This is a genomic window from Paenibacillus sp. 1001270B_150601_E10, from assembly GCF_015558675.1.
In the GTDB taxonomy this organism is placed as follows: Bacteria; Bacillota; Bacilli; order Paenibacillales; family Paenibacillaceae; genus Paenibacillus_B.
In genome coordinates this window covers 669,387-727,057 of record NZ_JADMOL010000001.1, presented here as the reverse complement: position 1 = coordinate 727,057, position 57,671 = coordinate 669,387, and the positions used below count along the sequence as shown (strand labels likewise).

At 47.0% G+C, this 57,671-nt stretch carries 53 protein-coding genes, 1 other RNA gene and 1 pseudogene (2 of these 55 cut by a window edge); 35 read left to right on the top strand and 20 right to left on the bottom strand.

The features are described 5' to 3' along the window. The 3 genes from I2H74_RS03420 to sbnB all read left to right on the top strand — a co-directional run. The coding region annotated (locus I2H74_RS03420; RefSeq protein WP_229106310.1) for a beta-ketoacyl synthase N-terminal-like domain-containing protein crosses the window boundary (this coding region is incomplete at its 5' end): on the top strand, positions 1 to 2,676 show 2,676 of its 2,960 nt. 284 nt of the annotated region lie to the left of the window's left edge. Positions 2,677 to 2,713: 37 nt separating this feature from the next. Further along, positions 2,714 to 3,709, top strand: a complete 996-nt coding sequence (gene sbnA / locus I2H74_RS03415; RefSeq protein WP_195571644.1) for a 2,3-diaminopropionate biosynthesis protein SbnA — start codon at positions 2,714 to 2,716, stop codon at positions 3,707 to 3,709. Then, positions 3,702 to 4,751 carry a 2,3-diaminopropionate biosynthesis protein SbnB gene (sbnB, locus tag I2H74_RS03410; protein WP_195571642.1) on the top strand — a complete coding sequence of 350 codons (1,050 nt, stop codon included), beginning with the start codon at positions 3,702 to 3,704 and terminating at the stop codon, positions 4,749 to 4,751. The genes sbnA and sbnB overlap by 8 nt, the downstream gene beginning before the upstream one ends. Positions 4,752 to 5,119: 368 nt before the next feature. Here sbnB and I2H74_RS03405 read toward each other — a convergent pair whose 3' ends face one another. Both I2H74_RS03405 and I2H74_RS03400 read right to left on the bottom strand, forming a co-directional pair. Next, the gene (locus tag I2H74_RS03405; RefSeq protein WP_195571640.1) at positions 5,120 to 7,099 is read right to left on the bottom strand and encodes an LTA synthase family protein; all 1,980 of its coding nucleotides are present in this window, start codon (positions 7,097 to 7,099) and stop codon (positions 5,120 to 5,122) included. Between the two features lie 60 nt (positions 7,100 to 7,159). Further along, positions 7,160 to 8,317 carry a THUMP domain-containing class I SAM-dependent RNA methyltransferase gene (locus I2H74_RS03400; RefSeq protein WP_195571638.1) on the bottom strand — a complete coding sequence of 386 codons (1,158 nt, stop codon included), beginning with the start codon at positions 8,315 to 8,317 and terminating at the stop codon, positions 7,160 to 7,162. Positions 8,318 to 8,402: 85 nt separating this feature from the next. On the opposite strand from I2H74_RS03400, the gene I2H74_RS03395 reads away from it, so the two are divergent. The 3 genes from I2H74_RS03395 (at position 8,403) to I2H74_RS03385 (ending at position 11,935) form a co-directional block, all read left to right on the top strand. Then, the gene (locus tag I2H74_RS03395; protein WP_195571637.1) at positions 8,403 to 9,038 is read left to right on the top strand and encodes an O-methyltransferase; all 636 of its coding nucleotides are present in this window, start codon (positions 8,403 to 8,405) and stop codon (positions 9,036 to 9,038) included. A 164-nt stretch (positions 9,039 to 9,202) separates the two neighbouring features. After that, a complete protein-coding gene (locus I2H74_RS03390) occupies positions 9,203 to 10,546 on the top strand; it encodes a sodium-dependent transporter (protein WP_195571635.1) in 1,344 nt (447 codons plus the stop codon). A gap of 42 nt (positions 10,547 to 10,588) precedes the next feature. Then, on the top strand, positions 10,589 to 11,935 hold the full coding sequence (locus tag I2H74_RS03385) for a sodium-dependent transporter (protein WP_195571634.1): 1,347 nt from the start codon (positions 10,589 to 10,591) through the stop codon (positions 11,933 to 11,935). Between the two features lie 154 nt (positions 11,936 to 12,089). Here I2H74_RS03385 and I2H74_RS03380 read toward each other — a convergent pair whose 3' ends face one another. From I2H74_RS03380 to I2H74_RS03365, 4 genes are all read right to left on the bottom strand, one after another. After that, positions 12,090 to 13,304 carry an MFS transporter gene (locus I2H74_RS03380; protein ID WP_195571632.1) on the bottom strand — a complete coding sequence of 405 codons (1,215 nt, stop codon included), beginning with the start codon at positions 13,302 to 13,304 and terminating at the stop codon, positions 12,090 to 12,092. Between the two features lie 69 nt (positions 13,305 to 13,373). Further along, positions 13,374 to 14,453: a Ger(x)C family spore germination C-terminal domain-containing protein gene (locus I2H74_RS03375; RefSeq protein ID WP_195571630.1), complete on the bottom strand. Its 1,080-nt coding sequence runs from the start codon at positions 14,451 to 14,453 to the stop codon at positions 13,374 to 13,376. A gap of 2 nt (positions 14,454 to 14,455) precedes the next feature. Continuing rightward, positions 14,456 to 15,598, bottom strand: coding sequence for a GerAB/ArcD/ProY family transporter (locus tag I2H74_RS03370; RefSeq protein WP_195571628.1), 1,143 nt, complete (start codon positions 15,596 to 15,598; stop codon positions 14,456 to 14,458). 6 nt (positions 15,599 to 15,604) lie between these two features. After that, positions 15,605 to 17,014, bottom strand: a complete 1,410-nt coding sequence (locus I2H74_RS03365) for a spore germination protein (RefSeq protein ID WP_195571627.1) — start codon at positions 17,012 to 17,014, stop codon at positions 15,605 to 15,607. A 235-nt stretch (positions 17,015 to 17,249) separates the two neighbouring features. Here I2H74_RS03365 and hemE point away from each other — a divergent pair, with 235 nt between their 5' ends. The 4 genes from hemE to glp all read left to right on the top strand — a co-directional run bounded on the left by hemE (position 17,250) and on the right by glp (position 22,323). Beyond that, positions 17,250 to 18,308: a uroporphyrinogen decarboxylase gene (gene hemE, locus I2H74_RS03360; RefSeq protein WP_195571625.1), complete on the top strand. Its 1,059-nt coding sequence runs from the start codon at positions 17,250 to 17,252 to the stop codon at positions 18,306 to 18,308. A gap of 2 nt (positions 18,309 to 18,310) precedes the next feature. Then, positions 18,311 to 19,258 (top strand): ferrochelatase, encoded by a 948-nt coding sequence (gene hemH, locus I2H74_RS03355; RefSeq protein WP_195571623.1) that lies wholly within the window; start codon positions 18,311 to 18,313, stop codon positions 19,256 to 19,258. Positions 19,259 to 19,283: 25 nt separating this feature from the next. Further along, complete coding sequence (gene hemG, locus I2H74_RS03350) at positions 19,284 to 20,723, top strand: protoporphyrinogen oxidase (RefSeq protein WP_195571622.1); 1,440 nt, start codon at positions 19,284 to 19,286, stop codon at positions 20,721 to 20,723. A gap of 307 nt (positions 20,724 to 21,030) precedes the next feature. Further along, a complete protein-coding gene (gene glp, locus I2H74_RS03345) occupies positions 21,031 to 22,323 on the top strand; it encodes a gephyrin-like molybdotransferase Glp (RefSeq protein WP_195571620.1) in 1,293 nt (430 codons plus the stop codon). Between the two features lie 306 nt (positions 22,324 to 22,629). On the opposite strand, the gene I2H74_RS03340 is transcribed toward glp, so the two are convergent. Continuing rightward, positions 22,630 to 23,385, bottom strand: coding sequence for a glycosyltransferase family 2 protein (locus I2H74_RS03340; protein ID WP_195571619.1), 756 nt, complete (start codon positions 23,383 to 23,385; stop codon positions 22,630 to 22,632). Then, complete coding sequence (locus I2H74_RS03335) at positions 23,382 to 24,209, bottom strand: hypothetical protein (RefSeq protein ID WP_195571617.1); 828 nt, start codon at positions 24,207 to 24,209, stop codon at positions 23,382 to 23,384. The genes I2H74_RS03340 and I2H74_RS03335 overlap by 4 nt, the downstream gene beginning before the upstream one ends. A 187-nt stretch (positions 24,210 to 24,396) precedes the next feature. Here I2H74_RS03335 and I2H74_RS03330 point away from each other — a divergent pair, with 187 nt between their 5' ends. The 6 genes from I2H74_RS03330 to I2H74_RS03305 all read left to right on the top strand — a co-directional run bounded on the left by I2H74_RS03330 (position 24,397) and on the right by I2H74_RS03305 (position 31,139). Continuing rightward, complete coding sequence (locus tag I2H74_RS03330) at positions 24,397 to 25,419, top strand: ThiF family adenylyltransferase (RefSeq protein ID WP_195572121.1); 1,023 nt, start codon at positions 24,397 to 24,399, stop codon at positions 25,417 to 25,419. A 43-nt stretch (positions 25,420 to 25,462) separates the two neighbouring features. Further along, the gene (locus tag I2H74_RS03325) at positions 25,463 to 26,698 is read left to right on the top strand and encodes a CapA family protein (RefSeq protein WP_229106308.1); all 1,236 of its coding nucleotides are present in this window, start codon (positions 25,463 to 25,465) and stop codon (positions 26,696 to 26,698) included. Between the two features lie 24 nt (positions 26,699 to 26,722). After that, positions 26,723 to 27,403: a fumarylacetoacetate hydrolase family protein gene (locus tag I2H74_RS03320; RefSeq protein ID WP_195571616.1), complete on the top strand. Its 681-nt coding sequence runs from the start codon at positions 26,723 to 26,725 to the stop codon at positions 27,401 to 27,403. 1 nt (position 27,404) lies between these two features. Next, complete coding sequence (locus I2H74_RS03315) at positions 27,405 to 28,244, top strand: DUF92 domain-containing protein (protein ID WP_195571614.1); 840 nt, start codon at positions 27,405 to 27,407, stop codon at positions 28,242 to 28,244. A 170-nt stretch (positions 28,245 to 28,414) separates the two neighbouring features. Continuing rightward, positions 28,415 to 29,011 carry a TetR/AcrR family transcriptional regulator gene (locus tag I2H74_RS03310; protein WP_195571612.1) on the top strand — a complete coding sequence of 199 codons (597 nt, stop codon included), beginning with the start codon at positions 28,415 to 28,417 and terminating at the stop codon, positions 29,009 to 29,011. 190 nt (positions 29,012 to 29,201) lie between these two features. Further along, positions 29,202 to 31,139 (top strand): ABC-F family ATP-binding cassette domain-containing protein, encoded by a 1,938-nt coding sequence (locus I2H74_RS03305; RefSeq protein ID WP_195571611.1) that lies wholly within the window; start codon positions 29,202 to 29,204, stop codon positions 31,137 to 31,139. Positions 31,140 to 31,381: 242 nt separating this feature from the next. Here the strand turns inward: I2H74_RS03305 and I2H74_RS03300 are convergent, their stop codons facing one another. The 6 genes from I2H74_RS03300 to I2H74_RS03275 form a co-directional block, all read right to left on the bottom strand. Next, entirely contained in the window at positions 31,382 to 32,416 is a 1,035-nt protein-coding gene (locus I2H74_RS03300; RefSeq protein ID WP_229106307.1) for an oxidoreductase, read from the bottom strand. A 43-nt stretch (positions 32,417 to 32,459) separates the two neighbouring features. Beyond that, positions 32,460 to 33,548 (bottom strand): M42 family metallopeptidase, encoded by a 1,089-nt coding sequence (locus I2H74_RS03295; protein WP_195571609.1) that lies wholly within the window; start codon positions 33,546 to 33,548, stop codon positions 32,460 to 32,462. 53 nt (positions 33,549 to 33,601) lie between these two features. Next, positions 33,602 to 33,937 carry a LapA family protein gene (locus I2H74_RS03290; protein WP_195571607.1) on the bottom strand — a complete coding sequence of 112 codons (336 nt, stop codon included), beginning with the start codon at positions 33,935 to 33,937 and terminating at the stop codon, positions 33,602 to 33,604. A 209-nt stretch (positions 33,938 to 34,146) separates the two neighbouring features. Then, a complete protein-coding gene (gene pepF, locus I2H74_RS03285) occupies positions 34,147 to 35,943 on the bottom strand; it encodes an oligoendopeptidase F (RefSeq protein ID WP_195572118.1) in 1,797 nt (598 codons plus the stop codon). A gap of 305 nt (positions 35,944 to 36,248) precedes the next feature. Then, positions 36,249 to 36,428: a hypothetical protein gene (locus I2H74_RS03280; RefSeq protein ID WP_195571606.1), complete on the bottom strand. Its 180-nt coding sequence runs from the start codon at positions 36,426 to 36,428 to the stop codon at positions 36,249 to 36,251. Positions 36,429 to 36,519: 91 nt separating this feature from the next. Continuing rightward, positions 36,520 to 36,753, bottom strand: a complete 234-nt coding sequence (locus tag I2H74_RS03275) for a hypothetical protein (protein ID WP_195571604.1) — start codon at positions 36,751 to 36,753, stop codon at positions 36,520 to 36,522. A 233-nt stretch (positions 36,754 to 36,986) separates the two neighbouring features. Between I2H74_RS03275 and I2H74_RS03270 the strand changes: the two genes are divergently transcribed. Continuing rightward, entirely contained in the window at positions 36,987 to 37,184 is a 198-nt protein-coding gene (locus I2H74_RS03270) for a cold shock domain-containing protein (RefSeq protein WP_195571602.1), read from the top strand. A 122-nt stretch (positions 37,185 to 37,306) separates the two neighbouring features. Here the strand turns inward: I2H74_RS03270 and I2H74_RS03265 are convergent, their stop codons facing one another. Beyond that, positions 37,307 to 38,485, bottom strand: coding sequence for an MFS transporter (locus I2H74_RS03265; protein ID WP_195571601.1), 1,179 nt, complete (start codon positions 38,483 to 38,485; stop codon positions 37,307 to 37,309). Positions 38,486 to 38,701: 216 nt separating this feature from the next. Here I2H74_RS03265 and I2H74_RS03260 point away from each other — a divergent pair, with 216 nt between their 5' ends. From I2H74_RS03260 to I2H74_RS03230, 7 genes are all read left to right on the top strand, one after another. After that, complete coding sequence (locus I2H74_RS03260; protein WP_195571599.1) at positions 38,702 to 39,016, top strand: hypothetical protein; 315 nt, start codon at positions 38,702 to 38,704, stop codon at positions 39,014 to 39,016. Positions 39,017 to 39,176: 160 nt separating this feature from the next. Beyond that, entirely contained in the window at positions 39,177 to 40,205 is a 1,029-nt protein-coding gene (locus I2H74_RS03255) for a tetraprenyl-beta-curcumene synthase family protein (RefSeq protein ID WP_195572117.1), read from the top strand. A gap of 24 nt (positions 40,206 to 40,229) precedes the next feature. Beyond that, positions 40,230 to 41,201: a 6-phosphofructokinase gene (gene pfkA / locus I2H74_RS03250; RefSeq protein ID WP_195572116.1), complete on the top strand. Its 972-nt coding sequence runs from the start codon at positions 40,230 to 40,232 to the stop codon at positions 41,199 to 41,201. A gap of 238 nt (positions 41,202 to 41,439) precedes the next feature. Further along, on the top strand, positions 41,440 to 41,925 hold the full coding sequence (locus I2H74_RS03245) for an AraC family ligand binding domain-containing protein (RefSeq protein WP_195571597.1): 486 nt from the start codon (positions 41,440 to 41,442) through the stop codon (positions 41,923 to 41,925). A 50-nt stretch (positions 41,926 to 41,975) separates the two neighbouring features. Further along, entirely contained in the window at positions 41,976 to 42,320 is a 345-nt protein-coding gene (locus I2H74_RS03240; protein WP_195571595.1) for a helix-turn-helix domain-containing protein, read from the top strand. A gap of 122 nt (positions 42,321 to 42,442) precedes the next feature. Continuing rightward, positions 42,443 to 43,696 (top strand): glycoside hydrolase family 16 protein, encoded by a 1,254-nt coding sequence (locus I2H74_RS03235; protein WP_195571593.1) that lies wholly within the window; start codon positions 42,443 to 42,445, stop codon positions 43,694 to 43,696. 151 nt (positions 43,697 to 43,847) lie between these two features. Continuing rightward, positions 43,848 to 44,060, top strand: a complete 213-nt coding sequence (locus tag I2H74_RS03230; protein WP_229106306.1) for a DUF3906 family protein — start codon at positions 43,848 to 43,850, stop codon at positions 44,058 to 44,060. A gap of 170 nt (positions 44,061 to 44,230) precedes the next feature. Here I2H74_RS03230 and I2H74_RS03225 read toward each other — a convergent pair whose 3' ends face one another. Beyond that, the gene (locus I2H74_RS03225) at positions 44,231 to 45,058 is read right to left on the bottom strand and encodes a YitT family protein (RefSeq protein ID WP_195571591.1); all 828 of its coding nucleotides are present in this window, start codon (positions 45,056 to 45,058) and stop codon (positions 44,231 to 44,233) included. 265 nt (positions 45,059 to 45,323) lie between these two features. On the opposite strand from I2H74_RS03225, the gene I2H74_RS03220 reads away from it, so the two are divergent. Together I2H74_RS03220 and I2H74_RS03215 are read left to right on the top strand one after the other, a co-directional pair. Beyond that, entirely contained in the window at positions 45,324 to 46,976 is a 1,653-nt protein-coding gene (locus I2H74_RS03220; RefSeq protein WP_324253983.1) for a DEAD/DEAH box helicase, read from the top strand. A gap of 272 nt (positions 46,977 to 47,248) precedes the next feature. Next, entirely contained in the window at positions 47,249 to 47,860 is a 612-nt protein-coding gene (locus tag I2H74_RS03215) for a hypothetical protein (RefSeq protein ID WP_229106305.1), read from the top strand. A gap of 95 nt (positions 47,861 to 47,955) precedes the next feature. On the opposite strand, the gene I2H74_RS24430 is transcribed toward I2H74_RS03215, so the two are convergent. Continuing rightward, complete coding sequence (locus I2H74_RS24430; protein WP_229106304.1) at positions 47,956 to 48,075, bottom strand: YjcZ family sporulation protein; 120 nt, start codon at positions 48,073 to 48,075, stop codon at positions 47,956 to 47,958. A 164-nt stretch (positions 48,076 to 48,239) separates the two neighbouring features. On the opposite strand from I2H74_RS24430, the gene I2H74_RS03210 reads away from it, so the two are divergent. The 3 genes from I2H74_RS03210 (at position 48,240) to I2H74_RS03200 (ending at position 49,860) form a co-directional block, all read left to right on the top strand. Beyond that, positions 48,240 to 49,064, top strand: a complete 825-nt coding sequence (locus I2H74_RS03210; protein WP_195571587.1) for a YesL family protein — start codon at positions 48,240 to 48,242, stop codon at positions 49,062 to 49,064. Positions 49,065 to 49,137: 73 nt separating this feature from the next. Beyond that, a non-coding RNA gene (ssrS, locus tag I2H74_RS03205) (6S RNA) lies at positions 49,138 to 49,318 on the top strand. A 149-nt stretch (positions 49,319 to 49,467) separates the two neighbouring features. After that, positions 49,468 to 49,860: a DUF1499 domain-containing protein gene (locus I2H74_RS03200; RefSeq protein ID WP_195571585.1), complete on the top strand. Its 393-nt coding sequence runs from the start codon at positions 49,468 to 49,470 to the stop codon at positions 49,858 to 49,860. 63 nt (positions 49,861 to 49,923) lie between these two features. On the opposite strand, the gene tpx is transcribed toward I2H74_RS03200, so the two are convergent. Beyond that, on the bottom strand, positions 49,924 to 50,442 hold the full coding sequence (gene tpx / locus I2H74_RS03195; RefSeq protein WP_195571583.1) for a thiol peroxidase: 519 nt from the start codon (positions 50,440 to 50,442) through the stop codon (positions 49,924 to 49,926). Positions 50,443 to 50,585: 143 nt separating this feature from the next. Here tpx and I2H74_RS03190 point away from each other — a divergent pair, with 143 nt between their 5' ends. From I2H74_RS03190 to I2H74_RS03170, 5 genes and pseudogenes are all read left to right on the top strand, one after another. After that, positions 50,586 to 51,188: a rhomboid family intramembrane serine protease gene (locus I2H74_RS03190; protein ID WP_195571581.1), complete on the top strand. Its 603-nt coding sequence runs from the start codon at positions 50,586 to 50,588 to the stop codon at positions 51,186 to 51,188. Between the two features lie 51 nt (positions 51,189 to 51,239). Then, a complete protein-coding gene (locus tag I2H74_RS03185) occupies positions 51,240 to 52,142 on the top strand; it encodes a LysR family transcriptional regulator (RefSeq protein WP_195571579.1) in 903 nt (300 codons plus the stop codon). A gap of 208 nt (positions 52,143 to 52,350) precedes the next feature. Continuing rightward, the gene (locus I2H74_RS03180; protein WP_420707407.1) at positions 52,351 to 52,545 is read left to right on the top strand and encodes a heavy-metal-associated domain-containing protein; all 195 of its coding nucleotides are present in this window, start codon (positions 52,351 to 52,353) and stop codon (positions 52,543 to 52,545) included. Positions 52,546 to 52,854: 309 nt separating this feature from the next. Further along, positions 52,855 to 54,760: pseudogene (locus tag I2H74_RS03175) on the top strand (heavy metal translocating P-type ATPase). Positions 54,761 to 54,816: 56 nt separating this feature from the next. Next, positions 54,817 to 55,506, top strand: coding sequence for a Crp/Fnr family transcriptional regulator (locus tag I2H74_RS03170; RefSeq protein ID WP_195571578.1), 690 nt, complete (start codon positions 54,817 to 54,819; stop codon positions 55,504 to 55,506). A gap of 176 nt (positions 55,507 to 55,682) precedes the next feature. On the opposite strand, the gene I2H74_RS03165 is transcribed toward I2H74_RS03170, so the two are convergent. Both I2H74_RS03165 and I2H74_RS03160 read right to left on the bottom strand, forming a co-directional pair. Then, entirely contained in the window at positions 55,683 to 56,366 is a 684-nt protein-coding gene (locus I2H74_RS03165) for a zinc metallopeptidase (protein ID WP_195571576.1), read from the bottom strand. Between the two features lie 54 nt (positions 56,367 to 56,420). After that, positions 56,421 to 56,855, bottom strand: a complete 435-nt coding sequence (locus I2H74_RS03160) for a MerR family transcriptional regulator (RefSeq protein ID WP_195571575.1) — start codon at positions 56,853 to 56,855, stop codon at positions 56,421 to 56,423. A 253-nt stretch (positions 56,856 to 57,108) separates the two neighbouring features. On the opposite strand from I2H74_RS03160, the gene I2H74_RS03155 reads away from it, so the two are divergent. Beyond that, positions 57,109 to 57,671, top strand: the start of a protein-coding gene (locus I2H74_RS03155) for an ammonium transporter (RefSeq protein WP_195571573.1). 877 nt of this gene lie beyond the right edge of the window; only the first 563 of its 1,440 coding nucleotides appear in the window; the start codon lies at positions 57,109 to 57,111; the stop codon falls past the right edge of the window.

Below are 57,671 nucleotides of genomic sequence, written 5' to 3'. Positions count from 1 at the left end.
CTATCCGTGAATGGCAAGATTGATCGCAAATGGTTAACGACTGCCTCCCTTCATGATATCGAGGAGCAGTATGGAGTAAGCAAAGGGCGAAACGGGACTTGCTCAGCAGATACCGACACAACTGCTTTCCTTAATAGACCAGAGAGTTTAAAGTCCACTAGTCAAGCTCCAAAGGTAATGAACATCGACCGTGTGTGCAATGAAGCCGTGCATGAACGAATGTCAGAGCTAGATCAGGTATCCATTTCTAAGCCGCTACCGGACAAAGAGCTTAAAGCTGCGCTTCAGCGGCTGTTGGATCAGGATATCGGAGCGGTTATCGCTGAAATGATGAATCTCGATGCTTCACAGCTTGATCGAAGAGCTAATCTGATCGAGAGCGGATTCAACTCGATTAAATTCATATCGCTAAGCGCCAGATTGGATGAATTGTACGGCATTCGAATTGCACCGCCGCAGTTTTTTGACTTTGCTTCAACGTCAGGCATTATTCATTACTTTCTAAACCATTGTCAGGAACAGTTAAAGCTTGCATATGCGGAACGATTGCAGCAAATGCAAGGTGATGTTAACAGAGAACCTGCTTCTACCGGAATTCCTGCTCTAAACGATGCTGCTCGGCATGCTCCAGCCGCAGTAGCGTCCCACTCTACCAACCCTATTCCGCATTTCGATACTGCTGAGCAGCGTGCGATAGATGAGGATCCGTCTATTGCAGAAGATCTGGATGAAGACTGGATGGATTCAGCCGTTGCGATCATCGGCATGGATGCTCGTACCCCTGGGGCAAGCAGCATTGCTGAGATGTGGAACAACCTTGTTCAAGGGATTGAAGTGATTACAGAAATTCCTGCCGAACGTTGGAGCTGGCGAGACGTCTCGGGTGACGAAACGAAAGCAAGATGGGGTGGGTTCATTGCCGACGTGGATAAGTTCGATGCCGGCTTCTTTGGCGTGCCTGAGGACAAAGCCCGTCAGATGGACCCGCAGCAGCGATTGATGCTGGAGACGTCTTGGAAGGCGGTAGAAGATGCTGGGTATAGAATGTCGGAATTGTCCGCTAGCCACACAGGCGTGTTCATGGCTGTGGCCTACACAGACTATATGGATGTGCTGCGAGAGAGCGGGCATAATGCCGATCTACATGCTGCCGCGGGGATGGAGCGGACGTTGATTCCGAACATGATCTCGCATTACTTTGATCTGACAGGACCTAGCGAAGCGATTGATACAGCTTGCTCAAGTTCGCTTACCGCGCTAAGCCGAGGAATGGAAGCCCTGCGAAGCGGTGCATGCGATGTGGCTATTGTCGGCGCAAGTAATCTGATCCTTAGCCCGCGGCTGTTCACTGTATTTGATGAGCTCGGCAAGCTGAGCAGCGACGGCCGCTGCAAGACGTTTGACAAAGATGCAGATGGCTACGTCCGATCGGAAGGCGTCATTGCGGTTGTTCTTAAGCCGTTCAGAGCTGCGCTCGCCGATAAGGATCATATCCATGCGGTAGTAAGAGGCTGCATCACGCGACATATCGGCCGTTCCAGCGCATTTACAGCGCCCAAATCAACCTCGCAGTCCGATCTGATCAAAGAGACCTACGGACGCCATGACGTTGATATCCGTACCTTAGGCTATGTTGAAGTGCACGGACCGGGCATTAGCTTGGTAGATGCTGTAGAGGTCAATGCCTTAAGTCGAACGATGGTGGAGCTGTTGGAAAAAGTATCGCCTGAGGCTAAAGCTGCGTTCACCTGCGGCATCGGTTCTGTCAAATCCAACCTTGGTCATATGGAAGCGGCGAGCGGATTGGCGGGGCTCGTCAAGATCGTCATGTCCATGCAGCAGGGCGTTATACCTGGCAATAGGAACATTCAAGAACTGAATCCTTATCTGGAGCTGAAGGATAGTCCATTATATATTGTCCAATCAAATACGCCGTGGCAGGACAGTATGTACGATGCGGGAAGGCGCATGACGCGGAGAGCAGGAATTAGCTCTTTTGGAGGCGGAGGAGTTATCGCTCATGCCATCGTTGAGGAACACGTTGATAGACGGGGGGCATGGTCGGATGAGGATGATCGAATTGGAGCTGCTCCTAAGGAATATGCCATCCCGCTATCGGCCAAGAATGAGCAGTCGCTCTATCAATATGCAGCCGATCTGGCTGCTTTTGTTCAGAATCTTCTGCTTCATGACCTGCCAAGTGACATCCCTCTTCAGCACTTGCAGCGACATCACGCTTCTCTCAGCAAAGCATCGCGCCCGTATCGAATTCAGGATATCGCGTACACCCTGCAAGTCGGACGAGAGGAATTTGAGGAGCGGCTAGGTCTAACAGCATCTGGATTGAAGGAGCTTCATCACAAACTCTCTCTTTTTGTACAAGGCAAGCTGCCTGCTTATGAATATTTGAGAGGCAAGGTTAGAGAAGATGAGCACGAGTCAGCATTATGGTCAGATGACGCGATTCATCATGAGGTCCGGTTGTCTGCAGATCAGCAGCAGTACAGCGCAAGAGAGCTGCTGCAGCAGTGGACATCGGGCAAGGCTGTGGCATGGGTGTCATGCATGGGATCTGAAGACGCCTATCGAATCCCTCTTCCCACATATCCGTTTCTTAAAAAACGATACTGGGTGGAAGCAGGCGACAAGCGAGAGGACATGGTTGTACAGCTATAGCAAAGAGAAGCCATATGAGGTGGAGAGTGGTGAAAGAATGGTAAATTCAACGGAACTGCGCGCATTTCCCGATCATGGAGTTTTGTCTTTGATTGGCAACACCCCGCTGCTGAAGCTGGAGCGGATTATTCCAGGGAATCGATTTAATCTGTATGGCAAGCTTGAAATGTACAATCCTGGATCGAGCATTAAGGATCGCACCGCGCTAAGCATGATTCGTGAAGCTTGGAAGCGGGGCGAGATTAATGAGGACACCACCATCATTGAATCGAGTTCTGGCAATCTGGCGGTAGGACTCGCGCAGCTCGCCAATTATTTGGGGCTTCGCTTTATATGTGTGCTGGACCCTAAGACCAACCAGCAGACGATAAAAGTGCTGCGAGCCTATGGCGCGATTATTGACATGGTTCAAGAGCCTGACCCGATCACGGGCGAATATTTGCAGGCGAGAATTAATCGTGTGAACTGGCTTAAAGAAACGACACCGAACAGCTTTTGGTGCAATCAATATGCCAATCTGGATAATCCTTTGGCTCATCGTCACTTGATGAATGAAATCATGACTATGCTTCATGGAGAGATTGATTATTTGTTCCTCTCCGTCAGTACCTGCGGGACATTCCGTGGCTGCTATGAGTACATCCAGCAGCATGGCTTACGGACCAAGATCGTGGCCGTTGATGCGCAAGGAAGCGTGATCTTCGGTGACAAAGGACGAGCGAAGCGCTTAATCCCGGGACACGGTGCCGCAAGAGTGCCGGAGCTTTTTCAGCCGGGCATGGAGTATCGTCAGGTGCATGTCACGGATATAGAATGCGTAGAGGGATGCCGCTTATTGCTTAGGCAGGAGTCCATTCTAGCCGGAGGTTCCTCTGGTGCGATCATTACTGCGATCATGCATCTTGCGCCTGAGATCCGAGACAACTCCAATTGTGTGGCGATCTTTGCAGACAGCGGTGAACGGTATATGGATACGGTGTATTCAGAAGAGTGGGTCCAATCACATTTAAAAGGGGTAAGAGTCCATGAATAGCGTAGCGATTGAAAAAGGGCAAATGGTATTGCTCACAGGCGATGAGATCGTAGACATCCTGCTTGGGCAGGAACTGGACACGATTCGACTTGTACAAGCCGCCTATCAGACACACAGCCTTGGCGATAGCGAGCTGCCGCATTCGACCTTTCTGCGTTTTCCAGAACGCGAACGCGATCGTATTATTGCGTTAACGGCTTACCTGGGAGGAGACTTTAACGTCGCTGGGTTGAAATGGATAGCCTCTTTCCCCGATAACATACATCAAGGCCTTGAACGGGCATCTGCAACGCTTATTTTGAATGCAATGGAGAACGGAAGACCGAAGGCGATTATGGAAAGCTCTGTGATTAGCGCACAGCGAACAGCTGCAGGTGCGGCACTGGCAGCAGATCGGCTGCTTGAGGATAAGCCGCTTCATGTGGCTGGCATGATTGGCTGCGGACTTATTAATTATGAGACATTCCGCTTTCTGCGAAGTGTCAGACCGGAAATGAAGACCTTGTTGGTCTATGATCTCGATCTGGCAAGAGCAGAGCAATATCGAAGCAAATGCCAAGAATACGCAAGTGACATTCAAATTGTATTGAAGTCGAATATGGAAGAAATATTGGCTGAGGCGGACGTCATCTCTCTTGCCACAACGGCTGTACAGCCGCATATCCATGATCTGACTATGTTGAAGCCGGATTCGGTGATTCTGCATACTTCGCTCCGGGATATCAGTGCGGAGGCCATTCTTACCGTCGATAACGTCGTTGATGATGTTGACCACTGCTGCCGAGCACAGACTTCCGTTCACTTGGCAGAGCAGCATTCAGGGAATCGAACATTTATCCGCTGCACGCTTGGTGATATTCTGCTTGGCAATGCTCGTCCTAGAGAACATGGCAAGCCTGTCGTATACAGTGCTTTTGGGCTTGGCATTCTTGATATTGCGTTAGGCGAATATGTGTATACACGTGCTTTGGAGCAAGACAAGGGAACACAGATTGGCTCTTTCTTTCCAAAAAGCTGGTTGGATCGAGGCGGGTGCGTGTAAAGGGATTGACGGTGCCCGAATGTCATCTTGGTCATAAACGCCGTGGATATAAGAAGTCAGCAAGGATCATATCGTTCATTGCGTAGGCATTCCTTGCCTCATGGCACTTTTTTATTCATCATTGCACAAACGAATATGTTTTCAATCATAAGGCGCAAACCCATTAGGTGTTTGTGCCTTTTTTATTTGCTGGCAATGAATTTAAGAGATGATTTCACTAATTTGTTGATCATGAGAATTCATGCACATCAAGTCCAACACCCGCAGCTTTAGGGAAAAGCTAGAGTCGAGGGAACATTTCAAGAAAAATAAAAGCCCTCAACCTTTTTAGATTGAGGACTTTATTCTGGTTAGCTGTAAAATGCAATCTATTTTTTAGCTATGATCTCCAGATAGTTATACGTAATAAGCCAATCCGATATTTGAAGCTCTGAGGAGGCTTTCTGCTGCAGCGGGCTGCAAGCAGCCGCTGACAGTATGTCCTCCGTATTAACGTCGTAGCAGGTTCCATTCTCAACGATTCCATCTGGGGAAGGGAGATAGGTGATGTTCCCGTTCGTAAAAGAACCGTCGCGAAGCACGACTAATGGCGCTTGCTCATTTTGAAGATGCGATCCCATAAAGTGCATCTTTGATGCATCTATGCCAAGCCAATGAAGAATGGTCGGCGCTACATCCATCTGGCCGCCTACTCGATCATACGTGCCAGCTTCTGCACCATCAGGCAAATGAATGATAAGCGGCACCTGCTGCTTCGTCTCTCTCATTTTCAGGTCGCTGATCGGCTGTCCGAGCAAGGCCTCCACAGGTTCTTTGTCGGGAATGGAATTGTCATGGTCTCCATATAGAATGAAGATGGATTGATCCCATAGGCCGCTTTCCTTTAGCTCCTCGATAAAAGAGCCGATCGCTTCGTCCGCATAGTGCACAGCTTGCAGGTAATTGCCGAATATCGTACCTTCATAAGGATCAACAGACAGCTTATGCAGCTGCTTAGGCATCGTGTAAGGATGGTGGCTGCTAAGTGTAATCATAAAGCTGTAGAAGGGGGCCTGCTCCTTCTTCATCCGCTCAAGCGACTGACGGAAGAAGGAGGCGTCGCTTAAGGACCAGCCAAGCGGATCATCCATAGCATAGTCCTTTTTGCTCATAAAGGAATCATAGTTAAACTCGTGATAGACGATATTGCGATTCCAGAACCCCGCCTCATAGGCATGATAGGCTCCTGTCGTATAATGATTCTCCTTTAGAATCGTAGGGAGAACATCATATTGATGCTTCGGATAGCGTGTGAATACAGAGCCGGCAGGCAGTGGATGAAGACTGGACTGCACGCTAAAATCAGCATCTGAAGTACGTCCTTGCCCCGTTTGGTGATAGAAGCGATTAAAGTAAAGGCTCTCCTTCAGCAGTTGATTGAGATGGGGGGTAATCTCCTGCCCGTTCAGCTTATTGCCGATTACGATATTCTCCAAAGCTTCCACTTGAACCATAATGACATTGCTTCCTTTATATTTGCCAAAAGTTGCTTTAGGCCCTGCAAGCTGATCCTGGTGCTCCTCGAACCACACCTCAATCTGATGAACTTGATCCTCAGACAACCTCTTGTTATTAAGCCAATGATCCTCTGCATATCGAGCGATATCGTAACCATGAAAGCCGTAAATGCCGGTAATATTATAAAGGGACGCACTCCACCAATTCCCGTCAAACAGACCTTTTGCCCATGTTGTCGTCGCGTGGTGAATCGGATAGAAGAGCAGCATGCCTCCTACTGCTAGACTTACCAGTCCAGCTGCAGAGCGACGGAGGAAGCGAAGTCCCCATGATGGCTTGTGAAAATGAAGGGATGCTCGAGAATTCAGATAGCTAGTCCTGCGGATCGCTCGCATCTCTCGGATGCAAAGCGGCAGGAGCAATAGCCAATCCAAGAAGAAATAAAGATCCTTCCAGCTCAACAGCGCAGCTATGCTGCCGCCGAGCTCTCCTACCTGCCCGGTCTGCTGCAGGACAGGAATTGTAATAAAGTCCTGAAAGTACCTGAAATATACCAAGTCAGCATACAGCAAGAAGGTGAGCAGCAGGTTCATGACAAACAACACAAGTGGCCGCCATCTCGATGGCAGCCACATAGTCAAGCCTCCCAGAATAAGCAGAGCGCCTAGATTCACCATAACATCGTATCGATCCGTAGCCATGTTGGGAATAGCCAGCAAATGATTAAGCCAGAGGCACTTCCACAGCATAAAGACTATAAATAAAAGGTAGGACAATCCCCCGAAGGTGAACCATCGAGATGGGGGACGCCCTGATGAATACGCAAAGGATGTACGATAAGGTTGACGCATGGTCCCCCTCCTTTGGTTGGTGTCTATCCTATACCTTCAACCAAGTAAAGAGATAGGATTCTATTCTTCAGTACGCGGCTTGCGAGGCGGCAAAGGTCCGAAATATTGATAGTACTGACATTCAATATTCCCGTTGTACAATTTGCGGCGCTTCGTTGCCGGGGCACCATAGTAATGCTCGAATTGACGGCTAGGGCTGATGGCAAAAAAGGACCAGGTATACAGTCTCTTCATCATAAAGCCCATTTGGCGAATGAGCTTCTCAACCTCATGCTTCTCGGAGAGACGCTCGCCATAAGGCGGATTGGTGATGATGACGCCGTATTCGCCTTCAGGTCTAGCTTTTGCAACAGGCTGCGCCTCAAATTTGATCTCACGGCCAAAGCCTGCGCTCTTCGCTGCCTTCTTCGCAAGCTCAATGGCCTCTGGATCGATGTCTGAGCCCATAATCTGCAGATCGATATCGTCCCGAACCGCATCGAAAGCTTCTTCTCTTGCTTCTTCCCAAGCTGATTCCGGAATGATCGGCCATGCCTCAGATGGGAACGAACGGCGAAGCCCAGGCGCAACATTCCAGCCGATCATAGCAGCCTCGATCAAGAGCGTGCCGGAGCCGCAGCATGGATCGTACAGCGGGCGGCTTGGGTTCCAGCGGCTTAAGAGCACAAGGGCTGCCGCCATCGTCTCCTTAAGCGGCGCTTGTCCGATCAAGTCTTTGCGATAGCCGCGCTTATGCAAGCTAGGGCCGGTCGTATCTAAGACGAGTGTCGCGATATCGTTCAGAAGCATGACTTCAATTCGGAAGTAGGCCCCCGTTTCCTTGAACCACTCGGTATGATAGTGCTCCTTCAGCTGTTCAACGATCGCTTTTTTTACAATGCCCTGACAAGCAGGCACGCTAGAAAGCTGCGATTTGTGGGAACGGCCTTCAACAGGGAACTCCCCATCCACTGGGATCCACTCATGCCATGGAACCGACTTTGTTCCTTGGAACAAATCCTCGAAGGTAGTGGCTTCGAACTCCGCCATTTTGACCAGTACACGGTCAGACGTACGAAGCCATAGGTTGGCACGGCAAATATCGATCGGCCCGCCTTTGAATAGAACTCGTCCATTTTGAACCTCTATATCGTTGTAACCAAGACCGCGCAGCTCCTGAGCTACAATGGCCTCCATGCCCATTGCAGCAGTCGCGATCAGTGTCCAAGGTTGATTCATTCGTTTGATTCACTCCGTTCTAAGCGTATCTTGCTTGTGTTCATACGGGAACCATCATATCATAATTGCAGGAGGTTGTGAAAAGATGACCAATAGAATAGAAGAACAATATTTAGATGGACTATATGCTCCCGATAAGGAGCTTGAACGAATTCAACAACGAATCAAGGCGTGCGGAATGCCGGATATCTCGGTAGAAGTCGGATACGGCCGCTTATTGACGATGCTTGGACGAATGAGCAAGGCTCAGCGTGCGCTTGAGATCGGCGCACTTGGCGGTTACAGCGGTCTATGCATTTTGCGCGGACTAACAGGGGAGCGCAAGCTTATGTCGCTTGAACTGAAAGAAGATTACGCAAAGCTGGCTAAGCAGAATTTAGAGGAAGCTGGTTTTGGAAATCATGTTGAATATCGAATCGGTGCAGCGTTAGACAGCCTTGCTATTCTTGTGGAGGAACAGCAGCAGTATGATTTGTTCTTTATCGATGCAGACAAGGAGAATTATGTTCACTATTTGGAGTATTGCTTGAAGCTAGCTCACAAAGGTGCGATTATCGTTGTCGATAATCTGTTTCTTCGCGGGCGTACGCTTGACCCGAATAAGCAGGGACCGTCCGTGCAAGCGATTCGCAAATTCAACGCCTTGCTTGCGCAGGACAAGCGTCTTGAGACAACGATGCTGCCAGCATATGACGGGTTAGCTATTGCCATTGTACGGTAGCAGCATGTCTTGAATGCTGGTTGGTTGGGGTTGGGTAATATTTCCCTTGTTTTCGGTACGAATCCATATGATATGATAGCAAAAAAACGCACGGGTTCAGATGAAGCCATAGCGGAGTAGAGTTTAGGATTACAGCAGAGAAGAGACAGAAAGGAAGTAGACAGATGAGAACATCCGAACAGTGGACGTCTAAATTAGGGTTTATACTTGCGTCAGCAGGAGCCGCGATTGGACTTGGGGCGATATGGAAGTTCCCCAATGTTGTAGCAACGAGCGGAGGCGGCGCTTTTTTTCTTGTCTTTATTTTGTTTACATGCGGAATCGGACTTCCGCTGCTGTTAGCTGAGTTTTCCATTGGACGCAGTACGGGCAAGGAGGCTGTATCGGCCTATAAAGAGATCGCACCGAACAGCAAATGGCATTGGATCGGGTATCTCGGCATGGCGACCTGTACACTGCTGCTTTCGTTTTATAGTGTAGTTGGCGGCTGGATTGTGCTGTACTTTTTGCGTGCAATCTCTGGCCAATTGATCCACACAGGGGATGAATATGGTGCAGTCTTTCAGATGACGACATCTGACCCGCTGTGGTCTGTAGGCTCTCAAGCTCTCTTTATGCTTTTGACCGTTCTCGTTGTGGCGAGAGGCGTAAAGGGGGGCATTGAGAAGGCAAGCCGGATTATGATGCCGGGACTATTTATCTTATTTGTGGTGCTAATTATTCGTTCGTTGACCTTGCCTGGCATGGGAGAAGGCTTAGCCTATTTCCTGAAGCCAGACTTCAGTCGATTATCGGGAGAAGCCATTCTTTATGCATTAGGCCAATCATTCTTTAGCTTAAGTGTCGGCGGCTCGTGCATGGTCACCTACAGCTCGTATGTGAATCAGAATGAGCAGATTGGGCGACCAGCACTATCTGTTGTCGGACTGAATTTAATGACATCCCTGATGGCAGGGCTTGCGATCTTTCCTGCATTATTTGCCTTAGGGATGAAGCCCGTTGATGGACCGGGGCTGCTCTTCATCACGCTGCCTGCGATGTTTGAGAAGCTGCCGTATGGTCCGATCTTTATTACGATTTTCTTGATCCTATTTTTGTTTGCAACGCTGACCTCCGCCTTCTCCTTGCTTGAGATTGTGGTTGCGGCCTTCTCCAAAGGGGATGCAGCTAAAAGAAAGCTGTATTGCTGGATTTGCGGGATCATCATTTTCCTGCTCGGCATTCCTTCTGCCCTTTCCTTTGGGATGGACGAGCTGTCCTTTGGAGGAAAGACAGCATTCGAATGGGCCGATTTTGCTGTGTCCAACGTCATGCTTCCGATAGGGGTTATCCTAATCAGTATTTTTGTGGGCTACCGCTTTCCTAGGAAGCGATTGGAGAAAGAGTGGAACGCGATTGCTCCAAAGTGGAAAAAGGGACTTGCGCTGTATATTTTCTTGCTTCGCTATATATTGCCAGTAATCGTGTTAATGGTGTTTTTGAATGGAATGAACTGGTTGCCATTCTAGCACTCGTAGATCGAACATCATGAATGAAGGGGAAACCGTGTTATGCAAACAAAGGAACAGTGGACGTCTAAGCTGGGCTTCATTCTAGCCACAGCAGGGTCTGCAATTGGACTCGGAGCGATATGGAAATTTCCGAATACCGTGGCGACAAGCGGAGGAGGAGCTTTTTTCCTCATTTTCATTCTATTTACGCTGCTGATCGGAATGCCGCTTCTGCTCGCTGAGTTCTTTATCGGAAGAAGCGCGGGCAAAGAAGCGATCTCTGCATACAAGGAACTTGCACCACGAACGAAGTGGCACTGGGTTGGATATTTGGGGATGGGGACCTGCTTCTTGCTGTTATCCTTCTACAGCGTGGTTGGCGGCTGGATTCTCTTGTACTTTGCTAGAAGCTTGATTGGAGCACTGCTTCACTCAGGTCACTCCTATGGTGAACTATTCAACGAGACCGTTGCAAATCCATATTTCGCAGTATTAGCTCAGCTGTGCTTTATGATCATTACCATTCTTGTTGTAGGAATGGGGGTTAAACGCGGGATTGAGCGTTCGAGCCGAATTCTCATGCCTGGCTTGTTCATTCTATTCGTTGTGTTAATGATTCGTTCATTGACGCTTCCAGGGATGATGGAGGGCGTTCGCTACTTTCTCATGCCTAGGTTTGATAATGTGACAGGGTCTGCAATCCTAAACGCGCTGGGCCAGTCCTTCTTCTGCTTAAGCGTAGGGGTATCAGTTATGGTTACCTATAGTTCGTATTTGGGAAAAAAGGAGTCTCTGACTCGCTCAGCGATATCTGTCGTATCGCTCAACGTGTTAACCTCCCTGATGGCGGGTCTAGCGATCTTTCCAGCACTGTTTGCACTTGGCATGAAGCCAACGGAGGGACCAGGGCTCTTATTTGTAACGTTGCCGGCTGTGTTTGAACAGATGATCGGCGGATCCTTCTTTATTGCGATCTTTCTTGCCTTGTTCTTGTTTGCAACGTTTACATCGGCTTTTTCCATGCTGGAGATTCTAGTAGCAGGTTTCTCAAAAAATGAGTCGTTGAAGCGCAAGCGATTGAGCTGGCTCTTTGGAGGACTGATCTTCCTAGTAGGCGTTCCATTTGCCTTGTCCTTTGGGATCTTGTCTGATGTGACGATCTTCGGCAAATCGTTGTTTGACGCAGCTGATTTCACGGTAACCAATATCTTGATGCCGATTGGCGTCTTCTTGATTGCGATCTTTGTCGGTTACCGCTTCCCGCGCGAGCGGCTAATGGAAGAGTTGAAAAGCGAGCCTAGACTATGGCGAAAAGGCTTGGCCGTATACATCTTCTTGCTTCGATATATCATTCCTATTGCCATTATGATTGTATTTTTAAATGTGCTCGGCATTCTGCCGGTATAAGAACGAATTCCAAACAGAACACGAGTGAAACAAACAAGGGTTGGCGAATGAATATCGCCAACCCTTGCTGCTTATAGGCTGTTGTTCTAGGTGACCTTATATTGTTGAGTAACGGTTACTGCATGTCCGGTCCTAAGGGATAACTCTCCTGCAGTTAGAGAGGTTTCCCCGAAACTTTCTTCGTTCGATGAAAGGAGAATTGCACCCAGGCCACATTAATCATGAGGAAGATCCCAGACATGATGAACAAGCCCTCAATGCCAATAAGGCCGGATAATAATCCGCCGATCACTGCACCAATTGTATTGCCGAGCGCCATCGTGCTGCTGTTGAAGCTGTATGCGCGGCTTTCCATGCCGTCTGGTGTGAACTTGCGGATCAGGGCGTTAACAGAAGGCAGGAGACCTCCCATAAACAGCCCGAGCAAGAATCGCACTGCAATGAGCTGCCAGACTTCCGATACGAAGGCCTGCGGAATTAGTGTGCAGGCAGCGCCGATGAGCGATAACCTAAGCACACGGCTTGAGCCTATTCGGTCGCTGAGCTTGCCGAGAATCGGCGAAGCAACCATATTCGATAATCCTGCTATCGCACTGACGAGCCCCGCTAGAAAGGCGAGATTCGCTGTGGTGCCATGAAGCTGCTGCACATAGAGCGGCAGCAGGGACATCGGAGCAATCATTGCGAATTGAAGCAGGAATGTCACCGCATACAAGGACATTAATTGAGGAATATGGCTAAGCTGTTTAAGGCCCTCCATAACCGATACCTCAGGTGCTTTCATTGCCTCTTCTTTGTCGAAGCTTTCTTTGACGAAGAAGAGTGCCAGCATGGAGCCCAAGAAGAGCAGGGTACCTGTAATATAGAATATGGGGCGATAACCGACCCAATCCGCCAATACCCCGCCAATCAGTGGACCTAAGATGTTCCCGGCTACCCCGCCGGATTGAAGCACGCCCATCGCGAAGCCGATTCGCTTCTTCGGCGTAGTTGCGGATACGAGCGCAACCGCAGCAGGGTTAAAGCCAGAGATTGTTCCGTTCAATAAGCGTAGAATCAAAAGGTGCACAGGGCTAGTTGCAAATCCCATAAGCACGGTAACGATCGCCATCCCGAATCCGGAGCGAAGAAGCATCACTTTGCGTCCATACTTGTCCGCGTATTTGCCCCAAATCGGCTGGAAAATAAACGACGTTACAAAGTTCGCAGCGAAGATTAACCCAGCCCATATGCCTATCTGGTGCTGGTTGGTCAGACCAATATCATGCTGCAAGTAAAGGGCGAGGAAAGGGACAACCATTGTCATTCCTGCCATAACCAGAAAGTTACCGAACCATAATACGGTCAGGTTCAACTTCCATTGCTGCATTATCCACTCACCGCTTTCTATGGTCACCGTCCGTCCGATGTTAACAGCTACATCCTATGATACCACAATTTACAGCTTATTTTCTAACGTGAAGCGAACATGGCAGCGAATGTCAGCCTTTTGAAACATCTCTCTCCATTCCTCTTCATCCCATTCTTCAAAGCTCATTTTATTGCGAACGAAGGTTCCGATTCCAATGGAATCCGCTTGTAGGGATTGAAGTTTGTCCACAACATGGTTCAAATCCTGTTCGATGGCCTTCTCAATCATCGCTTCTGTAATGTTGTTGGAATTCGCGGTAAGCTCGTTGATGGGTGATACGAGAGGGCCGAAGATGGTGAAATGGATGTCGACCTTTGGGATCGGCTTAACGCGCTGTACGCGAATGTGTCTTTTTACAATGGCGTTATCAACGATAAAGTTCTGATCGGTTGGCAGGTATTCTTTTGGAATATCCAAGGAAACCGTGACTTTTGGATTGCGAAACATAAGGATATAGGGGAACTCGTGCTCTTCTAATCTTCCGACGCTTTTGTCCTTCTTAAATAATCGAACACCATTAATGTTTGCACTTCCTTCATTAATGGTGGATTGCAGTAGAATGGGATCAATTCCAGGCTCCAGTTCATTTCGAACAAAATTAAACAGTGTGTTTGTGCCTGTTCGATACTCGTCTTGTAGCTTGAGTATTAGGTTGGCCAAATGATAATCCGTTAAGTCTTCACTTAGCTTCAAATACTCACTTGCTTTTCCATCGTGAATCATTATACGAGTAGTCAATGGAAATTTCGGATGATAGAGAAGCGCTTGTATCAATTTATTCAAACCGACTTCCTCTGCCAATTCTCTACTTATAATTACGTTGCGAAGCTGTCCGACCACTAGGGAATAACGCGTCTTAAACTGAAAATGGGAAAGAGCAATGGGCAAATTCTCGCTTTCATATAGTAAGGAAATACGGTTTTTGGTGCTTCCTTTTTCGGGATCTGGAAACATGATGCCGAAACGATAGATGTCGGGTTGATCGGTCTTGTCCACTGTAATCGTTTGGATAAAGCCATTATCATTGATAATTCGCTTCATCTGGCAGGAACTCAAGATCAAGCTGAATGACAGAAGAACAACAGCCCACTGAAGCCTTCGTTTCATCTTTATTGTACCTCCTTAGATGAAGCTTCTTGTTCATTTGCCTTCCAAGATGAGCTCCGCTGCTCTGGATTATGGCTGTTTTGACCGTTTTTCGCTTTAGGCAGAATCCATATTAAAAGAATGCAAAACACAATAATGAATGTTTCAACCAGTCCTACAAAAAAAGAAAGCCCCATCCAATCATCAATGGAAAGATTCAAAGATACCAGAATGGTATAACACACACCGATCAGTAGATAATTGCCCAGAGGGAACTTTTTAGTTATGGTTTTAAGAATGCCTTCATTTGCCGACCAGACATAGGCAGCGCTTGAAATAATGGTTGAAAAAATAAAGAAAAAGAATATAAAGTCGGTAATGTATTCAACCGTTGGAAATCGAGATGCTCCATACAGCCTCAGTGTAATAAATCGGATCTTTGGAATCTGCAAGAAAGAGACAAGACCCTGAGATAGAATCGTATAGATCGTGTAATAGATACACAGCAGGACATAAGACCATGTGGTAGCACGAAACACTTTTGTTTGCTTGCCAAGATGTGGGTATATAATCAACAGCAATTCAAAACCGTAAAATGAATAGGCAATTCGCAGCGCACCGTGCCATTCGAAATTGCCCCCTTTAAAGAAAAAAGGAGAGAGCCGTGTGAATGAGAAATCACTGAACAAGAGTACCTCGATGCCGATGATCCAAAATGAAACGATAAATAAAAGAATCGAGGCCTTTGACATCGTATATAAGCCATGGCCAGCGACAATCAGAACCGCGAGTATGAGGAAAAATGCAGCATTAGAAACATTGACAGAAGAGTCTAGCGTAAATTGAAACATGGATACATACTCATGGATAATGGTGATTGAAATGCCCAGGAAATTCACGATGATGATGAACGAGATTGGCTTTGCGATGTAAGACGGAAAGCGGTGCTCCAATAAATCGAAGATGGATTGGTTTCCGTGTCTTTCTATACCCTTGATAAGGATGTACATTAATCCCACCATAATCATGATGTAAATGGGTATGACCGTCCAGCTGTTCGTCCCATAAATGGATGTCACCAAGGATGGCAGCGTAAAAAAGGTTACTCCTCTTACGAGTAAGAACATCATGCAGAACAAAGCAAAGTTTTTGATTCCAGGATTCATTGCAGATCACCTCCTCAATCTAATGTTTTGTACCTTTGTAATCATTTGTTTTACCTTTGGCAGTTTTTGCTCAGACAAAAAGATAAATCGAGGGAATCGATAAAGCATAAGATATTCCTTCGATAAGGTCCTAATATGACACAGATGTGTAATGAATAGCGTGACAAATAAGAAAATGCCAAAGTATCCGAGAAATCCAGCCAGCAGGATGTTCAAAAAGCGAAACAATCGCATGGACGTCTCCATCGTATAGTTCGGTACGATAAAGGATGCCAAAGCGCTTGCCGCTACTGCTACAATGAGAAAATCACTAACAAGACCTGCCTGTACAATCGCCTGTCCAATGACAAGTCCCCCTACAATACCAATCGTTTGAGCAATTTTAGAAGGAAGTCGAGCGCCTGCCTCTCGAAGCAGTTCCACAACACCTTCAATCATAAAAGCTTCAATCATGGGATCAAACGGAACACGATATCTCGCTTGAATCATCGTTTGAAGGAGGGGCGAAGGGATAAACTGATAATGATAGGTCGTAATCGCAACGTAAAAAGCGCTGAGCAACAGAGATATTACAAATACAAAAATACGCAGCATTCGGATAAATACACTGAAATGCCATCGCTCATACGCATCTCCGCTAACCGAAAAGAAATCCAAAAAATGTGCAGGTGCAATGATGGCCGTAGGGCTATTGCTGGTGATAATGGCTACTTTCCCTTGCTTTAATTGATCGGCTGCAATGTCCGGACGCTCAGTTCCCAGCCACTGCGGAAATACGGAGAACGGAGAATCATCGAGGCGCTTCGCAAGAACATTGCCGTCTAGGGCTTGACTTACCTGTATTTTTTCCACCCGGCGAATGGCTTCATCGATTACGCCTTTTTCCGCAGTCCCATCGATATACAGCATATAAATATCAATGGGATATTCGCTTCCAATATTATGTTTGATTGTTTTGAGATGGCTTGATTGGATCCGTCGACGGATAAGCGATATGTTAACTGCCCAGTCCTCCGTGAATGCATCATGCGGTCCCGTAATAACAGATTCACGGTCAGACGGCATAATGACACGTGAAACGGGGTTGCCTACCGCGATCGTATAGAGCTTTCCTTTCCAAACCCCGCCTACTTCACCCCGCAGGACCTTTTCAACAAATTTGCTGATGATATCCTGTTGATTATGACCTGTAATCGGATTCCAAACTTGCAGCAGTCGTTCAATAGCCGCTTCATCATCAGCATCTTGGAAAAACGAAGTGATCAAGCTCTGAAAGAGTTGGTAGTCTAATAAATGCCGGAAAAAAAAGATCGTCATTTGCCCGCCGATATGTTCGACAGTCAGATCCTGACAATGAGCAAACTTCTTGTGCAGCTCGTCTACCCAGTTAATCTCTACCCCATAGTAGCCTGTCATGCTGTAATCCTCCTGAATCTCCATGATTATCCGTTAATATGTGCAGAGTTGGACATTTTATTAACAAGAATAAAATGACCGTAAAATGTCATAAAATAGTTGGTTTTGTCAAAAGATTGTCATAGCTATGCGGTTAGGCTTGGTTGTGAAGAAGCGTGAAAACAAGCATAATAAAAGTTAAAAGCATTCCTAACAAATACTTAATACAAATTTACCGTTAAGGCGGGATGAATGGATGAGCAAGCAAGATCTATTTATACGAGCTTGTCGCAAGCAGCAGGTAGAACGTATTCCGGTCTGGTACATGCGCCAAGCGGGAAGATATGATCCAGATTATCGCAAGATTAAGGAGAAATACTCGCTTCTAGAAATCTGTCAGCAGCCAGAATTAGCGGCAGAAGTGACGATGATGCCTGTGAATAAGCTCGGTGTCGATGCAGCTATTTTGTATTCCGACATTATGAATCCGGTGGCTTCGATTGGGGTTGACTTTGATATTGTGGCTCAAGTTGGTCCTGTCATCCATGACCCGATTCGTACACGCAGGCAGATTGAGCAGTTAAAGCCTGTTGATCCTGAAGGAGATCTCGGTCACATCCTGGAGACTATTCGGATCTTGAATCGCGAGCTGAATGTCCCGCTGATTACGTTTGCAGGCGCACCCTTTACCATTGCAAGCTATTTGATTGAAGGTCGTCCATCCAAGTCTTATATTCGCACGAAGACGATGATGTATGAGGAGCCAGAACTATGGTTCCTATTGATGGACAAGCTTGGCGATATGGTTATTCAATATGTACGGGCACAAATTCAAAACGGAGGGGAAGCCTTCCAAATCTTTGACAGCTGGGTAGGCTCTTTGTCACCACGTGACTTTAGAACGTACGTGCTTCCGACGATCGAGCGTATTTTTGATGCCTTGAGTGATCTTGATGTTCCGAAGATTTACTTCCCGGGTGTTAGCTCAGGAGAGCTGCTTACGTCACTAGGATCAATCAAGGCGGATGTCGTAGGACTTGATTGGAGAGTGTCTATCGAGGAAGGAAGACATCGTCTTGGCGATGCGTTTGCCGTACAAGGCAATTTGGATCCATATGTTCTGACAGGACCGATGTCTATTATAGAGCGTGAAGCAAAGCATATCCTTGATTCAGCAATGTCAAAAAACGGGTATATATTTAATCTAGGACACGGCTTATTCCCTGAGGCTTCACTGGACAAATTGAAACAGCTGACTGATTTTGTGCACGCGTATTCAGAGCAGGCACTCGCACAGGTGAAGAAGGAGGGATGAGGATGACGAAGCGCACGATTGGGGTACTCGTCATGTCTTACGGGACCCCGGAGAGCATGGATGGTATTGAAGCCTACTACACACATATTCGCCGCGGCCATCCGCCAACTGAGGAGCAGCTTGAAGAACTTAGCTCCCGCTATGAAGCTATTGTAGGCGGTGTATTTCCATTAAGAGAGAATACGAACAAGCAGGTAGAGGCACTGCAAAGCACTCTTGATGCTATAACGGAGAATAGAGACCTTCGATATGTGTGCTATCAAGGCTTAAAGCATGCCTCGCCATTTATCGAGGACGGCATTCAGGCAATGGCGAAGGACGGAATCAAGGAAGCGATTGGCCTTGTGCTTGCCCCTCATTACTCCATTATGAGCGTAGGCGGATATTTGAAGCGTGCAGAAGAAGAAGCCGCAAAGCATCAGATCGCTTTCACCGGCATTAAGAGCTATCACCTTCATCCGGCCCTCATTGAGGCACTAACCCTGCGTGTTCAAGAGCAGCTGGATGCATTCGTTCAAGAAGGAGCGGCACGAGAGGACATTCGTGTTTTGTTCAGCGCGCATAGTCTACCAACCCGCATTTTGGAAATGAACGATCCATATCCGGAGCAGCTGCTAGAGACCTCCAGAGCTATTGCGAAGGATTTGGAGCTCTCGGATTCACAATGGCAATTCACATGGCAAAGTGCCGGTCAAACAGGGACGCCATGGTTAGGACCTGATATTCTGGACACGCTGGAAACCTTGAAGGATGAAGGCGTGCGCTATGCGCTGTCTGTTCCGATCGGATTCGTTTCCGATCATCTGGAGGTGCTTTATGATCTTGATATCGAAGCAACGGGGAAGGCGGAGGAACTTGGCCTCTCGTATAAGCGGACGCGGTCTTTGAATCAAGATCCTTTGTATATGATGGCGTTGGCGGATTCTGTTATCGATGTGGTAAAGGACTGAATCAACAGAAAGAAGGCGTGTGAGCGTGAGTGAACAGCATGACATTGTGATTGTAGGCGGCGGTCTAACGGGATTGTCAGCAGCTTACTATGCGTGGACGAAGGCTAAAGAGAACGGTCAAGAAGTTCGAATTGCGCTGGTTGAACAAGGGGAAAGACTGGGCGGCAAGATTGATACACTGCATCGGGATGACTGTGTGATCGAGCGTGGACCGGATTCCTTTCTCGCAAGAAAGCTGCCCATGATTGAGCTTGCAAAAGACATTGGCATGGAGTCCGAGCTGGTTGCGACTAACCCGAAGGCAAAGAAAACGTATATTCTTTGCCATGGCAAGCTTCATCGCATGCCGCAAGGGCTTGTGCTAGGGATTCCTACGGATACGAAGGCATTTTTGAAATCAGGGCTTGTTTCGCCAAAAGGAAAGCTACAAGCGATGCGCGACATGGTCATTAAGCCTAAGATGACGACTGAGGACGAATCGCTTGGTCATTTCTTAAATCGCAGACTAGGTGAAGAGGTTATGCATAATATCTCTGAACCTTTGCTTGCAGGCATTTATGCAGGAGATATGAACAAGTTGAGTCTAAAGGCGACGTTTCCCCAATTTGCAGAGGTTGAACGGGAGTATGGCAGCTTAATCAAGGGCATGCAGGCGACCCGCCAAAAAGGCCAGTCCGTCCCAGGACTTCCGGATGTCGCAAAAGGAACGATGTTCTTAACTTTCCGTCAAGGACTAGGATCGCTTGTCGATAAGCTGGAAGAGATCTTAAAGCCTCATATTGCGATTCATACAGGCGTTTCGGTGATGGAGATTAAGCGCAGCAGCGAGAGTGGATACGAACTGGAGCTGTCGAATGACACGTTCATTCAAGCGAAGCATCTTATCGTAACGACGCCAGCATTTGCTGCTGCTCCGCTTCTTAAGCCTTACTTGAATGTTGAACCGCTTGATCATATTCGCTATGTCTCTGTTGCGAATGTGGTCAGTGCCTTTGACAAGGACAAGATGACAGGCGCTTGGGACGATGGAACGGGCTTTGTCATTGCAAGACATGAAGGTAGAGCTATCACAGCAATGACCTGGACCTCGACCAAATGGACGCATACCAGCCCTCAGGATACGGTTCTCATTCGCTGCTATGTCGGTCGAGCAGATGATGAAGAGCGAGTGGATTGGCCTGATGAAGCGCTGAAGCATACCGTTCTTAATGAGCTTGCAGAGCTGATGAAGATTCATGCCGAGCCTCGCTTCATGGAGGTAACGCGGCTTAAGCATTCGATGCCGCAGTATCCTGTCGGACATGTGGAGGCGATCGCAGCCTTCCGGGAAGCATTAAAGACAGAGCTGCCAGGCGTTATGATCGCGGGTGCCGCCTATGATGGTGTCGGTTTGCCTGACTGCATCAAGAGCGGAAGAACGGCAGGCGAAGAGGCGGTTCTCCAGTGCTTGAAAGAAAAGGCGTAGAGGAAGTCTTCAATAATCGCTTATCGAGCTAATAGAAGTGAATATACACCAAAAGCAGACGGCTGATTAGGCTGTCTGCTTCTTCATTGTTTGGTAACCGGTGAGTAGAAATATCGTTACGTGGATATCTCCAAGTAGGTTTGATGTTAGGAAAAGGATCGTTAGCATCGTGAAGAGCAATGGTGACTCCGATATAGAATAAAGAATGTGTAAGATGTACAATAATGTTCATACAATGGGATTCATCGAATTCTAGTACGTATAATCGTTTGTTTAGGTTGAATATCGTGAATTGGAGGTGAAGAGGATGGATCCATCATCATCTTCCTATCAGGATCGATTTGCAAGACAAGCTATTGCGGTCTTTGATGCAGAACAGCTCATTATTGAACAGGTAAAGCGGGAATCGGTTGAGCTGGTCTCGATTGAGGAGGCCTACCTTCGCAGATCCGCCCAAGACATTGTGGCGGGGGCGTCTGTTCCGCATTTCCGTCGTTCCGTAATGGATGGCTATGCGGTGAGATCTTCCGATACGGTTCACGCGTCGAATGAGCAGCCTGCACGGCTTCGTATCGTTGCGATTGTCGATTGCGGTACTGTATGGGACGGCGAGCTTCAGGCTGGCGAAGCTGTCCGAATCATGACAGGCGCTATGGTGCCTGCCGGCGCAGATGCCGTTGTGAAGCTGGAAGAGACATCTGATATAGACGAAGGAGCGCATGGCCTTCAGGATGAGGTGCTGATCAAGCAGTCGGTGAAGCCAAACAGCCACATTCATGATGAAGGAATCGAGATCAAGAAGGGAACTCCACTTATTCAAAAAGGAGCACGGATTGAACCAGGGGACATGGCTCTCCTTGCGATGTTTGGCCATGCTTACTTGAATGTGTACTCAGCTCCGCGTATAGCGGTTATCCCTACGGGGCATGAGCTGTTACCTGTCGAGGCTCCATTAGAGCCAGGCAAGATCCGCAACAGCAACAGCTACCTGCTGAGCGGACTTATAAGGGAAGCAGGGGGAGAACCGCATCTGCTGCCAGCACTTCCAGATGATGTGGATGCTTTGAAGTCGGTATTGGAAGACGCGCTGCAGGAGTACGATGCGGTCATTACCGTAGGAGGAGTTTCTGTAGGGGATCGAGATATTCTTTATGCCTATACACAAGAGTGGAAAGGAAAACTACTCTTCAACAAGGTGATGATGAGACCAGGAGGGCCGACAACGGTTGGCATCTATGAGGATAGGTTGTTATTTGCCCTATCCGGCAATCCCAGCTCCTGCTTCGTCGGCTTCGAGATGTTTGTCCGCCCAGCGATGCTCCGCATGCAGGGCGTCGAGTCGCCTGACCGAGTACGACTGAAGGCCAAGCTTGCTGCAGATTATATTACGCAGGATACTGTCGTTCGTCTTGTGCGCGGCGTGATGTATGGCGGAGAGGACGGCGCGCTTATGGTTCGTGAAGCTGGGCTGGACAGTTCTAACGCAACGATTACGGTGCGTGACGCTAATTGCTTGATTGTGATTCCTCCGTCTGATATGGGGCGGCCAGCAGGAACCGTTGTAGAGGTCATTCCAGTTGGGCGAAGTTCATTCAAGTAAGGGTCTTTAGGTGATGGAAGACAAGCTTCTTAGGTAATCGGTTTGATCCTATAAGTCGTGATCAATGGAAATGGCCATGAAGATAGATACTAAAAGATGATTGCAACTGTAAAAACGATTGCAACTGCAAAAATGGAAACATAAACATCCCGTCCAGCGATTGCTATAGTCGCATGGCGGGATGTTGGATTATATGAAACCTGTCCGAATAGTTCAGCCCCGTTGGAAAATGTAGCATAGATCAAGGGCATCTGCTTGGTTATAGCTCAGGTTTTTTATGAGAGTCTTGCCCGGTAAGCTTTACTGTCACTCCATCCACGGCTTAAGTGAAGGATGTTCTTCTAGGATGGAGTCATATTGTCCTTGATCTCCATATCGCGCCTCAGGATCAAGCCTGTAGTAGCGCTCTACCTTTTGAATACGATCGTGAAGGCTTGCCCAGCCATAATGCTGAATGCGGGCTGGATGCAGTGCAAAGGGCAAACTCTCGATCTCAATCGGAAATCTTCCACAATGCTGGTTCATTTGCGGCCATGTAAAGGCCGATTGCTTGCGATAGCGCACGAGGAAAGGGCGATAGATGCGATGCGCGTACCAATACTCATCATCTCGGTAATGACGCTCATCCCACATATCATATAATCGAAAGCAGAACAGATCGATAAATTGCTGACGCAGGACATCCTCTAGAGTATTTCCAAACGAAGCCTCTATAAGTTCATCTGCATCCAAATTCAGAATCCATGCGCCTCCATGTTGGATTGACTCATTCCATTGCTGCTTGCGAAGCTCATGCTCATGCTTAAACCCTGATTCAGGATAAGAGATGATCCGGTGCGGGATTTCTGCGAGCTTATCCCGACACAGCTCGACTGTTCGGTCAGTACTTGCATCGTCGAGGATGACAGCCGAATCGATAAAGGGAAGCGTTCGATCCAGCATGTTTGCCAAGTAACGCTTTTCCTCATTGCGTACAATCATCGTCAGCGTTAATCGATAGGCGGGAGGGCGAAGCTTGCGAGTGCTTGACTGCTGCTCAAAGATTTGCTTTTTTCCACTCATGATGCCCCTCCCTTAATGCCGCAGGCAGTGAAATAAGCAGGAACTCCTGCTAGGTCAGATTCCCGGTAGATATGATAAGCGGGGCGCCTTGTATCGACGTACAAGGAGAATCCTAGTGCTGCAGCACGAATACAGAAGTGACGATCCTCTCCCCAAAAGGACAGGTTCGGAATTTCTGAGAAGGAGACACCTGCAAGAATGGCCTCTTTGCGTATCAGGGTGCATGCTCCAAGCCCCCCAACCTCATAGATGCCAGGCTGACGAAGCTGAGCTATGACTTGAAACAGTCTTCGCTTTGCTTCTTCCTCAGTCAGCGGTTCGTTCCTCTTTTGCGGAATGAGTGTATACGTATCTTGGATCCATACCTGTGGAAGCTCCATGGAGCCTGGCTCCCATGTCGTCCAGAATATATTTGCGATAATGGTTTTGCCGGAAGCAAGCAGATTTTGAAGTGTGTCCGGATGAACGAGGAGATCGGAATCAATGAGAAATACAGCATCTGCTCCAAGCTGGGAGCTGTGCTTAAGGCATTCGTTTTTCATGGCTGCCACACGCCAAACTAGCTCTTCTTTCCAATAATGCGTAACTTCATTGCACTCATATTGCAATTTTGATTCCGGAAAGGATCGAATCTCTACATTCTCTTGCTCGGTCTGAAACACGGACATCAGCTTTTTGGAGAGAGCATCCTCATTATCATCATAGAAAAGATAGCTTACGCGTAATGATCCTGTATTTAATGATCGAAGAGACTTCAGAAAAGCCTCCAAGATGGCCGGTTTTTGCCGAATGGGACTGGCGATAAGCACATGCCACTGCTGCATGCCATGACCTCCTGTTTGCTTGTGGTGGATTATAGTATTAGGTTATGATTCAGAGGGTGAATCTAGAGTAGGCTTTTGGATTAGCTTCATGTAAAATGTAGGAACAAGTTCGTGCAAAAGGATAAGTGTGTTGTGCTGCACATATATAGAGAGAGGATGAACCTCGATGGATAAACATCATGCACCTGTGCCGGACCGATATTCCCGCCAGGAGCGGTTCGCACCGATTGGCAGCTCAGGCCAGCAGCGCATTCGAGACAGCAAGGTGCTGGTGATCGGCGCGGGCGCGCTTGGCTCTGGTTTGGCAGAGATGCTGGTTCGAGCAGGTGTCGGCTCGTTAACCATTATTGATCGCGACTACGTTGAATGGAGCAATCTGCAGCGGCAGCAGCTCTATACGGAAGAGGACGCGAGAGACAGATTGCCGAAGGCAGTCGCGGCAGAAGCCAGACTGCGAAGCATTAACAGTGATGTAAAGGTTCAGGGCATAGTTGCTGATGTTACTGTATATGAGCTTGATCAATGGGCGAGGGATCAAGACCTTATTTTAGATGCCACCGATAATTTTGACACGCGGCTTCTTATAAATGATTATGCGATGAAGATGGATATCCCTTGGATCTATGGGGCGTGTGTCGGCAGCTATGGGATGTCTGTATTTTTCAAACGCGGGCTCATGCCATGCTTAAGCTGCATGATGGAAACGATCCCGATAGGCGGTGCAACATGCGACACGTCTGGCATTATCTCACCTGCTGTCCAGATGACAGTATCGCTTCAGGCAGCAGAGGCGCTGAAGTGGCTTTCAGGATGCGAGGACAGCTTGCGGAATCGTCTAGTATCCTTTGACCTATGGAACAATCAGTATACGTCATTGGATATACGCTCAGCGAGACGTGCGGATTGTCCTTCCTGTGGAGACAAGGCAAGCTATCCTTATCTTGAAGCCCAGCATCACCGAAAGACCGAGGTGCTGTGCGGGAGAGATTCTGTTCAGATCAGGCCGGCCAAGGTGACCAAGGTGAAGCTGCCTGATGTTTCAGACCGGCTGCGGGCGATCGGATTGATTGTTCAGGAGAACCCTTACCTAGTCTCGATCGAAGTGAACGACAAGCAGCGAGTCGTCTTATTCGGAGATGGTCGGATGCTTGTTCACGGGACGAAGGATTTGGTTGAAGCCAAAATTATTGCGGATCGACTATTCGGTTAAGAAGTGAATAGGTCTGTATTCCGAGCAAAGGAGCAGAGAGGCATTGGCTGATTCTACACGATCGGAACGAACGAAGCAGCTGCGGAAAGAGAGACGGCGAAGATTAACGCTATGGTTTACGATAAATACAAGCTTGCTGGCAGCTATTGGGCTCGTGATTCTGATTGGACTCCGCTTGGATGCTTGGGATCTCCCATCTGCTCCAATCGACAAGGCTGCAGAGAACACTCAAGCTGAAACGATTGTAGAAGATGTGCCGATTGTTGAGGTAAAAGAAACATTGAGCAAGGGCGAAGCCTATAAGCCTCCGGGAAGCTCAACTGCCGGTACGGAGAAGAAGGTGTCGTTAACCTTTGTCGGCGATCTCATCCACGCAGGCCGCGTAGCTGATGTCGTTGCGAAGCAGGGGCATGATTATCCTTATACGTACGTGAAGGACCGTTTCATGAACGATGACCTGACGATCAGCAATGTGGAGACTCCAATCACAAGTCGGGGAACCCCAGCTCAAGATAAGACATTCGTCTATAAGTCCTCCCCTAAAATGGCGAAAGCTCTTAAGGATGCTGGAATGGATATCGTCAATCTGGCCAACAATCACATTCTTGACCAAGGCCAGCAAGGGTTGATCGATACGTTTGAGCATCTATCTAAGGCAAATGTATCATATGTAGGAGCAGGACGTAATGAGGAGCAAGCGTATAAGCCGGTCATCGTTACGAGAAACGGCATCCGAATCGCTGTGTTAGGCTTTAGCCGAGTGATCCCGGAGGTAAGCTGGTATGCAGGGAAGAACAAGCCTGGCGTTGCGGCAACTTATGACTCCACCAAAGCAGTTAAGGCGATCAAGCAAGCAGCGAAGCAGTCCGATCTCGTTATTGTGATCGCGCATTGGGGTGTGGAAAGGCAAGATAAGCCCATCCCCTACCAAAGAGAGCTTGCAAGAGCATATATAGATGCTGGTGCCGATCTTATCATTGGTGGTCATCCACATGTGCTTCAGGGGTTTGAGCAGTACAAGAACAAGTGGATCGTTTACAGCCTAGGAAACTTTATTTTTACACGGGCGACTGAGCCAAAGACTTGGGAGACCATGATGCTTCAAGCTGAATGCACAGCAACAGGCGCCTGTGAGCTTCAGATGAAGCCTTATTATACAGAGCTTGGTCGAGCTGTTCCGTTAACTGGAGCGAAGGGGCAAGCGCTGATTAAGCGAGTGGAGAGCATCTCCTATCATACACGCATTTCATCAGAAGGAATCATAACTTATCAACCATAATGGCACTTATTGGAGGAATACACGATGAACGCTGCAAGTCATGATCGCCTTACGTCTAGACCGATTCAGAACGTATATTGCATTGGTCGAAACTACAAGCTTCACGCCGAAGAGTTGGGCAATGCAGTGCCAAAGGAACCCATGGTCTTTATGAAGCCTACGCATGCCGTTACTCATATAGGTGAAGCAAAAACGCTCCCTCTACCGTTAGAGCGCGGGTCCATTCATCACGAACTGGAGATTGTGGTGAGAATCGGAAAGAAGGTCGAACCTGGGATGACGGCCGATCAAGTGATCGACGCGTTTGCACTGGGCATTGATTTTACACTGCGTGACGTGCAAGATGTCTTGAAGCAAAAGGGGCATCCATGGCTGCCTGCAAAAGGCAGGCTTCACACGGGCCCGATTACTTCATTTGTTCCTTTTCCGGGCTGCAATATCATCAATGAAACGCCATTCTCTTTATTTGTAAATGATCGGCTTGTTCAGCAGGGGGCTCTGAAAGACATGATCTTTAATCTGGATACGCTCATTCAATATGTAGCTCTTCATTATGGACTGGACGAAGGCGACATTATATTCACGGGGACGCCAGCAGGGGTTGGCCCTGTTCAGGCTGGGGACTGTCTTCGCTTGAAGTGGGACGATCAGCTCGCAGGAGAGTGCTTCATTGCATCCCTTGCGGGGAACGTAAAGGAATCGTAGCATGGACGTGCTCATTGGTTTTGCGGGAAGTGTGCTAGTCGCTGGGGCTGCCTATAAGAAAAAATCACTTACGTTATCCGGAGCGCTGGCGGCTGTCGTGATGGGTACGGTCTATTATGGCCTTGGCAGTTTGCTATGGTTCGGCCTGCTGCTTACTTTCTTTATCACCTCGACGATGTGGACGAAGTGGAAGAAGCGGGCGAAGAGCCAATTTGATCACGTGTTTGAGAAGACCGGACAGCGAGATGCCCATCAAGTTCTGGCCAATGGTGGCCTTGGCATGGTGCTTTGTGTCATCCATTATTTTTATCCTCATGAGGCGTGGCTGTTCCTGTTTGTCGGCGTGATGGCAACGGTGAATGCCGACACTTGGGCGACTGAGATCGGCAGTCTGAGCAAGCAGCCGCCAAGGTCGCTATTGTCAGGCAGGGTTGTGCCAGCAGGCACCTCAGGCGCCGTTTCTGCCTTAGGTACGTCTGCAGCCGTGTCAGGAGCGATGACAATTGGACTTGCAGCGATGCTATTTTTATACGCAGCTGAAGATGCTGCATTTCGCTTTCCATATACGTGGTGGCTACTGCTTGCTGTAGGGATAGGGGCTTTGGTTGGCGGTGTGGCAGGCTGCTTCACGGACTCTTTCCTTGGTGCTACTGTACAGGCGTCGTATCAATGTACGGCATGCGGAGCATGGACGGAGAAGCGGCAGCACTGTGGCAAGCCTACGGTAAGGAAGAGAGGCTTTGCTTGGATGAACAATGATGCTGTAAATATGATCAGCTCGATGGTTGGAGGCCTTGCGGCGTGGGGAACGGGGGTCTTGCTTCTTTTTCTAGGATCATAATCATCACAAAGCTCAGCTCCAGTTTGAGTCAGCGTGCTGCGGCAATTCATTAGCTTGCGGATATGGTAAATAACGTTTCAAATCGACAATTTGTGGTTCACATGATATAGTCGGAAAAGAAAAGGTTGTGAGCACAGCACGATGCACTGCTGTTGTAAGGGGGAAGAAGAGTGAACACTTACCAAGGCGATAAGTTGGAACTAATACTTGATGCAGCGTATGATCTCTTTGGTTCCCAGGGTTATTATGCGACGAAAATGTCAGAAATCGCAGAATTAGCGGGTATTGCGAAGGGAACATTGTATTTATATTTTTCGAGCAAGGAAGATTTGTTTGCCGCGATGTCAAAGCGCGACTTGGATTCATTCCTGCTTGAGCTCAGCTACGGCGTGAAGCGCAATACTACGCTTGAGGCTCAGCTCAAATTTATAGCCGAGCATTATTTGAACTATTATTATGAACGCAGACAATATACGAAGCTTTTCTTTAAGGAGCCGAACAACGATCCTGTCATTCTAGAGATTTATCGGGACTTTATGGCCAATTATATCGATATCGTGTCTGAATGCATGGGTACCGCTGAATTGCCGAACGCACACAGTTATGCAAAGGGCTTCGTTGGGATCTTGACCTCGATGAAGATGGATATGCTGTTCGACGAGTCCTACAGTATAGAGGATTTGGAGAATACAATAAGCTTCTCAACCCAATTGTTCCTGAATGGCTGCAAGGAAGCACAGCAACCAGCCTGTGCCTCATCGGAATAAACATCGATTATTTTCAGCATGAGGAGGGAGAACCATAAGTCGTTCTCCCTTCTTTTGTCCTTATTCCAACCTCTAACTGCGGCCTGTGCTAGAATGGTCCCGATAGAGGTTTTCTCGCGTGATTAGAAGATAAGAGAATGTACGAGCACTGCTAACCTTAGCAGGCCTTTATGAATAGGAGGAATACGCCATGCACATCATGACCGTAGAGCAGCTTGGGAAGAGCTATGGTGAAAAAACATTGTTTAAGGACGTTTCCTTTGGCATTTCCAAGGGAGATCGCTTCGGTATTGTTGGCGTTAACGGAACAGGAAAGTCTACCTTTCTCAAAACGATTGCAGGCCTGGAGCCCATTGAAGAAGGGAAGATTCTAAAAGGGAATCAAGTAACCGTCCAGTATGTCGCGCAGGAGCCGGAATTTGAGGAGCAGGCAACGGTGCTTGAAACCGTGCTTGGCGGTCGCACGCCTGAGATGACTGCAGTAAGAGTGTACACAGAGCTGTTGGAGCAGATTGCAGAGAAGCCGGAGGATGAGGCGTTGCAGCGCCGTTTGGTGAAAGCTAGCGACGATATGGATCGACTGCAGGCGTGGCAGTTGGAAAGTGAAGCGAAGACGATTCTATCAAAGCTAGGCATTCATCATTATCAGCGTAAAGTGTCGGAGCTGTCCGGCGGACAGCGAAAGCGCGTAGCTCTGGCTGCAGGTCTCATTCACCAAGCCGATGTGCTGCTTCTGGATGAGCCTACGAACCATGTTGACAATGAAACAGTCGCCTGGCTGGAGGCTTTGCTTCAGAAGCGATCAGGCGCACTCATCATGATCACGCATGATCGCTACTTCCTTGATCGCGTAGCGAATAAGATGATGGAGCTCGATCATGGCAGAGCGTTCTTCTATGAAGCAAACTATACACGCTTCTTAGAGCTGAAGGCGGATCGTGAAGCAAGGGAAGCTGCCAGCGAACAGACCAGACAGAATATTCTTCGTCAGGAGCTCGCCTGGATTCGGCGTGGAGCCAAGGCAAGAAGCACAAAGCAGAGGGCGAGAATCGAACGCTATGAAGCGCTGGTAGCGGACGAGCCTACTGCAAAGGACTCCTCTATGGAGATGAGTGCTGCTTCTACACGCCTTGGCCGCAAGATTATGGAGATTACGGATCTTAAAGGTGAAGTAGAAGGAAGAGTCCTCTTCCAAGGCTTCGAGTACATCGCGGTGCCCGGCGATCGGATCGGCATTATCGGTCCTAACGGAAGCGGGAAATCGACGCTGCTTCAGATGATAGCAGATAGACGCAAGCCAGACGGGGGAGAGGTTGTTCTAGGTCCGACGGTAAAGCTTGGATACTTCACGCAGGAACATGAAGAGATGGATGAGTCCATGCGGGTTATAGAGTACATTCGCGAGGCTGCTGAAACGGTTAAGACAGGAGACGGCCAGCACATTACTGCAGCGCAGATGCTGGAGCGCTTCTTGTTCAACCCATCCATGCAATGGACGCTTATTGGGAAGCTGTCTGGCGGAGAGAAACGAAGACTTCAGCTGCTTCGCATGCTGATGACAGCGCCGAACGTTCTGCTGCTTGATGAGCCGACGAATGATCTGGATGTAGAGACACTAGCGATACTCGAGCAATATCTTGATGATTTCCCGGGAATCGTGATTGCGGTATCCCATGATCGCTATTTCCTTGATCGCGTCGCAGAACGAATATGGTCGTTCGAGCAAGGACAAATTCATGTACATGTCGGCAACTATTCCGAGTATATGGAATGGAGTGAAAAGAACCCGAAGCGAAGTGATGCGGCTTCCCGTGAGACCGTTCAAGTAAAGAGCCCTCAGCAAGAGGCAGTTAGTGAGCATCAAACACGTCAGGAACGAAAGCCGAAGCTTAAGATGTCCTACAAGGATGAACGGGAGTATGAACAGATTGAAGGGATGATTGCAGAAGCTGAAGCGGCAATAGAGCGGATCAACTCAGATATGGAAGCAGCCTTCAGCGACTCTGCCAGACTTCAGGAATTGATGAAGGACCAGGCCAGCGCAGAGGAGAGGCTGAACGCATTAATGGAGCGGTGGGCCGAGCTGGCTGAGATGGCGGAGCAAATTGAGGCACAGAAGCGATCTTGATTGTCTATTTATTGAATGAGACATGCAAAGAAGAGACGAGTTGATAACCTCCACTCACTGGAGTGTTATTATGGGGGCTTATCATTAAAGATTTGAAATTGGATAACTCATACACCAGCACGATTTGAATGCAAGATTGCTTATGAATGAATCTAGAAGGATATTAGTCAATAAAAAGACACGGGAAGTGCTTTAAAAACGCACTAGCCGTGTCTTTTGCTGTAAACAGCTTTATCTTACGATTAGTATTTGATAATGGCTCTACCGAAGGATTGTCCTTGAAGCATTCCAGAAGTAAGAGCTGGGATATCGCTTAAGGAATAAGTATGAACAAAACCATCCAATTGTACAATTTCTGTCCATTGTCTAGCCATGCGCGTCCAGATCTGCATGCGAGTCTCCTGAGGAGCATAAACCGAGTCGACACCGTACAAGGTGATGCCTCTCAAAATGAATGGATAAACCGTAGTAGGAAGCGTTCCGCCGTTAGTCATTCCGCTTGCTGCCACTGCCCCGCCGTAGCGTAACGAAGCTAACACGGCTGCAAGAATATCGCCGCCGCACACATCTACTGCCGCGGTCCATTTCTGTCTATCCAGCGAGCGCGGACGATCAGGCAGCCAGCTTTCGCGGCTTATTACTTCTTTAGCGCCTAAAGCTAGAAGCATCGCTTCCGCATCCTTCTTCCCTGTTGCAGCGGTAACGCTATACCCGAGGGTAGACAGCATGGCAACAGCAAGAGATCCGACGCCGCCGCTCGCGCCTGTAACGAGGATTTTGCCATCGCTAGGCGCAATACCGTGCTTTTCCAGCCGCTCCACAGAGAGAGCAGCCGTTAGACCAGCAGTGCCGAATACCATCGCATCGCGCTTACTCAAGCCTTTTGGAATGGGAAGGAGCCAGTCTCCAGGTACACGAATATATTCGCTGAATCCGCCGAAATGGGTTACCCCGAATTCATAGCCTGTCAGGAGCACGGCTTGACCGGGCTGGAATCTTTCATCCTTTGAATGGACAACCACACCGGAAGCGTCGATACCTGGCACAAAGGGATACTGCTTCACAATATTGCCTCCGGGAGAGCATGCAAGTGCATCCTTATAGTTCACGCTGGAATAATGTACTTTGATGGTGACATCTGCTTCTGGCAGATCGTCCAAAGTCATGGTCTGAACGGCAGCTTCAATCGATCCTTCCGCATTCTGCTTAAGGACAAATGCCTGAAACGATGTTGGCAGTGTTAACTCTTCTTGGGGTGTGTTCTCGTTCGTTACCATAGCTTCTCCTTTTCTCATCTGAAATGTACGGATTGTATGATTTTTATTCCTGAATATAAGCCGCTAGAAGCTTAGCTGTATTCAAAACAGCCTGCTCATGTGTGCGCTCCATCGCATGGGACGCATGTACACCCGGACCAATCAGCGCAGCGCGGATGTTATTGCCGCCGCGAAGCGATGCTGAAGCATCTGATCCATAATGCGGATAAATGTCTACTGCATGTGGAATACCCTCACGCACAGCAAGATCAATTAGGCGATTCGTCATAAAATAATCATAAGGTCCGCTGGAATCCTTCGCGCAGATCGATACATCCGTCTCCTTACAAGTCAGGTCGTCGCCAATGCAGCCCATATCAACAGCAATCATTTCGGTGATGTCCTGTGGGATATAGGACGCCCCGTGACCGACCTCTTCATAGTTCGTCACGATCATGACGATGTCATGCTTTGGCTGCCATTGATTATGCTTCATGCTGTGAAGCAATCCAAACAATGCGGCTACACTTGCTTTATCGTCAAGATGACGGGATTTGATGAATCCACTTGGAAGATGAACAGGTCTCGCATCGAAGGAGACATAATCTCCTACATGGATGTCCAGCTTCTTCACATCATCCGCTGTGTGTACAAGCTCGTCGATTCTTACCATCATGACGCCTTCCTCGCGCTTCAGATCCCGAGCGCCGGAGAAGACATGAACAGACGGCTGATTCGTCATGATCGTGCCGGTATACGTTCTGCCGGAACGTGTATGAATAATGCAGTACTCATTCTCCATCGAGTTAGCCATGAATCCGCCAAGAGATGTCAGCTTCAGTGTGCCGTTGCTGTTAATGGAACGAACCATTGCACCGAGCGTGTCCACATGTCCAGACAGCGCTATGACACGATCCGATGTATCGTCGCTTCCTTTTACACGAATGATGCCGCAGCCTTTGGCATTCCGTTCCATGGTGTATCCAAGCTTCTCTGCTTCTTCTTTAAGCAGATTCATCGCATGATGGGTATAGCCAGTCGGGCTTGGAGTGCTAAGAAGCTTCATTAATAAGCCGGTAACATAATCTTTGTTGATACCTGCCTGCAGAGCAGTGGTGTTGATTGGAGCATAAGGTTGATCAAATGAAGTCATTACGATAACCTCTCCCTTCGAAGATATGAATATATTTAGTGATTCCAAGTGAATTAAGACGGTTCTTTCATAGCTTGCTCTTCCGGAGGTGTCATCTTCTCGGATTCAGGCATTTGGTCTGGTTCCACATAACCTGTCGCTTCAATGACATGAGCGAGTTTTCCTTGAAGTGCGGTAAGCTTTCGCTGCGTACGATATTGCAGATAAAGTCCATATGAACCCACAATCATAGCTCCAAGCAGCGTACAGCCAAGGATGAGCAGGATTAAAGGCACATTAACCGTGCCAAACAAGAAGTTCACTTCAACGGGATTAACGTTGATTACGGCGAAAATCGCGGTAATCAGTGCAAAGATCAGCGCTAAAATGAGTGTCCATTGCAAGCGCATAGAGGGGCCTCCTTTATAGGCAAGTAGAATTGGGTCGTGGAGTGAGCGTCACGTAACACAAGAAAGGCGGGGAAGTCCCCGCCTAGCATAACCATTCGAACGTTAGGCTTGATCTGTGGTGAAGATCGACTCGGAAGCATTTTTCCTTGATCGATAAAATGGCATTTCATATTCAAGAAGATGCTGCGTGTGATCTTCGATTACGTGGCTTACAGCTGTTCAGCCATCTTCTCCATTTGGTCAATCAAGGATTCCAACACGCTCATTCCGGCTTCAATTGGAGCTGGAGTAGACATGTCGACGCCTGCTTTCTTCAGGATGTTGATAGAGAAGTCGCTGCCCCCGCTCTTCAGGAAGCCCAGGTAGCGATCAACTGCAGGCTGGCCTTCGTCCAGGATCTGCTTCGCAAAGCTCTGAGCAGCGGAGAAGCCTGTTGCATACTTGTAAACGTAGAAGCTGGTGTAGAAGTGAGGAATGCGAGCCCATTCGATCGCGATGTCCTTGTCTACAACCATCTCGTCGCCGTAGTACTTTTTATTCAGATCATAATAGATATCGCTAAGCAGCTGTGGCGTCAAGGATTCGCCTTTCTCTGCATGCTCGTGAATCAACAGCTCAAACTCAGCAAACATCGTTTGACGGAACACCGTCGTACGGAACTGATCGATATAGTAGGCGAGAAGGTACATTTTCTCTTTTACATCCGTACTCTTCTTCAACATGTAATCCATAAGCAGCGCTTCGTTCAAAGTCGATGCAACCTCAGCGAGGAAGATCGTGTATTGCGCATCGCGATATGGTAGGTTCGTATCGGAATAGAAGGAGTGAAGAGCATGGCCCATCTCGTGTGTAAGGGTGAACATGCTGTTCAGATTGTCTTTGTGGTTAAGCAGAACGTAAGGGTGCGTGCCGTAAGCGCCCCAGCTGTATGCGCCTGTTCGCTTGCCTTCATTCTCGTATACATCAATCCAGCCTTCATCGAAGCCGGCTTGCAGATTGTTCAAATAATCCTCGCCAAGAGGCTTCAAGCTTTCTTTTACTGTCTTTTTTGCATCCTCGAAGGAGATGTCCATATCGAACTCTTCGACAATTGGAGCAAACAAATCGTACATATGAAGCTCAGAAACCTTAAGCAGCTTCTGACGTAGCTTCATGTAGCGATGCATCAACGGTAGTTGCTTATGAATGGTATCAATAAGATTTGTATAAACTTCCTTCGGTATGTTATCGCCATAGAGATACATTTCGAGAGAAGACGGGTATTTGCGGGCGCGAGAGTAGAACAAGTTCTTGCTTACATTCGCATTCAATGTCGCAGCAATGGTGTTGCGCTGCTTATTGTAAGTACCGTACATCGCTTCGAACGCATTTTTGCGAACCTCTTGGCTGCGGCTCTCCAAAAATTGAATGTAGCGGCCATGTGTAAGCTCGACTTCTTCGCCCTTTTCGTTCTTAATCTTAGGGAACTTCATGTCAGCGTTATTCAGCATGCTGTAGATCGTCTCAGGAGCCTTGGACATATTGCCCACTTGAGCCAGCAGGGCCTCTTCCTGCTTCGAGAGCACGTGCGCCTTCTGACGCTTCATTTCCTCAAGCGTGAACTGATAAGCTTTCAATTCATCATCTTTGATGAATTGGTCAAGCTGCTCATCAGACAAGGACAATACCTCAGGCGTGATGAAGGACAGTGCCTCGCCGACTTGCACGCTTAATTTTGCTGCCTTCTCAGACAAAGCCTGGTAGGATGTCTCTGCAGTATCCTCATGATGGCGCATATTGGCGTACACATAAAGGCGTTCTGTATGTAAGGAAATATCATCTTCCAGCTCAAAGCATGCCTTGAGGGTTTTCGCTTCATTCAATTTACCTTCGAATGATTTTACTTTTGTTAAAAGCTGTTGCACGAGCGCATATTCCTGCTCCCATTCTGCAGAAGATCCAAACAGGTCTTCAAGCTTCCAACGGAACTCTTGTGGTACTTCTGAACGTTTCGTCACTTGTTGCATATGTACCCTCCTCTTATCTTTATATATCGTGAACTCACTTGACGTCTCCCTCGCTGCAAGCGGGGACGGTTCTTGAATGGAAGCCATCACACCTTGAGCGGGTATCATTGCGGCAAGGAGACAACACGTCAACCATTGAAGCTTTCGTTTAGGCATTGCCATTCTGCTCCTCCTGTGCCGTGAGCTATCGCTCTAGCATTATCAAACACAGGTAGTATGACCGAAAGGAGCCGTTCCTATTTGAACGGAATAAGCGGATCCGTTCAAAGGAATGATCAGGTAGGAGCAAGGATCGTTATGTAGATTTACAGTCCAGCTGTAGCAAAAGAATAGACGATCAGGAAAAAGGCAAATGCGATAAAAATGAGCGCGAAGATAGACAGCCATCGCCTCATTGGCGATGGAATCGTATCCTTTTTCCAAACGAGCACAGCGCCTAGTACGAATGCTAAGATAATAAATATTAGGGTTGTGGATGCATCCATTGGAACCCGCCTTTATGTCGTTATTTACCCTTTACGCTAATCCTCTACTCAGGCCGAATGGCATAGCGTATTGTGCTGGGGCATGAAGAAGTTAGATCTCTTTAAAGGCCTGTATGATGTCTTCCCATTCGGCTTCATTGCCAGCAAAGTCAGACTTCGGGAAGCGCTTCGATACCCATTCCATCATCTCAGGTCGACTCAGGAAGGTAAGGCAGTCCTCTCCCCATTGATCGGATATCTCACGAAGAACGAGCTCACGGCCGCGTGCTTCAACCGTCAGCATATTCCAGTTGTCCTTTTTGTAAATTACATGTTTTTTTGCCATGATTACTGTAAAACCCCATTTCTGTGATGACCGTAAATTCCCTTCAAATGAAGGGCTTTTTAATAATGCTTACATCTCCTTCATCATACCCCAGCCCTTAGTTGAAATCAAACGAAATGCACCTTTTGTTCCAACCTTTTGGCGGGACAAGTTGCATTTCTAATTTTGCTCCAGTATAATAACCGTATTCGCCTGCTCAACAATTAGGCGAACAGTGTGAGGAGGTTTTTTTCTTGAAAGGTACTGTAAAATGGTTCAACGCAGAGAAAGGCTACGGCTTCATTTCTGTTGAAGGCGGCGACGACGTATTCGTACATTACTCTGCAATTCAGACTGATGGATTCAAGACATTGGATGAAGGTCAAGAAGTTGAGTTCGAGATTTCCGAAGGAAATCGCGGACCACAAGCAGCTAATGTCATTAAATTATAATGATAAGGGTTTATCATCTATAAATAGTGTACAATAGCATGTAAGAGCAGCTCTGAATCGGGATACCGATCTCAGAGCTGCTCTTTTTGCGTGGAATGGAAAAGAACACAAGTCTAGCATTGCTAGACTTGTGAGACAGATTTGATTTTGTGTTTTTGACCGAGCCATGACATGAGGAAGAATCCAATGCCGGCAACGATGGCGAAGCCGCATGCAGCGTAGAAGACGGTGTCTTTGCCGTAGCTTTCAAGCAGTGGCCCGCCGATTGCACCGCTCAATAAGCCTGCAAGGCTCGACCATACGATCGTGTATATCGCCATTCCCGTTGCGCGATACTGCTCAGGAATGATATTGCTGAGATGGCGAACGGCAACGAAATAGAAGATGCCGAAGCTTACACTGTGCATCGCTTGCGTACTCATCAAGAGATAAGGATCGGATACAGATGCCGCGATCAAAAAGCGTAGGGTATACATGATGGCCGATACCGTCAGAAGCGGAAGTTCTTTGAAGCGATTCCCGTACGCATTTAATAGGAAGAAAATTGGTATTTCACTCACAGCTGAGATCATCCAAGCATAGCCTACGATGGATTCAGGACCGCCAAGCATGACAATGGACAAGCCGATAAACGCTTCATTCATGCGATGAGCGATCGCTAACAGCAGGGCGCATAAGAAGAAGAGCAGCACCTCGCGCTGCTTTAGAATGGTCCACAGTCCGCCGAACTCCATTTTCTTGACGGAGGCTCTGCGATCCTTGATCATGGTTGCAAGAAGCAGAGAGATGAGGCTTAGGACCAAGATGACATAGATGGTATAGCTTGCTCCAATGCGGCCAAGCAGGAGGCCAAGCAATAAGGCGCTCACAGCAAAGCCTATAGAGCCGAATACGCGAATCCCGATAAAGCTCTTTCCCTTTGCTTGCGACGTGACGATGGACAGGCTGTCCGTCAAAGGGAATAGCGGGTAGTAGAAAAAGTTAAAGGCTGACATCAAAACAATAACCGCAACGTACGATTTTGCCATGCCAACAAAGAAGGCCATAACCGTGATCGCCGTTAACAAAAACAAAATGACTTTTTTGATCGTTTGAAGCCTGTCGCTTGTGACGCCCCAAATAAAGTTTGATACAATAGAAATCATAGGACCAAGGGAATAAAGAAATCCGATTTGAACGCTATCGAAGCCAAGAGACTTGAAATATAGCGGCATATAGGAAATGATAACGGCTGAGATCATGAAGATGGCAAACGTATATGCTCGAAGCCAGTTCGTCTCGTGCCTTTCTGAATGGTTCATAAGCACTGATGTACTCCTTCCCGCCTTGCTCATGCTGTAGTGATGAAGTTTGTAAGCATTTAAAGCTACTGAAGTAGTATAGCAGGTCTTTTTAAACTAGACAGCTAATATTTCGAGGCATAGACTTGCGGAGGGGATGGAGGTGATCTTTTTGCACAAGATAAAAGGATTGCCAGTACATGGATTCGCAATGAATCGTTAAAGGAGTTATGATATTTGGAACCTTATTTTATGTGGGATGAGCGCCTTGGAATATTGATTCCGTCCTTAACTGGAGAGTGGGATCAGCTGTCCGAAAAGGAACAAAGCGAGATCTTGCTCCATTGGGAGGAAATTCGCGGAACGATTCCGGATCGAATCAAGGAGATTGAACAGAAGGTCATTCTGAAGCAGAATGCCTTGTTTGATGAAGATAATTTTGACATGTCCTGCAAATTAAATGGAGAAATTGCAGAACTCGCAAGTACGATTAACGACTTGAATTTGTGGTACCGCACACAGCAAGAATTAGATGCCAAATCTCACCATTAAATTGAAAGTACAGAATGTTTGTGCAATCTGTCACTTCGTAATATAATAAGTTTTGGCTAAAATGTATAACGAGTTCGCATCTTCTGTGTGAGGAGAACGGAGGCTATTCTTGTACCGGCAATTACATGCTCAGAGTGCTCCAAGCGAGCCTTTACGTTTAATGTATCGTGTATACAAATATTTGCTGCCTGAGGTTCGTCAGGAACTGGCTCGTTGGTCAACAAGAGCAGCCTTGATTCCAGACGAGGAGCTAAGAACCCAGGCATTAGCCAGCCTATCCACCAAGCAGTTTCATTGCGAGGGTGGGTCTGTATATGCAGCGATCTATCCGGACAAAAGAGATATCTTGATTCCATTGATTGTCGCATTTCAGACGATAAGCGATTATTTGGATAACTTATGTGATCGAAGCACGTCGCTTGATCCAGAGGATTTCAGACTGCTGCATCAATCGATGCTGGATGCCGTACAGCCAGAGCGACCGCTAACAGACTATTATGCCCTGCGTGATGAGCGAGAGGATGGAGGCTATTTGCATGCGCTGGTGACAACCTGCCGTGCTTCCATTGCAAAGCTGCCAGGCTATCATCAGGTGCGAGATGAGATCGTTCAGCTTGTTACTTGGTATACAGATCTTCAGGTTTATAAGCATATAGACAAATCGAAGCGAGAGCCTGCTTTGCTTGCATGGTGGGAACCTCATCAGAAGACGTATTCTTCTCTTGGGTGGAATGAATTTGCTGCCGCAACAGGGTCGACGCTTGGGATGTTCTACTTATTTGCTGTTGCAGTCGATGAAGATATTACGAGGGAGCACGCCCGTATCATACGTGAGGCCTATTTTCCGTATGTATGTGGTTTACATATTCTGCTTGATTATCTTATCGATCAGGAGGAAGACCGCATCGGGGGCGACTTGAATTTTTGTAATTACTATCCCGATCAGGAAACGGTTATCTTAAGGATCGAGCACTTTGCGAATATGGCGAAGCAATCGACGAGCAAACTTCCAAATGCGCGTTATCACCGCATGATTATTGAAGGATTGCTCGCGTTGTATCTATCCGATCACAAGGTTAGAGAGCAAGCAGAAGTATTGCAAGTTTCCAAAAGGTTGATGAAGGGGAGTCCCCTTATGAGGGTCTTTTTCTGGATCAACAGCCACTGGATTAGAAAACATATGTATTAGAGGATGACGAGGGAGGAAACAATGATGTCTGCTGTTAAAAAAATTGCAATTCTCACAAGTGGTGGAGATTCTCAAGGGATGAATGCTGCCGTCCGCGCAGTGGTTCGTACTGCCCTTTATCATGGTCTTGAAGTATATGGGATTCAACGCGGTTACCAAGGACTATTGAATGACGATATGCGTCAAATGGATCTGCGCAGCGTGGGTGATATTATTCACCGTGGAGGTACGATTCTTCAATCCGCACGCTGTAAAGAGTTTACAACTCCAGAAGGCCAACAAAAAGGTGCTGAAATTCTTCGCGCACGCGGCATCGATGGTTTGATCGTTATCGGTGGTGACGGTTCGTACCAAGGCGCAAACAAATTGTCCAAATTGGGTATTAAGACAATGGGGCTTCCAGGCACGATTGACAATGATATTTCCTTTACGGACTACACAATCGGCTTTGATACAGCAGTAGGTGTCGTAGTAGATGCAGTAAACAAACTTCGCGATACAATGAGCTCCCATGAGCGTTCTTCTGTCGTAGAAGTAATGGGACGTCACTGCGGCGACATCGCTTTGTATGCAGGTCTTGCAAGCGGAGCGGAGTCCATCTTGGTTCCAGAAGTTCCATTCAATCTCGATGAAGTTGCAGAGCGCATGAGACACAACTTTGAAGCAGGCAAACGCCACAGTATCGTTCTAGTTGCAGAAGGCGTGGGTAAAGGCGAAGATATCTGCAACGGCATTATCGAGCGCTGCCCAACAGTAGAGCCTCGTGTAACCGTGCTTGGCCACATCCAACGCGGCGGTTGCCCAACTCCATTCGACCGTATCTTGGCTAGCCGTCTTGGTGACTTCGCTGTTCAACAATTGATGGCAGGCGTATCCGGCAAGGGCTGTGGTATCATTAACGGAGAGCTTGTCGCTACAGATATCGATCTTGTAGTGAACACGAAGAAGGAATTCAACATGGAATTGTATGAGCTTGCAAATCGTTTGTCTCAATAAGGATTAACTCCAAATAACGTTACAGAAAGCCTCTAGGTCTCCTAGAGGCTTCTTTGTCTACATGAAAGAAAGAGGCTCTGTCTTCACATTTTGTGAGGTAATGGGCTTTTTTTAACTATTGTGAAGAAATAGCATGATCACACTCAGCAAGTTTGCTATGATGTGAGCATCTAAAGTGTTGTTACGCAAGTTGTGTTATGCACTTAACGACCGTCTGACACGAGAAAGGATGAATATCGTGCTGAACAAGCTTCCTGTCATGAATCCCATCGATACGATCCCTTTCCTGCAGGAGCGTTTCTTCTTCCCTCCTTACATAACGCTTGCCCATATGTTCAATCCGCCGGACAACTGGTTTATGACGCCTCAATACGTACCGCAGTATCAGCTGGTGTATGGCATCGAGGGCGGTGCGGAGCAGCATATCGATAAGAAGTCCTATATCCTTGAAAAAGGAGATGTGTATTTGATCCCGCCAGATGTCCTTCGATCCTTGCATCCATCAAAGGTGGAGGGATACTGCGGAATTACCGTGACCTTTCATTTTGGAAGAGCTAAAGATCCTTTAGACCCACTCTTGAAGAAAGGTTATTATTTGGGGAATGATGGCAGTTGTGAGTTGCTGCAGCCTTTCCTAACCCTCATCCAAGGGACACAAGATCAGACAAAGGCAGGAGCTATGCTGGCTCAAGGTAAGCTGTTATCGATACTCTCGCGGTTATGAAGGGGTATAGCGTTCGAGAGCATGTATCAAATTCGAAAGTGAATATGAAGATGGTTCATGTTTGCAATTATATCAAGGAGAACTACTATACGAAGATTCGATTGGAAACGCTTTGCGACATAACAGGGCTTAGCCGAAATTATATCATACGCCAGTTCCGCCTATGCTACGGCAAGACGCCGCTTGATTTTTTGACCGAAATTCGTTTTGACAAGGCAAAACAGCTTGCGATGATGACGAATATGTCAATCAGCGAGATCGCCAATGAAGTGGGTTATGAGGATGTTCATTCCTTTAGCCGGATGTTCAAGAAGAGGCTTGGCGTCAGTCTAAGCCAATTCATCGGGACTATGAACTCCTCGCTTGACATGGCATCCCCTTATAAAAAGGAATAACCGATTCTTTCGTGCGATTTCAGCTGAAAAAGTGTTACTTTGGGCTAAATACTTCCTGCGTCAAGCGCATTAAACTAAGGGCAAATATAGATTCAATCATCGAGTAGAGGAGCGTTTTGACGATGAAAGAGACCTTAGACCCGCTTTATAAAGAAGGATGGACCCTTGTATTTCAAGAGGAGTTTGAAGGGCCTGTGCTAAATCCTAACACGTTTTCGCCCTATGGCATCTCGCATTGGAAAAAGAGACCTGATGCGCTTGCCGATTATGAGTTCCGCGATAGCTGCATCGTCTTGCGTCTGCCTGATGTCGACAAGCATGTCTCGGCAATCACAACGGGAATGCGTGATGGCATGCACCGCTATTCCGATCAACTCGGGATCGATCATCATGATCGGGCTGTTATGAATCTGGTCACGCAGTACGGTTATTTTGAGCTCCGTGCGAAAGTTGCAAAGGGCAGCGGGTTGAATTCAGCCTGGTGGATGATTGGAATGGAACATGAGAAGGAGCAGAATGCCGAGATCGATATCTTCGAGCTGCTTGGAAAAGACACCTGCTTGCTAAACACAACCCTCCACGCACTGCGGGATTCCAAACTAAAATATGCGCACATCCCTTACCGTACAGACGTGGACTTGTCGCAGGATTTTCATGTGTACGCCTTAGAGTGGGATGAGACCGGGATGAAGTTCTATTTGGACCATAAGCTTTATTGGCAGATTGATCAGTCGCCAGATTATCCGATGGCTACTTTGCTTCAGATCAACGATGGGAATGGAGGCTGGATCGGCGAATTGGACGAAGCCATTCCGTATCCGAAGGAGTTTCTTGTGGATTACCTCCGTGTATATAAGCGTGCCGGAATGCCGATGGAATGCGTATTGCCTAGACAAGCAGGACAGACAGATAACCTAGCTTCCCAAGCCACCAGCGGAGTAGGGAATGATATCACATGGGGGGACTTGTATAAGGCGGAGTCACACATTTGCTATATTAATGATGGAGACAAAGAGACATTCCTTGAAAGTAAGCCAGCAGAGCCCTTGCCGCACATGTACTATTTGGATTGGCTGGAGCCGCAAACCTTTGACACCGTGACCCTGACGACTAGAGAGGGCAAGCACAAAGGGCCCGCGCAATGGGATATTGAAGTGTCGGAGGATGGTCTGACAAATTGGCGCAAGATTGCAGAGGTAGATGGTGCATTGTGGACAAATGAAGGGGAAGAGCTGGAAACGCATGACACGCATGCTGAATTCGTAGAAAAGGTAAAAGCCCTTCGCCTTGTTATCCGCTCCTTTAACGGCAGTGAGAAGAACGGGACTTATTTCATTCAGGATATCGGCGTATACAATAAGAAAGGGTCGTTATAATAAACGTCTCTTCTCCAGTGATAAATATGAATGTATGAATATGCTTTTCATTCAATTTGCCGCGTTATTCTTGCTTCGCTCCTAGGCTCATGTATAATGACAATAATATAATTAGTAAAGAGTGAGTATTAATTCAAAAGGAGCTATGCTGATGGAAATGTCTAATATGTACTTGTATCGTCTTGAAGCCTCATCTTCTAATCAACAGCTGGATTGTGTTGTCATTGCGGGAACAGAGGAGGAAGCCTTCCAACAGGCCGAGGTCCTCATGGATAAAGGAATGATGGACAAGGAGTGGGATGAACTGTCCATTGTGGAGAAGAAAAGACTTTCAAAGGGCGCAGGCTATGTATTTGTGAAGTAGGGATTTTGAGGCAACTCGGAGAAAAGGTTCTTATTGCGAAATATTCCGACTTCTTGCATCTATATTCAAAAAAAGCTCAAAAGCGAATTCTGCGTCTTGGGAATCAGCCATTCCCATATCATCCGTAGAAGAAGCTATTGAGCTTGTTTGTGTTTTCGTATGCTATATGCTTAAAAGGCTTTTGGTTTGCGGAAATTTCCGATTACACCAACCGTCTCCACGATATTGACAAAGGCTTTCGGATCCGCCTCCCTAATCACTCGCTTCAAATCTGACAGCTCATAACGAGTCGTTACGGTCATAAGCATATCCCGTTCGATATCAGAGAAGGCTCCGCGAGTCTTGATCACGGTAATGCCGTGGGGCAAAGACAGCAGCTTTTCCATCAGAATCTCTTTGTTGCTTGTGATGATATACACCGTTACCTTATAGTGATTGATGAAAATAAAATCCATCACTTTTCCCGTTGTGAAGATGGAAACCATCGAGTAAAGCACAAGCTCCCAGTTCTTCGTCAGCAGTCCGTGGGTAATGATGACAACCCCGTTCATCGTTACCGAGATATTTCCGATTGGAAAATCGCGATACTTGGTAACAATAGATCCGATGATATCAAAGCCACCTGTGGATCCTCCGACCCGTAAGGATATTCCAACACCGATCCCGACAAAGGTTCCGCCGAATACTGCGCAGAGCAGAGGCTCCTCGGATACGGAAACCGCAGGAATAAGAGAAATGAAGTAGGTGGTTGCCACAACGCTGATGATGGAGTAAGAGATGAATCTGCGACCGAGCGCAAACCAGCCCCAAATCATCAAAGGCAAGTTTAAAGCAAAATAAATAATACTCATGTTCCAGTCTGTAAAGTAGCTCGTTATCATGGAGACCCCTGATATGCCGCCACTTAGAAAGTGATTTGGGACTAAAAAAAGCTTCATCCCAATGGCCATGCTTAATGCGCCTAAAATGATGACTAGAACGTGAAACACCCTTTTCAAACCATTCACCCCAAAACCAACGAATTCAAATGTTCTTACTGGTAATAAGACAATTAAATATGTTATACTGATTTAGATATTCTTGAGTATGCTTCATTTTGATGAGATGTACGCATGAGCGAATAAGCGGGTGAACACATGAAGGCTTCACTTCGCATTGTATATGATAAGACGACAGGCGGATGTGCCATTCGTCACCTATGTCACGATACTTAAGAATATAGATAAGGCAGTGGTTTGTCCACACAGAAGGAGCATGAATATATTGAAAAATTTTGCAGAATTTGGCTTGGAGCCTAAAGTACTTCAAGCAATTACAGAATTAGGATTCGAAGAATCCACGCCGATTCAGGAAAAGGCGATTCCTGTAGCGCTATCAGGCAGTGATATGATCGGACAAGCGCAAACAGGTACAGGTAAGACAGCCGCGTTCGGTATTCCTCTTATTACAAAGATCGAGCCAAGCGAAGAACGTGTCGTAGCCCTCGTTATGACACCAACACGCGAGCTTGCGATTCAAGTATCCGAAGAGATCGGCAAGCTTTCCCGCTTTAAGGGCGTTCGTTCTTTGGCTATTTACGGTGGACAAGATATTGGTCGCCAAATTCGCGCGTTGAAAAAGCGCCCACAAATTATTATCGGTACACCTGGCCGTTTGCTTGATCATATTAACCGCAAGACGATCCGTCTGGATGATGTCAATACGGTTGTATTGGACGAGGCGGATGAAATGCTCGACATGGGCTTCATGGACGACATTACGTCCATCTTGAAGCTTGTGCCGGAAGAGCGTCAAACGATGTTGTTCTCCGCGACAATGCCTCCTAACATTCAAAAGCTCGCGAATACATTCTTGAAAAATCCTGAGCATGTATCCGTTATGCCTAAGCAAGTAAGTGCGCCACTTATTGAGCAGAACTATATCGAAGTTAACGAACGTTCCAAATTTGATGCGTTGAGCCGTTTGCTTGATATGGAATCACCAGAGCTTGCGATCGTATTCGGTCGTACGAAGCGCCGTGTAGATGAGCTGTCTGAAGCTCTTCAGAAGCGTGGATATACAGCGGACGGCCTTCATGGTGACCTGTCCCAGAACCAACGTGACACGGTTATGCGTAAGTTCCGTGACGGCAGCATTGACGTGCTGGTAGCAACTGACGTTGCAGCACGTGGTCTTGATGTATCCGGCGTTACACACGTTATCAACTTTGACTTGCCGCAAGACCCAGAGTCCTATGTACACCGCATCGGTCGTACAGGACGTGCAGGTAAAGAAGGTAGTGCTTGGTCCTTCGTTACGCCACGTGAGATGGATCATCTTCACTTCATCGAGCGCGTAACGCGCCATCGCATTAACCGCAAGCCTATGCCGAGCTTGGCAGAAGCAATCGAAGGCAAACAGCGCGTCGTTGCAGATCGCTTGATCGATGTGATCCAATCAGGCGAGCTGAACGAATACAAAGCAATTACGCTGCAGCTTCTTGAGCAGTATGACTCTGTTCAATTGCTAAGCGCAGCATTCAAATTGCTGACAGGCGAGAAGAAGGATGTTCAAGTCAACCTGACTCCAGAGGATCCAATTCGTGCGAAGCGCCGTAAGCCAGACATTCGCTCCAATGGCCGTAGATTGAACGCGCCATATGGAAGAAGCGGTGGCGGCCGCTATGGCTCTGGCGGTGGTGGCAACTACCGTGACAACAAGGATCGTCGCGGCGGTTACAACAACCGTGGGGACAATCGTGGTGATAATCGTGGAGACAATCGTGGTGATAATCGTGGAGACAATCGTGGTGATAACCGTAACTATGGCAATCGCCGTGAGTACGATCGTGGAGGAGATCGTTCCGGCGGAGGAGATCGTCGTCCGCGCCGTAACTACGAGAACCGCGAATCCCGTTTCAATTCCGATTCTGAATAAGAACATCAAAGGGACAGTTGATTGCTCAACTGTTCCTTTTTTAGAATAAGAATAAGAATGATCTCTATTGCCTCTTGGATCAGTCCTCATCGATCATGACTCATAACCATCTCGCCTATCTATTCTACTATGTATCGTTTATTTATTGGTTCATGGATGGATTGAATAGACTCTCTGTCCGATATGCTGACCTGCATTTATACAATCCTCGACTAAAGTCTAGATGTAAATTAGGCTGAAGATCGTATCCAATAAGTATGAGTATTTATACAATGAGAATAATTCATATTTATTCGTATTGGGTGATACCATTGTTGGAGCAAAAAGAGATTTATATTTTATTAACAGACACCGGTACATGGTTGTCTCAAATGATTAAGATGTATACACGTGAGCCGCTTAATCATGTATCCATTGCGTTTGACCGTAAATTGACGGAAGTATACAGCTTTGGCCGGAAAGATCCTGCCAATCCCTTTATCGGAGGCTTCGTTCGCGAACAGATCTATGGAAGCCTGATTCGATCTAGTCATCGTCCTACCCTGTGCGCACTCTATAAGATCACGGTTACGCAAGATGTATATGACCGGATTCGAAGAAGAATTAGAATGATCGAACAGCACAAGGATGAGTATCGATACAACTTGATTGGTCTTCTAGGCATTGTATTCCGAGTAAGAATTGAACGGGAGAATGCTTATTTTTGCTCGCAATTCGTTGCTTCTGTCTTGCAGTACAGCGGCTGTGATTTGTTCCAAAAACAGTCGGAGTGGGTTACTCCGGAAGACTTTAGACAATGTGCTCGCCTCCAGCTTGTGTACAAAGGCGATCTAAAGGATGCTGCCGCGCAGTATCATCCTTCTGAGCTTATGAGGCTTGCTTAACTTTGTAGACGCTGTTATATGGATAGGAAAAGCAGGAGGGTATCCTCCTGCTTCTCAGATCCTGCGATAGACGTTATGGGGAGAGTAGCTTAATCTTAGCAGCAGAGAGAGCGGCTGATGATAACAAGCAGGATGAATAGTACTAGGATAGCACCTACATTAGTACCCAAACCGCCTACTCCACAACCAAAACCACCATATCCTAATTGACCCATGTGGCAATCCTCCTTTGAGTGCTGATCTCTTCTAGACACTGTACATCATATGGCAGTCATGCTTCGGCGGCATAGACAGTTGACCTAGATGCATGAAAATAGGCACTGGTGTACAACCTCTGTTTGTATTATAGTTAAGAGACAGGATGATGGAGGTGTCTCGTTTGGAATTTCGAGGGTTAATGGGTGGTTTTTATCGCATTTCAGAGTGGATTATGCGGTTCTCGGTCACCAATCTTTTATGGATCGGTTGCTCGTTGCCGTTCTTTGCGGCGTTATTCATGAAGCTATTGTTTATGGCAGGTAATTTCCCGAACGAATCTCTGCAGATGAACTGGGCGATGGGAATTCTGGCACCGTTTACTTTATTCCCGGCTACATCGGCGATGTTCTCAGTAGGCCGCAAATGGATCATGGGCGACACAGATGTGAAGCTCTTAAAAACGTTTTTTAGTTCGTACAAAGAAAACTATAAGCAAGCGATGATCGGCGGGATCTTCTATACGTTGCTGTTCGTCATTATGTACATTGACTATACCGTCTATATGACGCAATTGACATCTATGCGCATGATCGGCTATGTCATGCTTGGATTGCTTATTATCTTGTTTGTATCTTTGTTCAACTTCTTCTCCATGGTATCCCATTACCATATGAAGACATTCGAGATTTTGAAAAATAGTGTTCTTCTTACGGTATTCCGTCCTGTACGTGTTGTACTGACTGCAATTGTAAGCGGTGCGATTTTGTACTTTGGAATCAAATATCCGTTCATTATCATTTTCTTCGCAGGTTCCGTTATTGCCTACTATGCATTCTTTAATTTCTATGCGACGTATCAGAAGATGCAGGCGCAGCAGGAGCAATTGGCAGAGCAGCGTGACGCTGAAGAGAATGAAGAAGCACTTGAAGGTCAAGCGCTTTCTGATGGTGAAGGACGCCCTGATGAAGAAGAGGATAAGGAAAAGCCTGCATCCGAATCCAGATGATAATGAGTCATCATGTGAGGTTTGAGGCTTTACTTTTGTCGAAAAGCGTTCTATAATGAGTCTACAACTTGAACGACTCCTGCGATGTGCGTTACGGCTTTCGTTGTTTTGAACCAATGATGGTTTCTTGGGAGTTCAACATTGAGTCTCCGCTGGCAAGCTCTTCACTGAGTAGTCAAACGTGGCTTTGAGGACACCCACCTGTGAGAGCAGGTTCAGAAACATTAAAGTCGAACGGCATTCGCGGGTTTCCTGTAAAGAAACAACACTTTCTATATGGACTTTGTCCATGCGGGAAGTGTTTTTTGTTTGTTCTTCTCGTTTAGCCCTTTTCTCCTTACACGTTCAATGTTACACTGTAATAAGTGAGCAACGGCAGTTCATATAAAGGAGGAAGACGCTTTTGTCACTCAAACGAACTCTTGCTGGTGTTATTCGTAGTTTCGAAACGACCAGTGATCGAGCTAAAGATCCCAAACTGAAAACGCATTACTACTCCTTATCGAAGGACAAGGCTTGGGCAGAGGTATCTTCAACACTTAAGAAGATTCAAGGCTATAAGCTCTTGCATGAGGTTCCGAATGTAGGGGAAATTACATTAGAGAAGCGGACTGCAACCGGACGTACTATGGATATAACCGTATCAATTGTGTCGGTAAGCCCTGTGAAGACAGCGGTTGATATATACTCCGCCTCAAGAGGTGGAATGGGAGATCTCGGTGCGAACTACCGAGTGATTCTTGATCTATACTCTGTACTAGATAAAAAACTGTCGAGCTATAAGACACAACCTTAACAAAGAAGAAACAGCTGAGCGAGAGGAGAGCCAAAGCTCTGCTCTCGCTTTTTGTGTACAGGATTAGACAAGGGCTTTAACAGCTTCGATTGCTGCATCATAGTTCGGATGCTCAGCCATTTCCTTGAGATACTCGACATATGTAATCTTGTTGTCGGCATCCAGCACGAAGATAGCTCTCATATCAAGCTGGAATTCTTTGATCAACAAGCCATATGCTTGTCCAAAAGTGTTGTTCTTGTAATCAGACAGCATCACAACCTGGTCTACACCAGCTGCACCGCACCAGCGTGCTTGAGCAAATGGAAGGTCTGCGCTTACAGTAAGTACGGCAACTTGCTCACCAAGCTTAGAAGCTTCTTCGTTGAAACGACGAGTTTGCATGTCGCATACGCCCGTATCGATTGAAGGCACAACACTGATCAGCTTGATCTTACCTGCGAAGTCGTTCAGACTCGCTGTCTCAAGCAAGTTTTTATGCAAAGTGAAGTCAGGGGCTTGATCGCCAACGTGCAATTCAGGTCCTAGAAGAGTAATGGGATTTCCTTTGAAAGTAGCAACACCTGTGCGTTCTACGGTCATGATAGTTACCTCCTTGCGTAACGGCTCTAATTTTTGGTAATACCCTGTTCATATTATAATCTTACAAATGTTAAGTTGTCCAATCTACGTTCGCTATGAATGGGATTGCGGCATGAGAATGATTGCTGAAGGAGTGACGATGGATGATTTTTATTCGTTATGAGAATTGGCGGAGCTACCTGAAGCAGTTTCCAGTGACGAGTACTCTAATTGCAGTGAATATTATTATGTTCATCATCCTAGCGATGAATGGAGGCTCAACGAGTGGAGAGACGCTGCTTCGATTCGGAGCTGTGCTAAAGTGGGAGCCATTTGTTGAACAGACTTGGCGGCTTGTTAGCGCAATGTTTCTTCACATCGGATTTGAGCATTTATTATTTAACATGTTTGCTTTGTTTGTCTTTGCTCCGCCGCTTGAACGGATTCTAGGTCACGTTCGCTATGCACTGCTCTATGTGCTAAGCGGGGTTCTTGGGAATGCGTTCAGTGTATTTGCATCAGAGTGGGGGACTTTGATGGCTGGTGCATCCAGCGCCATTTACGGTTTGTACGGAGCTTATTTATTTATCGCGATCTTTCAGCGCCAAGCGCTGGATGAGGCATCTCGTAAAACGCTGTACATCATTTTAGGTCTTGGTATCGTTCAGTCGTTCCTGATGACCAATATCAGCTGGAGCGCTCATCTAGGCGGCCTAGCAGGGGGTTTTGTCTTGTACACAGTTATGCGATGGATCCATCGAAGATAAGCGTTGTTCAAGAAAGAGTATTGATCATATAGAACGGAGCGTTGAGGGATTGTGGAGCTGAGGCAGTTATATTACTTTGTAAAGGTAGCCCAGAAAGAACATGTCACGCAGGCTGCGGAGGAAATGCATGTCGCGCAATCTGCGGTTAGCCGGCAGATTCATCAGCTAGAGGAAGAGCTCGGTGTGAAGCTCTTCTTGCAGAAAGGGCGTAATTTACAGCTTACTCCTGTAGGGCAATTGTTTCTTAAAAGAGCAGAAGCGATACTGAAGGAGCTGGAAAAGGCCGTTCAGGAGATCCAGGAGTTCATTGATCCTGAGCTTGGAGAGATTCGAATTGGATTTCCGCACAGCTTAGGCATTCATTTGATTCCTTCTGTCGTTGCAGCTTTCCGTAAGCTGCATCCGAATGTCAAGTTTCGATTCAAGCAGGGGATGTACCCTTCATTGATTCGAGACGTGATCAATGGCGAGATTGATTTGGCATTTATTTCGCCATATCCAGAAAAGTCTGAGCAGGTCACAGGTGAGATTTTGCTTACCGAGGAGCTTGCCGCGATTCTTCCTCCTAACCATCCGCTAGCGAATGAGGAGGAGATCCACTTGTCCCAGCTAAAGGATGAAACATTCGTCCTCTTCAGCCAAGGCTACTCGCTGCGGCCAATTGTATGGGATGCCTGTGTGCAGGCTGGCTTTTCTCCTGCGATTGGCTTTGAGGGAGAGGAGACGGATACCATACGAGGACTTGTTGCTGCGGGGATGGGGGTCAGTTTGCTGCCTGAAATGGCGCTGCGTCATACATCTGAGCTGCAGCCTGCAAGCGTACGCATTACGGAGCCGAAAGTGACTAGGACGGTTGGGCTAATCCGCAGAGTAGATGAGAAGCTGCCTCGTGTCGCTGAGACGTTCCAGCGCTTCCTATTAGAGTATTTCAAAGATCATATAAATCGGCAATAATACCTCCTTTTTTAATATCGAATAGCTTATTGAATAGAGCATCTCCGAGTGCTGCTATTGGAATCATACTTTGGTATGAAACAAATGGCGTGCACTGGCAGGAGATGCTTTTTTATTTTTTGCAATAATGAAATCTTGATCAGCATCAAGTTATGTAAATCCAGCTTGCAGTAGAATGAGGGCATAACCAATCAAGGAGGAAGATGAAATGATTACAGTCACCTTTCAATTAGAGCCTTTGACGTGCCCCTCCTGTATAAAGAAAATTGAGAAAATTTTAAGCAAAACGGCAGGTGTAGATCACGTTATCGTAATGTTCAACGCAAGTAAGGTTAAGGTTAACTATGATGAATTGAATCTCAAGTCGAGGCAGATCAATTACAGGATAAGATCTTGCAATTAGGCTACAATGTGCGATCTTCAAAGAGAGTATCTACATACACATAACACGTGCTAGTGCACCATTTTGCAGGCTTATAACGTTTGGAAAGGCGTTGTAAGCCTTTTTCGTCGAGGAATCGCGTGATCTGGCAATATGCATAATCGTCTTTTTTGAATGGTCAGGGCAACAAATGAGAACGAATGTTGAAAACTTGACGGAAGTCAATTTTTTTAATCGAATAAAGTCTTATGATGTCAGCAGAAGGGGAGAGTAGGTTTTTGAGATTTTTGAGTTGACTTTACTCAAAAAGGCAAGAAAGGAGTGCGTGACATGAAAGTTGTGCTTCGATATAAAAACCAGTTAACAGCGATATCATTCCTGTTGATCGCTATCGGCTTTTTGTTAGGGGCGTTTGGATACGAAGAATGGCACAAGTTTGCCTTCGTGCTTGCAACAATTATTGCAGGTGGTCCTATTGTGATGAAAGCTTACCAATCTATTCGAATGCGTGTATTCAGTATTGAACTATTAGTAACGATTGCGGTCATCGGGGCGCTTGTAATTGGAGAATATTCGGAGTCGGCCGTCGTGACGTTTTTATTTTTGTTTGGAGATTATTTAGAGCTTCGCACCTTAACCAAAACAAGATCATCATTAAAAGAGCTAATGGATCTAGCTCTGCAGGAAGCTGAAGTCATTCGGAATGGAGAACAAGTATTGGTTCCTGTAGATGAGGTAGTAAAGGGTGAGCGAGTCGTTATTCGCTCAGGTGGCAAGATACCTGTTGATGGGAAGATTGTAACAGGACAGGCTTCAATGAATGAGTCAGCTGTAACAGGTGAGTCTGTACCTGTCTTCAAGAAGGAAAATGACCAAGTATATAGTGGATCGATGGTGGATCACGGCTATGTCGAGATCATTGCAGAACGTGTTGGAGAGGATACGACATTTGCAAAAATCATTGAGTTGGTGGAGGAGGCCCAAGAATCCAAATCACAAACAGAGAAGTTCCTCCAAACCTTTGCTCGTTACTATACACCTGCTGTTGTCGCTTTATCGATTATGGTGTTCATTTTGACAAGAGAGATTCGAATGGCCATTACCTTTCTGGTTATCGCTTGTCCCGGTGCTTTGGTGATCGATGCCCCTGTGTCGAACGTTGCAGGGATTGGGAATGGCGCGAAGCATGGCATTCTTGTTAAGGGTGGAGAGGTGATGGAACGATTCTCAAAAGTAGACACGGTTGTATTTGATAAAACCGGCACCTTAACGAAAGGGAAGCCTGTGGTAACAAACATTAAGGCATTCCGTCCATATGATGAAAACGAGCTGCTTCGGTTGGCGGCTGTGGCAGAAATGAGTTCAGAGCATCATCTGGGGCAAGCGATTGTGCAGGAAGCTAAAGCGAGAAACTTTATGCTTGTAGATCAGGCAGTAGATGTAGATATCATGAAAGGCAATGGCCTTTATGCGAAAGTGAATGGCATGGGGATCATGATTGGCAATCATAAGTGGCTTGCGAGCAAGTGTATTACAATTCCTCTTGAGATTGAGGAGGAAGCTGTAAGGAGTGAAAAGCGAGGGAATACCGTCGTCTTTGCTGTAGTAGAGGGGCAATTGGCAGGCTTCATATCGATAGCGGATCAACTTCGTGAAGAGGTTTCTCAAGCCATTGCTGAGCTGCGAGAAAATGGCATTAAACATATGGTGATGCTGACTGGTGATAACGAGCATGTAGCGAAGCTTGTAGCGGATCAACTGGATATAGACGAAATACCATGCCGAACTGCTGCCGGAACATAAAGTGGAGTATGTCAAGGCGTTGAAGGAAGCAGGTCATATTGTGGCGATGGTTGGTGATGGGATAAATGATGCGCCTGCAATTGCAGTGGCCGATATCGGCTTAGCGATGGGAAAAGGCGGAACGGATATAGCTATGGAAACAGCAGACATTGTGCTGCTGGCAGACAGGCTGAAGCAGTTATCGCATGCCTATTTGCTGACTAAGTCGACGGTGCGGAATATGAAACAAAACACCTATATTGCCCTCGTAACAGTCATGCTCCTGCTGGTTGGTGTACTGAGTGGTTCTGTACATCTAGCATCCGGAATGTTTATACATGAAGCGAGTGTATTGCTTGTTATCTTAAATGGGATGGGACTGATGAAGTTTGCAAGCGGAAAGAAAGTGGTACAAGTAAAAAATAATGCAGATCTTCATCGTGCGGCAGGATGAAGATCTAAGGATGGAAGTAACGAAAAACAACTTCTGATTAGTGGAGGGGAATAACCATGTCTGAAAATAAAGTGTGTGTTCATCACAGACATGAGGAGTGCATCTCGCTTGTTCCGATTTTCAATCATTTAGAGGCGGAGCAGATGAAAGAAATTAGCCAAGCATTCCGCAGAGAAGCTTATAAGAAAGGTGAGATCATCTACCATGCTGGTGATCAATCCGATTCATTATACATTGTCAATAGTGGGAGAATCCGGATTTATCGCCTATCTGAATCTGGGAAGCAGCAGCTCGTTCGCATCCTTCAAGCGAGGGACTTTACAGGTGAGCTTGCCTTGTTTCGGGATTCATTTCATGACTGCTATGCGGAAGCGGTCATCGATACTCAAGTATGCAGAATACAACGAGCAGATTTACAGGACTTCTTATTGGCATATCCTTCGATTTCGCTGAAATTTCTATTAGAGTTTGCAAACAGGCTGGAGCAATCAGAGCAGCAAACGACTCGCTTTGCGACTGTAAGGGTAGATACTCGAATTGCAGTCTACTTAGCGGAATGCTTAGAAGGCAGCAGCGCTCCTGAGTTTGATTTGCCGATGAGCAAGAAAGACGTTGCTTCCTACTTAGGGACGACACCTGAGACGATTAGTCGGAATTTAACGCATCTCGAAGAGCGAGGGTTAATCCGAAGAAAGAGCCATCGAAGAATAGAAGTGCTCGATGTGGATGGGCTCCTGCGTGTGTAATGAAGAAAAATAAACAACGTACAGAAAGGTGTGTCCAAGCGGAGAAATGTAACCTAAGCAATACTTACAATCATACCCGATTAAGTTCTGTAATAGAAGAACTTTTGATAAAAAAGCCGACTCCTTTCAGAAACGGAGTCGGCTTTATGTCGTTTGTTATGCTCAGTTGTTGATCATTAGTCTCTGTTGTTTGTGAAGATCATAATGTACTTCACAAGCTCCAAGAGAGAGATTAAGGCAGCGGCAACATAAGTTAGAGCTGCGGCGTTGAGGACCTTTGCCACACCGCGTTCTTCATCATTCGTGATGAAGCCCTCGGCAATCATGAGATCGCGTGCGCGGTTGCTTGCATTGAACTCGACCGGCAGGGTAACCAATTGGAAGGCAACGGCTGCTGAGAAGAAGATGATGCCTAGTCCAATCAATCCGCTTACTTGGAACAAGAACCCTGCAATCAGCATGAACGGAGCCAGTCCCGAAGCAAAGTTTACAATTGGGAACATACGGTGGCGAAGAACAAGCATTGGATACGATTGTTGATGTTGAATCGCATGTCCGACTTCGTGGCAGGCAACGGATACAGCGGAGATCGAACTCTCGTAGTATACCGGCTCTGACAAGCGCACGACACGCTTCAATGGATCGTAGTGGTCAGTCAGAGCGCCGCGCACAGGTTCAACTGGAACGTCGTAGAGACCGTTGCTGTCAAGCATGCGACGTGCTGCTTCATAGCCAGTCATCCCGCTGTGGATGCGGACCTTAGAAAACTGATTGAATGTTCCTTTTACACGAAACTGTGCCCACAGAGAAAGTCCGAAGGCAATGATGATAAGAAAGTCCATAGGGTGAAAAAATAGCATATGTGTTCCTCCTTGTTGTTATGCAATAGACTTCATGATACTTGTGCTTAGATGCTACATCAGATGCTGCTGCTTATCTAAAATGGCAACCAGCACTTCGATACAAGCTGCGCTTTGCGGACTGATGCGCTGTAGCAAGGACTTGCGCTGCTTCGGCTTCATCTTGTCCAGCATCGGCTGCAGTTCCTTCGCATCGCGCTCAACCTGCTCCATATGGACTTGGAGGTCAGTGAGTCGCTTAATCAGCTCAGAATCACTGGCAACTCGCTTAAGCTGCATAAAATAGTTTTTGATTTCATCCAGCGAGTACTTTTCCTGCTTTAACTGACTTATACGTTCAAGACGTTCTATCGTTTCAGAATGATACAGCCTATAATTGGTATTTGTCCGTTGAGCTGGTTCGATGAGTCCGATCTTGGTGTAGTAGTCGATTGTTCGTTGGCTTAAGGACGTTGCCCGAGCCAACTCTCCGATTCGGTAAAGTTTCATATCCCCATTGCCTCTCACCTCATTTCATCGCTTTCCTTATATTCCTATGATACTGCATGCGAAACCATACAGTCAAACGTTACGGTTTTGAAATATGTTATATAATTTAACATAAAATTCTTGATTATAAACGAGAAAACAATATTTTTGACCATATTCCATTTATGTATTGCCAAAAGTTAGCTATTCTGATTATAATGTCATCAATAGTTATAATGAATGTTATGAAATCTAACATTAAGGGGTGGTTGTCATGGAGTTGAACGTAAAAAGGAGCAAATTCGCATCTGTATCTGCATTGGCAGTGTCAGCTCTGCTGCTGGGAGGCAGTTATGCATCTGCAGCAGCAGAGGTCACGACGGAACAATTGAAAGTCGGCTTGGACGGTGTGTGGATTCTAATCGCTGCAGTCTTGGTGCTGCTGATGCAGGGCGGATTTGCATTACTTGAAGCAGGCTCGACTCGAATGAAGAATGCAGGTCATGTTGCTGGCAAGACTGTCTTGACATTAGGAATATGTGCAATCGCCTTTTGGATGTTTGGATTTGGACTTGGCTTTGGCGAGACCAATGGATTCTTTGGCACTACGGGTTACTTCTTCGGTGGAGATGAATCCACCTCAGCCTCTTTGTTCAGCTCATTAAGCGCTTCTGATGTTCCCATCACCATTAAATTCTTGTATCAGATGGCATTCGCGGCCATTTCATTAGCTATCGCATGCGGAGGGTTCGCAGAGCGAGCGAAACTCTCCATCTATATGATCTTCGGCTTCATATTCACCATTATCATTTATCCTGTTGCCGCACATTGGGTGTG

Bases quoted from the DNA above. Each gene is read 5' to 3' on its own strand.
- sbnA (WP_195571644.1), top strand. From the start codon at position 2,714: ATGGTAAATTCAACGGAACTGCGCGCATTTCCCGATCATGGAGTTTTG.
- sbnB (WP_195571642.1), top strand. From the start codon at position 3,702: ATGAATAGCGTAGCGATTGAAAAAGGGCAAATGGTATTGCTCACAGGC.
- I2H74_RS03405 (WP_195571640.1), bottom strand. From the start codon at position 7,099: ATGCGTCAACCTTATCGTACATCCTTTGCGTATTCATCAGGGCGTCCC.
- I2H74_RS03400 (WP_195571638.1), bottom strand. From the start codon at position 8,317: ATGAATCAACCTTGGACACTGATCGCGACTGCTGCAATGGGCATGGAG.
- I2H74_RS03395 (WP_195571637.1), top strand. From the start codon at position 8,403: ATGACCAATAGAATAGAAGAACAATATTTAGATGGACTATATGCTCCC.
- I2H74_RS03390 (WP_195571635.1), top strand. From the start codon at position 9,203: ATGAGAACATCCGAACAGTGGACGTCTAAATTAGGGTTTATACTTGCG.
- I2H74_RS03385 (WP_195571634.1), top strand. From the start codon at position 10,589: ATGCAAACAAAGGAACAGTGGACGTCTAAGCTGGGCTTCATTCTAGCC.
- I2H74_RS03380 (WP_195571632.1), bottom strand. From the start codon at position 13,304: ATGCAGCAATGGAAGTTGAACCTGACCGTATTATGGTTCGGTAACTTT.
- I2H74_RS03375 (WP_195571630.1), bottom strand. From the start codon at position 14,453: ATGAAACGAAGGCTTCAGTGGGCTGTTGTTCTTCTGTCATTCAGCTTG.
- I2H74_RS03370 (WP_195571628.1), bottom strand. From the start codon at position 15,598: ATGAATCCTGGAATCAAAAACTTTGCTTTGTTCTGCATGATGTTCTTA.
- I2H74_RS03365 (WP_195571627.1), bottom strand. From the start codon at position 17,014: ATGACAGGCTACTATGGGGTAGAGATTAACTGGGTAGACGAGCTGCAC.
- hemE (WP_195571625.1), top strand. From the start codon at position 17,250: ATGAGCAAGCAAGATCTATTTATACGAGCTTGTCGCAAGCAGCAGGTA.
- hemH (WP_195571623.1), top strand. From the start codon at position 18,311: ATGACGAAGCGCACGATTGGGGTACTCGTCATGTCTTACGGGACCCCG.
- glp (WP_195571620.1), top strand. From the start codon at position 21,031: ATGGATCCATCATCATCTTCCTATCAGGATCGATTTGCAAGACAAGCT.
- I2H74_RS03340 (WP_195571619.1), bottom strand. From the start codon at position 23,385: ATGAGTGGAAAAAAGCAAATCTTTGAGCAGCAGTCAAGCACTCGCAAG.
- I2H74_RS03335 (WP_195571617.1), bottom strand. From the start codon at position 24,209: ATGCAGCAGTGGCATGTGCTTATCGCCAGTCCCATTCGGCAAAAACCG.
- I2H74_RS03320 (WP_195571616.1), top strand. From the start codon at position 26,723: ATGAACGCTGCAAGTCATGATCGCCTTACGTCTAGACCGATTCAGAAC.
- I2H74_RS03315 (WP_195571614.1), top strand. From the start codon at position 27,405: ATGGACGTGCTCATTGGTTTTGCGGGAAGTGTGCTAGTCGCTGGGGCT.
- I2H74_RS03305 (WP_195571611.1), top strand. From the start codon at position 29,202: ATGCACATCATGACCGTAGAGCAGCTTGGGAAGAGCTATGGTGAAAAA.
- I2H74_RS03300 (WP_229106307.1), bottom strand. From the start codon at position 32,416: ATGGTAACGAACGAGAACACACCCCAAGAAGAGTTAACACTGCCAACA.
- I2H74_RS03295 (WP_195571609.1), bottom strand. From the start codon at position 33,548: ATGACTTCATTTGATCAACCTTATGCTCCAATCAACACCACTGCTCTG.
- I2H74_RS03290 (WP_195571607.1), bottom strand. From the start codon at position 33,937: ATGCGCTTGCAATGGACACTCATTTTAGCGCTGATCTTTGCACTGATT.
- pepF (WP_195572118.1), bottom strand. From the start codon at position 35,943: ATGCAACAAGTGACGAAACGTTCAGAAGTACCACAAGAGTTCCGTTGG.
- I2H74_RS03280 (WP_195571606.1), bottom strand. From the start codon at position 36,428: ATGGATGCATCCACAACCCTAATATTTATTATCTTAGCATTCGTACTA.
- I2H74_RS03275 (WP_195571604.1), bottom strand. From the start codon at position 36,753: ATGGCAAAAAAACATGTAATTTACAAAAAGGACAACTGGAATATGCTG.
- I2H74_RS03265 (WP_195571601.1), bottom strand. From the start codon at position 38,485: ATGAACCATTCAGAAAGGCACGAGACGAACTGGCTTCGAGCATATACG.
- I2H74_RS03255 (WP_195572117.1), top strand. From the start codon at position 39,177: ATGTATCGTGTATACAAATATTTGCTGCCTGAGGTTCGTCAGGAACTG.
- pfkA (WP_195572116.1), top strand. From the start codon at position 40,230: ATGTCTGCTGTTAAAAAAATTGCAATTCTCACAAGTGGTGGAGATTCT.
- I2H74_RS03240 (WP_195571595.1), top strand. From the start codon at position 41,976: ATGGTTCATGTTTGCAATTATATCAAGGAGAACTACTATACGAAGATT.
- I2H74_RS03235 (WP_195571593.1), top strand. From the start codon at position 42,443: ATGAAAGAGACCTTAGACCCGCTTTATAAAGAAGGATGGACCCTTGTA.
- I2H74_RS03230 (WP_229106306.1), top strand. From the start codon at position 43,848: ATGGAAATGTCTAATATGTACTTGTATCGTCTTGAAGCCTCATCTTCT.
- I2H74_RS03215 (WP_229106305.1), top strand. From the start codon at position 47,249: ATGAGAATAATTCATATTTATTCGTATTGGGTGATACCATTGTTGGAG.
- I2H74_RS24430 (WP_229106304.1), bottom strand. From the start codon at position 48,075: ATGGGTCAATTAGGATATGGTGGTTTTGGTTGTGGAGTAGGCGGTTTG.
- tpx (WP_195571583.1), bottom strand. From the start codon at position 50,442: ATGACCGTAGAACGCACAGGTGTTGCTACTTTCAAAGGAAATCCCATT.
- I2H74_RS03190 (WP_195571581.1), top strand. From the start codon at position 50,586: ATGATTTTTATTCGTTATGAGAATTGGCGGAGCTACCTGAAGCAGTTT.
- I2H74_RS03180 (WP_420707407.1), top strand. From the start codon at position 52,351: ATGATTACAGTCACCTTTCAATTAGAGCCTTTGACGTGCCCCTCCTGT.
- I2H74_RS03170 (WP_195571578.1), top strand. From the start codon at position 54,817: ATGTCTGAAAATAAAGTGTGTGTTCATCACAGACATGAGGAGTGCATC.
- I2H74_RS03165 (WP_195571576.1), bottom strand. From the start codon at position 56,366: ATGCTATTTTTTCACCCTATGGACTTTCTTATCATCATTGCCTTCGGA.
- I2H74_RS03160 (WP_195571575.1), bottom strand. From the start codon at position 56,855: ATGAAACTTTACCGAATCGGAGAGTTGGCTCGGGCAACGTCCTTAAGC.